General features: G+C 59.5%; 54 protein-coding genes and 2 pseudogenes (2 of these 56 cut by a window edge). 29 read left to right on the forward strand and 27 right to left on the reverse strand.

The window, feature by feature from the left end; all coding sequences use genetic code 11:
* On the forward strand, window positions 1–179 hold the 3' end of the coding sequence (gene modC / locus AC1RT6_RS09075) for a molybdenum ABC transporter ATP-binding protein (protein WP_079445414.1). The gene continues 487 nt to the left of window position 1, outside the view; the window shows 179 of its 666 coding nt (coding positions 488–666); its start codon lies beyond the left edge, outside the window; its stop codon occupies window positions 177–179.
* 75 nt (window positions 180–254) lie between these two features.
* Here the strand turns inward: modC and AC1RT6_RS09080 are convergent, their stop codons facing one another.
* Entirely contained in the window at window positions 255–2,048 is a 1,794-nt protein-coding gene (locus AC1RT6_RS09080; RefSeq protein WP_493029459.1) for a potassium/proton antiporter, read from the reverse strand.
* A 312-nt stretch (window positions 2,049–2,360) separates the two neighbouring features.
* Here AC1RT6_RS09080 and map point away from each other — a divergent pair, with 312 nt between their 5' ends.
* Window positions 2,361–3,185, forward strand: coding sequence for a type I methionyl aminopeptidase (map, locus tag AC1RT6_RS09085; RefSeq protein WP_079445412.1), 825 nt, complete (start codon window positions 2,361–2,363; stop codon window positions 3,183–3,185).
* A 287-nt stretch (window positions 3,186–3,472) separates the two neighbouring features.
* Window positions 3,473–4,183 (forward strand): RadC family protein, encoded by a 711-nt coding sequence (radC, locus tag AC1RT6_RS09090; protein WP_079445411.1) that lies wholly within the window; start codon window positions 3,473–3,475, stop codon window positions 4,181–4,183.
* Window positions 4,184–4,320: 137 nt separating this feature from the next.
* Here radC and AC1RT6_RS09095 read toward each other — a convergent pair.
* Window positions 4,321–4,641 (reverse strand): annotated as a pseudogene (locus AC1RT6_RS09095) (transposase); the annotation flags it as partial.
* Window positions 4,642–4,768: 127 nt separating this feature from the next.
* Here AC1RT6_RS09095 and AC1RT6_RS09100 point away from each other — a divergent pair.
* A complete protein-coding gene (locus tag AC1RT6_RS09100; protein ID WP_079445410.1) occupies window positions 4,769–5,032 on the forward strand; it encodes a hypothetical protein in 264 nt (87 codons plus the stop codon).
* Window positions 5,033–5,076: 44 nt separating this feature from the next.
* Here the strand turns inward: AC1RT6_RS09100 and AC1RT6_RS09105 are convergent, their stop codons facing one another.
* The 7 genes from AC1RT6_RS09105 to AC1RT6_RS09135 form a co-directional block, all read right to left on the reverse strand.
* Complete coding sequence (locus AC1RT6_RS09105; RefSeq protein WP_472791184.1) at window positions 5,077–7,101, reverse strand: hypothetical protein; 2,025 nt, start codon at window positions 7,099–7,101, stop codon at window positions 5,077–5,079.
* The gene (locus tag AC1RT6_RS09110; protein ID WP_472791183.1) at window positions 7,085–7,489 is read right to left on the reverse strand and encodes a hypothetical protein; all 405 of its coding nucleotides are present in this window, start codon (window positions 7,487–7,489) and stop codon (window positions 7,085–7,087) included. Before AC1RT6_RS09110 ends, AC1RT6_RS09105 begins: the two co-directional genes overlap by 17 nt.
* Window positions 7,486–9,990, reverse strand: a complete 2,505-nt coding sequence (locus AC1RT6_RS09115) for a hypothetical protein (protein WP_493029460.1) — start codon at window positions 9,988–9,990, stop codon at window positions 7,486–7,488. Before AC1RT6_RS09115 ends, AC1RT6_RS09110 begins: the two co-directional genes overlap by 4 nt.
* Window positions 9,879–11,492, reverse strand: coding sequence for a hypothetical protein (locus tag AC1RT6_RS09120; RefSeq protein ID WP_472791180.1), 1,614 nt, complete (start codon window positions 11,490–11,492; stop codon window positions 9,879–9,881). Before AC1RT6_RS09120 ends, AC1RT6_RS09115 begins: the two co-directional genes overlap by 112 nt.
* A gap of 246 nt (window positions 11,493–11,738) precedes the next feature.
* A complete protein-coding gene (locus AC1RT6_RS09125; RefSeq protein WP_493029461.1) occupies window positions 11,739–13,046 on the reverse strand; it encodes a type II toxin-antitoxin system HipA family toxin in 1,308 nt (435 codons plus the stop codon).
* Complete coding sequence (locus AC1RT6_RS09130) at window positions 13,046–13,297, reverse strand: helix-turn-helix domain-containing protein (protein WP_079445391.1); 252 nt, start codon at window positions 13,295–13,297, stop codon at window positions 13,046–13,048. The genes AC1RT6_RS09125 and AC1RT6_RS09130 overlap by 1 nt, the downstream gene beginning before the upstream one ends.
* Before the next feature lie 248 nt (window positions 13,298–13,545).
* Complete coding sequence (locus tag AC1RT6_RS09135; RefSeq protein ID WP_079445390.1) at window positions 13,546–13,893, reverse strand: hypothetical protein; 348 nt, start codon at window positions 13,891–13,893, stop codon at window positions 13,546–13,548.
* A 172-nt stretch (window positions 13,894–14,065) separates the two neighbouring features.
* Between AC1RT6_RS09135 and AC1RT6_RS09140 the strand changes: the two genes are divergently transcribed.
* The 3 genes and pseudogenes from AC1RT6_RS09140 to AC1RT6_RS09150 form a co-directional block, all read left to right on the forward strand.
* The gene (locus tag AC1RT6_RS09140) at window positions 14,066–14,329 is read left to right on the forward strand and encodes a helix-turn-helix transcriptional regulator (RefSeq protein ID WP_079445389.1); all 264 of its coding nucleotides are present in this window, start codon (window positions 14,066–14,068) and stop codon (window positions 14,327–14,329) included.
* 191 nt (window positions 14,330–14,520) lie between these two features.
* Window positions 14,521–14,763, forward strand: a complete 243-nt coding sequence (locus AC1RT6_RS09145) for a helix-turn-helix domain-containing protein (RefSeq protein ID WP_079445408.1) — start codon at window positions 14,521–14,523, stop codon at window positions 14,761–14,763.
* A 270-nt stretch (window positions 14,764–15,033) separates the two neighbouring features.
* Window positions 15,034–15,198: pseudogene (locus tag AC1RT6_RS09150) on the forward strand (JAB domain-containing protein); the annotation flags it as partial.
* Window positions 15,199–15,278: 80 nt separating this feature from the next.
* On the opposite strand, the gene AC1RT6_RS09155 reads toward AC1RT6_RS09150, so the two are convergent.
* The 4 genes from AC1RT6_RS09155 to AC1RT6_RS09170 are packed head-to-tail and all read right to left on the reverse strand — an operon-like array spanning window position 15,279 to window position 18,711.
* Window positions 15,279–16,022, reverse strand: a complete 744-nt coding sequence (locus AC1RT6_RS09155) for an AprI/Inh family metalloprotease inhibitor (RefSeq protein WP_079445387.1) — start codon at window positions 16,020–16,022, stop codon at window positions 15,279–15,281.
* Window positions 16,022–16,858, reverse strand: coding sequence for an ABC transporter permease (locus AC1RT6_RS09160; protein ID WP_079445386.1), 837 nt, complete (start codon window positions 16,856–16,858; stop codon window positions 16,022–16,024). Before AC1RT6_RS09160 ends, AC1RT6_RS09155 begins: the two co-directional genes overlap by 1 nt.
* Window positions 16,855–17,661, reverse strand: a complete 807-nt coding sequence (locus AC1RT6_RS09165) for an ABC transporter ATP-binding protein (protein ID WP_079445385.1) — start codon at window positions 17,659–17,661, stop codon at window positions 16,855–16,857. Before AC1RT6_RS09165 ends, AC1RT6_RS09160 begins: the two co-directional genes overlap by 4 nt.
* Before the next feature lie 12 nt (window positions 17,662–17,673).
* Window positions 17,674–18,711: an ABC transporter substrate-binding protein gene (locus AC1RT6_RS09170; protein ID WP_079445384.1), complete on the reverse strand. Its 1,038-nt coding sequence runs from the start codon at window positions 18,709–18,711 to the stop codon at window positions 17,674–17,676.
* A 231-nt stretch (window positions 18,712–18,942) separates the two neighbouring features.
* Between AC1RT6_RS09170 and AC1RT6_RS09175 the strand changes: the two genes are divergently transcribed.
* Window positions 18,943–19,761, forward strand: coding sequence for a creatininase family protein (locus tag AC1RT6_RS09175; protein WP_079445383.1), 819 nt, complete (start codon window positions 18,943–18,945; stop codon window positions 19,759–19,761).
* Between the two features lie 339 nt (window positions 19,762–20,100).
* Entirely contained in the window at window positions 20,101–22,098 is a 1,998-nt protein-coding gene (locus AC1RT6_RS09180; protein ID WP_079445382.1) for a carbohydrate porin, read from the forward strand.
* Window positions 22,099–22,134: 36 nt separating this feature from the next.
* On the opposite strand, the gene AC1RT6_RS09185 is transcribed toward AC1RT6_RS09180, so the two are convergent.
* From AC1RT6_RS09185 to AC1RT6_RS09200, 4 genes are all read right to left on the reverse strand, one after another.
* The gene (locus AC1RT6_RS09185; protein ID WP_079445381.1) at window positions 22,135–23,385 is read right to left on the reverse strand and encodes an MFS transporter; all 1,251 of its coding nucleotides are present in this window, start codon (window positions 23,383–23,385) and stop codon (window positions 22,135–22,137) included.
* Between the two features lie 90 nt (window positions 23,386–23,475).
* Window positions 23,476–23,985 carry a PRC-barrel domain-containing protein gene (locus AC1RT6_RS09190; RefSeq protein ID WP_079445380.1) on the reverse strand — a complete coding sequence of 170 codons (510 nt, stop codon included), beginning with the start codon at window positions 23,983–23,985 and terminating at the stop codon, window positions 23,476–23,478.
* Window positions 23,986–24,048: 63 nt separating this feature from the next.
* Complete coding sequence (locus AC1RT6_RS09195) at window positions 24,049–26,253, reverse strand: amylo-alpha-1,6-glucosidase (protein ID WP_079445407.1); 2,205 nt, start codon at window positions 26,251–26,253, stop codon at window positions 24,049–24,051.
* A gap of 71 nt (window positions 26,254–26,324) precedes the next feature.
* A complete protein-coding gene (locus tag AC1RT6_RS09200; protein ID WP_472791177.1) occupies window positions 26,325–28,088 on the reverse strand; it encodes an ABC transporter ATP-binding protein in 1,764 nt (587 codons plus the stop codon).
* 291 nt (window positions 28,089–28,379) lie between these two features.
* Between AC1RT6_RS09200 and AC1RT6_RS09205 the strand changes: the two genes are divergently transcribed.
* Window positions 28,380–29,447 (forward strand): glycosyltransferase family 4 protein, encoded by a 1,068-nt coding sequence (locus tag AC1RT6_RS09205; protein ID WP_079445378.1) that lies wholly within the window; start codon window positions 28,380–28,382, stop codon window positions 29,445–29,447.
* A gap of 63 nt (window positions 29,448–29,510) precedes the next feature.
* Here AC1RT6_RS09205 and AC1RT6_RS09210 read toward each other — a convergent pair whose 3' ends face one another.
* The 4 genes from AC1RT6_RS09210 to acnA all read right to left on the reverse strand — a co-directional run bounded on the left by AC1RT6_RS09210 (window position 29,511) and on the right by acnA (window position 34,952).
* Window positions 29,511–30,203, reverse strand: a complete 693-nt coding sequence (locus AC1RT6_RS09210) for a hypothetical protein (RefSeq protein WP_244553377.1) — start codon at window positions 30,201–30,203, stop codon at window positions 29,511–29,513.
* Between the two features lie 200 nt (window positions 30,204–30,403).
* On the reverse strand, window positions 30,404–30,775 hold the full coding sequence (locus AC1RT6_RS09215) for a DUF2794 domain-containing protein (RefSeq protein ID WP_079445377.1): 372 nt from the start codon (window positions 30,773–30,775) through the stop codon (window positions 30,404–30,406).
* Window positions 30,776–31,186: 411 nt separating this feature from the next.
* A complete protein-coding gene (locus AC1RT6_RS09220) occupies window positions 31,187–31,942 on the reverse strand; it encodes a DUF1223 domain-containing protein (protein WP_079445405.1) in 756 nt (251 codons plus the stop codon).
* Between the two features lie 292 nt (window positions 31,943–32,234).
* The gene (gene acnA / locus AC1RT6_RS09225; RefSeq protein ID WP_079445375.1) at window positions 32,235–34,952 is read right to left on the reverse strand and encodes an aconitate hydratase AcnA; all 2,718 of its coding nucleotides are present in this window, start codon (window positions 34,950–34,952) and stop codon (window positions 32,235–32,237) included.
* A gap of 225 nt (window positions 34,953–35,177) precedes the next feature.
* Between acnA and ccmA the strand changes: the two genes are divergently transcribed.
* From ccmA to AC1RT6_RS09255, 6 genes are all read left to right on the forward strand, one after another.
* Entirely contained in the window at window positions 35,178–35,780 is a 603-nt protein-coding gene (gene ccmA / locus AC1RT6_RS09230) for a heme ABC exporter ATP-binding protein CcmA (protein WP_079445374.1), read from the forward strand.
* Window positions 35,777–36,445 (forward strand): heme exporter protein CcmB, encoded by a 669-nt coding sequence (gene ccmB / locus AC1RT6_RS09235; RefSeq protein ID WP_079445373.1) that lies wholly within the window; start codon window positions 35,777–35,779, stop codon window positions 36,443–36,445. The genes ccmA and ccmB overlap by 4 nt, the downstream gene beginning before the upstream one ends.
* A gap of 94 nt (window positions 36,446–36,539) precedes the next feature.
* Window positions 36,540–37,271, forward strand: coding sequence for a heme ABC transporter permease (locus AC1RT6_RS09240; protein ID WP_079445372.1), 732 nt, complete (start codon window positions 36,540–36,542; stop codon window positions 37,269–37,271).
* A 5-nt stretch (window positions 37,272–37,276) separates the two neighbouring features.
* On the forward strand, window positions 37,277–37,456 hold the full coding sequence (gene ccmD / locus AC1RT6_RS09245; RefSeq protein WP_079445404.1) for a heme exporter protein CcmD: 180 nt from the start codon (window positions 37,277–37,279) through the stop codon (window positions 37,454–37,456).
* Complete coding sequence (locus tag AC1RT6_RS09250) at window positions 37,453–38,046, forward strand: DsbE family thiol:disulfide interchange protein (protein ID WP_079445371.1); 594 nt, start codon at window positions 37,453–37,455, stop codon at window positions 38,044–38,046. Before ccmD ends, AC1RT6_RS09250 begins: the two co-directional genes overlap by 4 nt.
* Window positions 38,047–38,184: 138 nt before the next feature.
* The gene (locus tag AC1RT6_RS09255; RefSeq protein ID WP_079445370.1) at window positions 38,185–38,547 is read left to right on the forward strand and encodes a ComEA family DNA-binding protein; all 363 of its coding nucleotides are present in this window, start codon (window positions 38,185–38,187) and stop codon (window positions 38,545–38,547) included.
* 52 nt (window positions 38,548–38,599) lie between these two features.
* Here the strand turns inward: AC1RT6_RS09255 and AC1RT6_RS09260 are convergent, their stop codons facing one another.
* Together AC1RT6_RS09260 and ftsY are read right to left on the reverse strand one after the other, a co-directional pair.
* Entirely contained in the window at window positions 38,600–39,202 is a 603-nt protein-coding gene (locus AC1RT6_RS09260; RefSeq protein WP_079445369.1) for a septation protein A, read from the reverse strand.
* A gap of 91 nt (window positions 39,203–39,293) precedes the next feature.
* Window positions 39,294–40,241 (reverse strand): signal recognition particle-docking protein FtsY, encoded by a 948-nt coding sequence (gene ftsY, locus AC1RT6_RS09265; RefSeq protein ID WP_472791174.1) that lies wholly within the window; start codon window positions 40,239–40,241, stop codon window positions 39,294–39,296.
* A gap of 112 nt (window positions 40,242–40,353) precedes the next feature.
* Between ftsY and AC1RT6_RS09270 the strand changes: the two genes are divergently transcribed.
* The 4 genes from AC1RT6_RS09270 to AC1RT6_RS09285 all read left to right on the forward strand — a co-directional run bounded on the left by AC1RT6_RS09270 (window position 40,354) and on the right by AC1RT6_RS09285 (window position 44,010).
* Entirely contained in the window at window positions 40,354–41,214 is an 861-nt protein-coding gene (locus AC1RT6_RS09270; RefSeq protein ID WP_079445367.1) for an RluA family pseudouridine synthase, read from the forward strand.
* A gap of 345 nt (window positions 41,215–41,559) precedes the next feature.
* Window positions 41,560–42,996, forward strand: coding sequence for a DEAD/DEAH box helicase (locus tag AC1RT6_RS09275; protein WP_079445366.1), 1,437 nt, complete (start codon window positions 41,560–41,562; stop codon window positions 42,994–42,996).
* A 265-nt stretch (window positions 42,997–43,261) separates the two neighbouring features.
* Window positions 43,262–43,543 carry a translation initiation factor IF-1 gene (infA, locus tag AC1RT6_RS09280; RefSeq protein ID WP_011313644.1) on the forward strand — a complete coding sequence of 94 codons (282 nt, stop codon included), beginning with the start codon at window positions 43,262–43,264 and terminating at the stop codon, window positions 43,541–43,543.
* Between the two features lie 254 nt (window positions 43,544–43,797).
* Window positions 43,798–44,010 (forward strand): cold-shock protein, encoded by a 213-nt coding sequence (locus AC1RT6_RS09285; RefSeq protein WP_002714433.1) that lies wholly within the window; start codon window positions 43,798–43,800, stop codon window positions 44,008–44,010.
* A 109-nt stretch (window positions 44,011–44,119) separates the two neighbouring features.
* Here AC1RT6_RS09285 and AC1RT6_RS09290 read toward each other — a convergent pair whose 3' ends face one another.
* The 3 genes from AC1RT6_RS09290 to AC1RT6_RS09300 form a co-directional block, all read right to left on the reverse strand.
* Window positions 44,120–44,668, reverse strand: coding sequence for a TadE family protein (locus AC1RT6_RS09290; RefSeq protein ID WP_420799256.1), 549 nt, complete (start codon window positions 44,666–44,668; stop codon window positions 44,120–44,122).
* 216 nt (window positions 44,669–44,884) lie between these two features.
* The gene (locus AC1RT6_RS09295; protein WP_079445364.1) at window positions 44,885–45,451 is read right to left on the reverse strand and encodes a TadE/TadG family type IV pilus assembly protein; all 567 of its coding nucleotides are present in this window, start codon (window positions 45,449–45,451) and stop codon (window positions 44,885–44,887) included.
* 180 nt (window positions 45,452–45,631) lie between these two features.
* A complete protein-coding gene (locus AC1RT6_RS09300) occupies window positions 45,632–46,123 on the reverse strand; it encodes a pilus assembly protein N-terminal domain-containing protein (RefSeq protein WP_079445363.1) in 492 nt (163 codons plus the stop codon).
* Window positions 46,124–46,505: 382 nt separating this feature from the next.
* Between AC1RT6_RS09300 and AC1RT6_RS09305 the strand changes: the two genes are divergently transcribed.
* The 9 genes from AC1RT6_RS09305 to AC1RT6_RS09345 all read left to right on the forward strand — a co-directional run bounded on the left by AC1RT6_RS09305 (window position 46,506) and on the right by AC1RT6_RS09345 (window position 55,424).
* Window positions 46,506–46,676, forward strand: a complete 171-nt coding sequence (locus AC1RT6_RS09305; RefSeq protein WP_079445362.1) for a Flp family type IVb pilin — start codon at window positions 46,506–46,508, stop codon at window positions 46,674–46,676.
* A 318-nt stretch (window positions 46,677–46,994) separates the two neighbouring features.
* Window positions 46,995–47,519, forward strand: coding sequence for an A24 family peptidase (locus AC1RT6_RS09310; protein ID WP_079445361.1), 525 nt, complete (start codon window positions 46,995–46,997; stop codon window positions 47,517–47,519).
* A gap of 126 nt (window positions 47,520–47,645) precedes the next feature.
* Window positions 47,646–48,428: a Flp pilus assembly protein CpaB gene (gene cpaB / locus AC1RT6_RS09315; protein ID WP_079445360.1), complete on the forward strand. Its 783-nt coding sequence runs from the start codon at window positions 47,646–47,648 to the stop codon at window positions 48,426–48,428.
* Window positions 48,429–48,442: 14 nt separating this feature from the next.
* Window positions 48,443–49,942: a type II and III secretion system protein family protein gene (locus AC1RT6_RS09320; protein WP_173815874.1), complete on the forward strand. Its 1,500-nt coding sequence runs from the start codon at window positions 48,443–48,445 to the stop codon at window positions 49,940–49,942.
* 20 nt (window positions 49,943–49,962) lie between these two features.
* The gene (locus AC1RT6_RS09325; RefSeq protein ID WP_079445358.1) at window positions 49,963–50,700 is read left to right on the forward strand and encodes a CpaD family pilus assembly protein; all 738 of its coding nucleotides are present in this window, start codon (window positions 49,963–49,965) and stop codon (window positions 50,698–50,700) included.
* Window positions 50,697–51,962: a CpaE/TadZ family protein gene (locus tag AC1RT6_RS09330; protein ID WP_079445357.1), complete on the forward strand. Its 1,266-nt coding sequence runs from the start codon at window positions 50,697–50,699 to the stop codon at window positions 51,960–51,962. The genes AC1RT6_RS09325 and AC1RT6_RS09330 overlap by 4 nt, the downstream gene beginning before the upstream one ends.
* 81 nt (window positions 51,963–52,043) lie before the next feature.
* Window positions 52,044–53,450: a TadA family conjugal transfer-associated ATPase gene (locus AC1RT6_RS09335; RefSeq protein WP_374708850.1), complete on the forward strand. Its 1,407-nt coding sequence runs from the start codon at window positions 52,044–52,046 to the stop codon at window positions 53,448–53,450.
* 12 nt (window positions 53,451–53,462) lie between these two features.
* Window positions 53,463–54,437, forward strand: coding sequence for a type II secretion system F family protein (locus tag AC1RT6_RS09340; RefSeq protein ID WP_079445356.1), 975 nt, complete (start codon window positions 53,463–53,465; stop codon window positions 54,435–54,437).
* Between the two features lie 9 nt (window positions 54,438–54,446).
* Window positions 54,447–55,424 (forward strand): type II secretion system F family protein, encoded by a 978-nt coding sequence (locus AC1RT6_RS09345; RefSeq protein ID WP_079445355.1) that lies wholly within the window; start codon window positions 54,447–54,449, stop codon window positions 55,422–55,424.
* 19 nt (window positions 55,425–55,443) lie between these two features.
* On the opposite strand, the gene AC1RT6_RS09350 is transcribed toward AC1RT6_RS09345, so the two are convergent.
* Window positions 55,444–56,225: the 3' portion of a tetratricopeptide repeat protein gene (locus AC1RT6_RS09350; protein WP_079445354.1), read on the reverse strand. It continues 67 nt past the right edge of the window; the window shows 782 of its 849 coding nt (coding positions 68–849); its start codon lies off the right edge, out of view; the stop codon is at window positions 55,444–55,446.

The raw sequence follows: 56,225 nt of genomic DNA on the forward strand, positions 1-56,225 counted from the left end.
ATGAGGATCGCAAGGCGGAGATCCTGCCCTACCTGATCCGGCTGCGCGACGAAACCGGCGTGCCGATGGTCTACGTCACCCACGATCCGGATGAATTGCGCCAGCTCGCTTCGCAAGTCGTGATTCTGAAGCGCGGACGCGTCGCCGCCTTCGGCGGCCCCGAGGTCCTGCCCGCCTAGCGCGTATTCCGCAAAATTGCGGTACCGGTTCTGCGATGTGAATGCACGCTAGTTATTGATTGAGAGCATTTTCGGTCAAGTCCCTGCAACCGACGACCAGGCCTTTGCCGCCTTCTGCCTGAACGCGCCCATTCTGGTCAGCGGCGGCAGCTTCTCCTCGTCTTCGGGTAAACGAAGTCCGACTGCGTTGACGCGGCCTTCGCTGATATTGCGTGCGACGAGAACGATGGTGTCAAGCGGCAGGACCGCACCTTCTTTCGGTGCGTGGTCGAGATGAACATCGAAGTAATCCGCCAGCGTTAACTGCCCGGCGGTCGGATCGACGGAAATGCCATAGATCTGCGCGATATCGCCAAGGGTGATTTCGCCCGAGACCAGGAAATCGCCAAGCAGATGCGGGTCTGGTGACGCCATCGGCTGCATGTCCACAAAAAAGCGGTCGAGTGCCTCGGCCTTTTCCGGCGGCGCCAGCAGATAGAGGTAGTCTCCCGCTGTGATCGGATCGGCCTCGGCGGGTGTTAGAATTTTTTCATTGCGGATCACGAGCGTCGGCTTCGACCATGACGGAATCAGCCCGCGCCGAAGGAACAGGCTCATTGGTCGCACTGCATAGCCGACCAACTGCTGTTCGAGCTGTCCTGGCAAATCAAGTTCGACCCGACGTGGCCCGCGGTCGGCACGCGGCAGCGCCACATGCAGCAGCCGGGCAGCCGGAGCAAGCGTCCAGCCCTGCAGCAAAAGCGAGATAATCACCACGACGAATGCGACATCGAAGTACAGATACGCCTTCGACAGCCCGACCAGCATCGGAATCGAGGCAAGAAAGATTGCGACCGCGCCCCGCAGCCCGGTCCAGGCGATGAACAGCTTTTCCCGCCAATTGAAAGGAAATGGGGCGAGGCAGAGGAACACCGCGAGCGGCCGCGCCACCAGCATCAGCACGAGCGCGACCACCACCGCCGGCACGACGCTGTCCAGCAAGCGGTACGGCGAGACCAGCAAGCCGAGCAGCACGAACATCACGATCTGCGCCAGCCAGGTCGCGGCGTCGAGGAACGTCACCACGGAGTTATGGGCGCGGGTCGGACGGTTGCCGATGATAATTCCCGCGAGATAAACCGCGAGAAACCCGGACGCATGGGATATCTGCGCCACTCCGAAGATCACGAGCGCTGCGGTCGTGACGAACGGCGCATGCAGCTCCTGTGGAAGCGCCACCCGGTTAAGCGCCACCACCACGAGCCGCCCACCGATCACACCGACAATGCCGCCAAGCATGGACTCCCGGAGGAACTCAAGCACCACATGCCAGATCGAGCTGTCGCCGACCGAGATCAGCTCGACCAACATCAACGTAAGAAACACCGCGAAGGGATCGTTGGTGCCAGACTCCGCCTCCAGCGTCGCACCGACGCGCGGACGCAGCCGTAGCCCTTGCGCGTGGACCAGCAAAAATACCGCGGCCGCGTCAGTGGAGGCGACGACCGCGCCGATCAGCAGCGCCTCGGTCCAGTTGAGATCGAGCGCATATTTGGCGACTGGCGCCGTGACCAGCGCGGTCAACAGCACGCCGAGAGTAGCGAGCACCATCGAGGGCGCCAGGACCGTGCGGATGCTCTGGAACCGCGTCTTCAGACCGCCGTCGAACAGAATCAGCGCCAGTGCGGCCGACCCGACAAGGTAGGTGTTTTGGACATCGCTGAACGTCAGGCCCCCAGGCCCGGAATCACCTGCCAACATGCCGATGAACAGAAAGACGAGCAGCAAGGGGGCGCCAAACCGCAACGCCAACAGGCTCGACAGAATTCCGGCCATGACCAGAATCGCGCCGAGCAGGATGGCCAGACTGACCGAATCCAGAGATGCCATCAGACGTCCGCAGCGGTAAACACTAGCATTTTCATCCTTATCGCCGCCGCCGCGGCGCGCCAATCGATTTCTGCCGATCGGCGTCGTTTGTGCTTAAGCGCGCGCAATGCGCCAGCACCGCATGATCGAGCTGATCTGCTCGGTTTCGGTCACCGAACCCTGACGGCGTCACCACGACCGGCCAAGAGCCCGGCCGCGGCGAACCGAAGTGAACCCCTAATAGCGCCGCATTAGAGGCTTCAGCTTGCGCTGGCAGCGCCATCCATTAGATTAGGAGGCAACAACTCCTTTCATCCGGACTCAGATCACCTGATGAGCTACGTCGAAGCCTCCGAAACCCCCCTGCGAAAGACCGGACAGATTAAACTGCACGGCCCGAGCGGATTCGCCGGGATGCGCAAGGCCGGTGCTCTGACGGCACGCTGTCTCGACGAACTCGCCGATCTCGTGAAGCCTGGCATCCCCACCTCGCAGATTGACGATTTTGTCCGTGAATTCGCCTTCAGCCACGGCGCCTACCCGGCAACGCTGATGTATCGCGGCTATCGCTACTCGACTTGCACGTCGGTCAATCACGTGGTCTGTCACGGGATGCCCGGCGATCGCATCCTGAGAGAGGGCGATATCGTCAACGTGGACGTAACTTTTATCGTTGATAGCTGGTACGGCGATTCCAGTCGCATGTACTCGGTTGGTCCGATTGCACGCAAGGCCGAACGGCTGATCGAGATAACCTATGAAGCGATGATGCGTGGCATCGCGGCGGTCAAGCCCGGCGCGACGACCGGCGACATCGGTCACGCCATCCAGAGCTTCGTCGAACCCCAAGGCATGAGCGTTGTCCGCGATTTCTGCGGCCACGGACTCGGCCGCATATTCCACGACGAACCGAACATCATCCATGTCGGCCGGCCCGGCGAGGGCGTACGGCTCAGGCCCGGAATGTTCTTTACCATCGAGCCGATGATTAACCTGGGCAAACCGCACGTGAAAATCCTGTCGGACGGCTGGACCGCCGTAACCCGCGATCGCTCGCTGTCGGCGCAGTTCGAGCATTCGGTCGGCGTGACCCAGACAGGAGTTGAGATCTTCACGCTGTCGCCAGGTAAACTCGACAAGCCGGCCTGCGGGGGCTGAACCTCGGGTCCGGAATCAGATCGCGTTGGATCGCGCACGCTTTCGCAGCTCGCATTCCCGAATTGGGGTTGCAAATACCGCGAGCCACGGCAAGGTTGCGGAAACCCGTGGAGTGAATTTGACATTCGCGCCCCCTGGCGGCGTACCCCGAACGCGAATGTCGCATTCAAAACTTCACTAGCAACTTATATTGCTAGTGGTCCTTCGATTCTAACATTCGCAAGAAGGCTCGCTGAAACAGGACACGAATGTTAGAATCGGACCACTAGGACTGGTTCGCTCCATCCATGCCCGCAAACGCCGACAACCCCGCAGGATTTGCCGAAGCGCCGCACTATCACGGCCATCGCGAACGATTGCGCGAGCGCTTCCGCGACGCCGGGCCGGACGCGCTCAGCGATTACGAACTGCTCGAAATGGTGCTGTTTCGCGCGTTGCCCCGCCGCGACGTCAAACCACTGGCCAAGTCCCTGATTGGCAGATTCGGATCGTTCGCCGAGGTGGTTCATGCGCCCGACGCCCGGCTTCGTGAGATCAGCGGTCTTGGTGAGTCGGCGATCATCGAGCTCAAGCTGATCGCGGCAACTGCCAGCCGTGTGGCCAAAGGACAGCTGAAGCAGCGGACAGTGCTGTCGTCGTGGGCCGCGGTGATCGACTATTGCCGAACGTCGATGGCATTCGCCGACAAGGAACAATTCCGCATCCTGTTCCTCGACAAGCGCAACCAGCTTATCGCAGACGAGTTGCAACAGGTCGGCACCGTCGATCATACTCCGGTTTATCCTCGCGAAGTCGTCAAGCGTGCGCTCGAGCTATCCGCAACCTCGATCATCATGGTCCACAACCATCCATCAGGCGATCCGACACCGTCCCGTGCCGACATCCTGATGACGCAGAACATCATCGAGATCGCCAAGCCGCTCGGCATCTCCGTGCACGATCACATTATCGTCGGCAAGAACGGCCATGCTAGCCTGAAGGGGCTGCGGCTGATCTAACGCGATTAGGACACACCACTTGTGGGATGAAGTAAAGCCGGTTCAGAACACGGGAGAGTTCTAGCGTAGAAAAGCGTGCACATAGGCGGGGTGGCTTTGCGCCTCCGATTGTCAGATTACAGTTGCGCTGTCTGTAGGGCGCAGACTGTGGTGCTATCGATGCTGTAGTGCCTGCTGTCCGCCATGATCTCGGCAAGCGTTACTGCCACGGTTTCCTAGACCCCGGCTTCACTCCATCGCCGGAACCGGCGGTAGATGGTGTTCCAACTGCCGAATTTTGGCGAAACGTCTCGCCATGGCACTCCGCATCGAAGCCGCCAGAGGATGCTGTTGATGATTGAGCAGTTCTGTTCTGGCGGTCTGCCGCGACCGCGGTTCTCAGGCTCGATCGGCAATAAGTCCTTCAGAACGCGCCATTCCGCTTCGGTGAGATCACCCCGGCTCCAGCCTGCCTCCAAAAAGCAGCCTTGAATCAATCTCTCCTAACGGCGTCAACCGCGTTCTGAGTCGATGTCGCTTATTCTGCCAAAACAGCCCGGTTAATCGAATGCTGAATGAAAATGAGGGCACCGTGAAAGCAGCTTTTTGGCGCTTTGCGCACAGCCATTATCAGACGAAAAACCACTGCTTCTGGCCGAAGTACCCTTATTCGCGTGGTTCACCTTCTTCGCGCTGGTCTATGGCAGTGCCATGCTTGCCAGGTGGTTGCCGACCATGATTAAGACCGTGCTGGGCGTGATGCTCGTCGTCGGCCCATTAGCTCTTGCACTGCTGCGCAGACACATTCGCATCGAGGCCGCGAAAGGGCCTGACGCCCTCTATCGCAAACGCATCGCGGCTAATCGGTAACAACAAAGCGCGCGCCATATTGGCGAACTATTTGTCCACGCCGCCTAGTAAGTCGTGTTTGAGGATTTCTTCGCGTACCAGAAACGAATCTCATCCCCAGCCGGTCTGGTTCCTACATATACGGCTTTCACACCTGAACTGTCGCCGAAGCGACGGTCTTTGTACTTGCTCAACGTAACGTGGAACACGAGCTGACGATCGATTAGAGGTAATGCCCGGTCCAGCCAGTCTTGCGACGCCCATAAAATCTCACCATTTTCGTTTCGATGACTGCCCCGGTTGTCGTCCGGGTCAGGCATCCATTCCCCCCACACCTGACTCCGCATAGCCAGTTCGTTGTGAGAGGTTTTCCACTCCCGAAAATCCTTGTCCGGTATGAGCCCAAATGCCTTGAGAAGTTTGACGCCAAGACGTGGTCGCGACGCCACGCCGTCAGTCGCGATTTTCTCGCGTGAATCTACCCCAATGCTGTAATTTTCCAAAACCCACACAAATGGCTCAAAGGGCGATGCCTGTCTGTATGGGTCGTCAAAGCCGTCATGAAGAAACAGCGGTAGCCAGAGATCGTGGTCCGCTCTTCTAACGAATTTCTGGCAAAGTCCCACGATCCCACGGGGTTTTCCTAACGCCGTTTCAATACGAACATAAACTCCGTCCGGGGACTTCCACCGTCCATAAATCGGCAACATCGCGGATTCCGCAATATTCAAAATTCCTAAGCTCTCGAAAATCGCTGGAGTCAGAATTAGTGATTCGACATTCTTGACTCGTGGTCCCAACAGACTCTTCCCGCAAACCTCAGGCTCTTGATCTTTGTGATCGCTGAGCCAAGAACCATCTTTAAACGTAACGTCATAGTCGTTGAGCCACAGCTCAAAGGGCGACGCAGGATCTTCATCATAGCTTTGACGCGCCACCGGATGCGATTGCCGCAACGTAGTTGCTGCGCTTAGCAATGCGTGCTTTTGAACATGCTCACGATAATATTCGTATCTGTCAGTTCGTTCTTTTCGATAACGATCATGCCCAGGAAATGCATCCATATTTGTAGCGCTCGGCCAGATCCGCTGAATTTCATGAGCGATAGCATCGACGCATTGACCGTCTGAAATGTGAAATACTCTCGCAAGATGCGAAATCTCTGACTTGTTGAATTCATAATCGAAACTGAAACCAGATTTGGCAGGAACGTGCTTCGGCCAAGAGCCTTTAACAACTGCGATTCCCTTTGGATCGACTTCAACTTCTTGCGCTAAATTTGCGATTTCGGCTGCCTCGCAGCCAATATTTCGCAAGCATCGCAGGATGTGTCGCTTATTAAGGATGTGAACGTCATTTCGCGCAGCCAGCTGGAAAAGTCGGGGTTTCAACGGGGCCAGCTTTGCCCCGTGAATCAATGCGGCACGGGCCAGCCCCATCAGAAGCCATTGCTGTGAATTCTGAAATGAGAGGTTATAGCTTTCTGTTTTGAGTGCCGGCACCTCTCTGCGATCGAACTGCGCGAGAAGTGCATTCAAATCGTCGATTAAACCCAATGAAACAAAGAGCGGCAATGCGCGCGCAATGCTCCACTTTATGTAAGCATCGTCATCCCCTAAAAGGTGCCAGATTATTCCGACGAGAAGCTCTCGCTCATCTGAAATTTTGAAATCGGGCTTGTACGCACCTTCTCCAATCTGATCGGCCAAGCCTGCGGCCGGCCCAGACAGAAAGTTTTCGAGGGCATCGCGCGAAGCGCTATGCGACGTTTGGTGAGACAGTACCGTGGCAAGCTGCAACCACTGCTCACCATTCAATTCCACTCGTTCAGTCGAAATTGTATCTAGGACGTGGTTCAAGACGAAGCTTTCGTCACCACAAAGATCGCTGAGTTGCTTTATCTCGCGGCTCACACTGCCGTAAGAAATGCTGAAGAGTTCAGATCCTTTCGATTTGAATAAGTGTGAAACAACGTTTTTTTTCTCTGCCGCAATATGTGCTGATGAACCAGACCATTCCGAAACACAATCTTGAATGTGATCGATAGCTTGGTCGAACGAGACGTTATTGGCCTCAGCCAAAGCAAGCAAGTGATCGAGCCGTTTCGCGTAGGGGCAAGCCCGCACGAATTGTAGAGAAGAAGTCCCGTCTCACATAAAATGGAAGTGACTTAACGGCATCTATTTCGTTGAGCGCCTCGTCAATGGACGCCGCTGATCCTGGGTCACACTTAGAGACCAGAGCTTTGACAAAAGCGTCTGGGTCTTGTTCTTTTTTCTTGCTTTCAATGCTCGCAGGCGAACTCGGTCCTGATGACGAGCGCGAATTATACTCGTGCCTTTTCCGTTCTGCCTCCTCAAGTAATTGCTTTGCCGTGCTGACATCGCCGTCGCCCACGACGGCTGGATTTTTTTCGGCAACATTCAATATGCCTTGCCAGACAGAGGACCAGCCGCCATCCGAGTGCTCGGCAATCAATTTTCCAAATACAGCCTCGAATATTGTCCTTTTCTCACCGACGTTGCGCGCTTGTGGAAGAATCGATAATAGTCCGTCACCAACGCTCCACTCGTGCCAGCATGGTCTTTGCAAATGCCCAACAGCACCGCAGCGCGTAACGGCGAAAGATGCTTCTCGGCAGAAAGATATGAAGCGAGCTGAGGCAGTCCGAGAGAATAGCTCGCAACGTCTTCGTCATTCCACCGTATAAGCTTGGTTGCGGCTGTCGTTCCTACGGATTTAGCGCAAGCTATGCCGAAAAGATTCCAGCCAAACTTATGTGAATCATGAGCAAAAATAGTCTGGCATAGGTTCATCAGCCTATGCCCCAACTCGGGCCGGATGCACCCGCCAGGTTGGCCCGCTGCGTAATGCAGTATCGCGTAAATCAAGTCGTAATCGCCGCTGCCGAGCTTATCCAGTTCCGCCAATCCGTTGCGATAATATAGGCGCGCTTCGGGAACGCTCATTTCCAGCAATGCTTCGGCCAAAGAAGCGTAATCGTCGCCACGCTGATCGGTCTGATCGTCTTTGCGAATCTCATCGACCATCGATTGCGCAAACGCACCGGCGCGAGAGTGAAGATGACCTTTTGCTGCTAGCAACGAGAGCACATACGCTTTCTCGCTCAGCAAAAAACGTGGCCGAGAGATCACATCAATAACCGCGACCGCATCGCTGTCTGAAATAGCCGGTGCGTGTTGAAGAAGCAGTCTTGCAAATCCAAGCCCCACGGTCTTGGCAAGCATCTTTTCAGGCTCTTCGAACCCGCGCGTCACCGTCTTTGATACAAAGGAGGCCCAATTACCGAGAAACGCGCTCACGCCCTTATCAGCGACGCGAGCACACATGCTGGCCTGAATTGGCTCAATAATTTTCAGAACCGTCTCGATCCCGACGGCAATTTCCTTACATTCACGGCTATCAAAGCGGCCTTCAGGTTTCGTCCCGCTTTTTGCCTTTTTTTGGCCTTTACGGCGGACAGCGGGTAAAGCGGCCAGAAATGACTTAACCTCCTCCCGCTTTTTGAGAGCCCGCGCAGCAGCCGTGATCTTCACCCCTTGCGGAAGCAAATCATGAATTGCAACAGCGCGTTTTTTTGACCAAGCCGCTACGCATGTTTGAAGAAATGGAATCCACGCTCTCGATGGACCGTAACGTTCCCCGTAATCGTAAGCTGTGGGCCTGACTTGAGCGTCAGCATCCAGCAGCTTTTTCGCGGAGCTAGGGCCATCGTGTACGAGCGCCGCAAAAGCCGCTGAGACAAAGTCGCGGCCCGCATCATCACTCAAAGTAACGAGTTTTTCCGCCTTAAGTTTTGCTTCGGCGACTGAACGTGCCAGCAGTTTCCTTTCTTTTGAGGTCAGCGCTGTCTTGCTGCTCAAAAGCGTCGCTTTGAGCACGAAAGATTTACTCTTCGAGCTGGCCGCAAATGCTGCAAGCTCGGACAAGACGCTCAATCCCGTTGCGCACTCATATTGCCGGGCAAGTTTGACCGCTTGCCGCGCGACCGGAATTGCTAATCCCCGGCCCCATTGATGCAGATTTCCATCAACAGGTTTAAAATCTTTCTGAACGATCTTCAGAAATAGAATGGAAGCAAAGTCGTCGTGGGCTGGACCGGTCCTCTCGTGAGGAAGTTCGAGCTCATCTCTCTCTTTGCGCGCGTTCCAGTTTATCCAGTCGATCGCACGGCCACAGTGAATTTCAGCCTCTTCCATCTCATTCGAGAAAGCATGGGCGATTGTTAGCCGTGCATCACGAGCGCCGCGCCACCCGGATCGGTCGCTGAATAAGCGTCGATAGGCGTCCCGATCGCCCAGAGTCGCTGCCAATGCGGGCGACTTGCGTATGAACTCATCGCCACGACTGTTTGCCGCGACCACTTGAGCCAAACGCATGGTGATGCCGAGCGCATGGTCGAGATCGCCGTCTTTAACCGCCAATTTAAACGCGGCATTGAGTCGTGCTAGTGTCAAACGCCGCCGTCCGAAGTCCGACTGAATTAAAGTCGGAAACCGTGTCGAATCCGCCAAAGCATAAGCCCGAGCACCGTCCTTGATTGCTACCAAGAACCCAGGCAGAGCCTCCGCTGCATATTGCGACGATACCTGTGCGTCATGGAGACGCTGCGCTATGGCTTGTTGAGAAGCCGTGTCGTTAGAATACGTATCACGGACATAAGTTTCTGTTGGTTCGTCGCGGAAAATCGCGCCGTGCGTGGGAACGATCTCGAGCATCGGAGCCAGATCAGAAGCCGCGCTCATCACTTGCGATATCGACCACCCTAAGGCGGTTGCCAGTTCGTCCAAAGGCATGGGCGGCGGCAATAAAGAAATAGCGGAGAAAAACTCCCGAACATCCGAATCTAGCCACCCAGCGATTCGAAGATCGGAGAAGATCTTGTTGCACTTCTCCGAGATGAGTTGATCAACGGTGATTCGGTTTTGTCTGGATTTCCCGCTACGTTCGTAGCCCAAGTATCAACCAAATAAGCCAACACCCGCGCGTTGCCGCTAGATCGTGAAAACGCGGTCGCAAATTCAGCGCTCGTGATATTTTCGCGGCGGGAAGCCAGATATAATTCTGCTTCTTTCTGCGTAAACGGACGAAGCGGAAACGGTACAACTGTTGATCGATCGACAACGCGAGCCATTCGATGTGTGCGGGCCGTCAGAACAAGCTTTACTCCCTCGACGCTGTTTTCGCTGAGTGACGCCAGAAGAAGCCTTGGAAATGAATCGTCCTTACGGTCGTCAGCTTCGATTTGCGCATTGTCTGCCGCATCGATGATTATCATTACGCCCTTTCGCTTCGATTGGACTTTCAGCGTCTCAACGGCCTGAGTAAGGCGGCGGCGTAGTGCATTTATCAACGCAACGGATTCTGCGTCGCCAGGAAGCAACGGGTCGCACAGCCCTCTTGAAGCCAACTCATTGGCGATCTGTACGTATCCTACTCGCGGCAGATGCCGCTCTTGGTCCTGCGATCGATAAGCACCTCCGCCGAAGCAATCGAATACAATGACCTCGTACGCTTCAGATTGCGCGGCAGCGAGGCTGCCAATAAAGACTGTTTTACCAACACCGCCGTCGGCATGAATGAAGACTGGTTCGCTTGTCGTTGCGATCAAATGGCTCGCATCGTTCAATTGTTCGCGTGGGACAATGTCGCCCACATCAATGAAGCGAGTATCTGCCGGAAACAGATCTTCCTCTTCACAGCTCAAGGCGACGAGCACGTCTTCTCGTTTGATGAGGTTGTTGTTCTTGTTCTTCAGACCGGCCTTTTCGCGAACAACTTCGACCAGCTCAAAGAGTCGAGACTTGCTGCGCAGCTCATTTCCGGCTGACCAATCAGCCATGGCGCGTCTCAAGTTACTATTTAAAACTGGAAGCGTTTCCTCGGATGCGTGAAATTCGCAGCGGCTGAATAGCCGTTGTGCATCTACATTCTTCTTTGTGCAGAGGCCTTTCAGATAGTCATGTTGAGTTAGGGCTTCGCCTCCGGCAGGCGCTATACCCGATTTCAGGCCGCTAATCGCTGTCCATAGATCCGGCGAGAACTCCGCATTAGTGACAAACGCAAAGGTCAGTTTCTTGTCGATATCAGCCGACGGTATTGTCTTTTCATAGCCAACAATTGTGTCGGCAAACTTTTCGATTGTCTTACGAAGATACGACGCTGTCACTGCACCGGCTATTGTTCTGTATTTAAATTGCGCCGTCTGAACAGCTTCCGACGTGGCAAAGTTGTCGCCATCTCCGTAATAGAGAACGAGATCGGCCACGTCTTCGGCTTCCGCGCCGGGATCGGCTGTTTCGGTGTTCGAAAGTCCTTCAATGGCGATCGCTTTCAAGCGATCACTGGGGAAGACCAATTGCATCGCTCGCCGCGCTGCCCAGCGCTCATGGAACGTGTGTCCCGCGCGGGAGGCGCTCACGATACTTACGGTTGGACTTTTCGGAGCCTTTTTTGCCATGGTGAGAGCATAAAGAGTTTTGGAACGATCCCGAGCGCAAGTCCGGGGCCTTGCCCATCATCGTTCGCCCGAGCGCAATAAGCTGTTACACCATTATCCGACCGTAGGAGAATACGTGTCTACTCCTGCTTACCTCACCGTTGCTGAAGTCGTCGAACGCTACCGCGGCAAATAACCCCACTAGCACACTGCAACCAAGACGGCGATGCTGACTCCGACGGAGCTGGAGCACATTGATCTTTGGCATCACGCGTCCTCCAACCTGCGGAGACGAGCCTTGACCCCATTGCTGATGTTATCGGTGACTTCAGCGGGAAATGCTTTCGGGAGCGACGCGATGACCTGTTCGACTGCTGCTGACGCCTGTGTGCGCAGGTCACCGAAAATCGCGGTCACGAGTCCCGCGCCAATCCCTGCCTTGGCTGCGGTCTGGATAAAATGGCGGGGCATAACGCTGTCCACGACATAGTGGCGGCTTTCACCGACCGCCATGGCCAACTTCATCTTGTTACGCTTGATCTGGCCCGCGTCGAGACTGGGCTGCGCCGAGATCACATCGTAGAGCGGAGTCATGCGGAAGCGGCCGCCGGGAGAGAGAAAAACGCTGAAATTCTTGGCATGACCATCTGTGGCACCGAGCAGCCAGAAGGCCATCACGGCCTTCAGAAACGTCGCTTGATCCGCCTGCGGTTGATCGCTCCCCTTCAGCAGATTGAGGATAGCCGGAATGCCGGGGCCGCCATCGGATTCGTATTTCAAGGATGGCGGCACGGACAAGGCCTGGCAGCAATCCTCTTGCGGCAAACGCAGGAGACGGTTGTCGCTGGTCCAACGGCGATCGAACCGCTCGACCACGAGCACGCGGTTACCCTCAAACTCCTCAATCGCGACGGCGGCGCTCGGAAGTCCAAGAGCAGCCGCCAGCTTAAGGCAGAAGAACTCGTTTTCAACGCTGTAGGATAGATCGATGCCATTCGGCAGTCGGCCAATCTGCGGTTTGAGGATGTGCGTCGTGGCCGTAGTCGCCAGCGGCTTGTACCAACGCCCGTTCCAGAACAGCAGTGCGGTCTTTTCCTGGGCGCCGGCGATCGATATCCGAAAGTCCTCATCCTCGCCAAGTCCAAGGGGAGCGGATGCAAGGTCACCGAGAAGCCGGGCGATTCCCTTGTCGTCGATAGGTTTGCCGCCGACAGCGCCGGCGACGCCGGGTTCGATGCCGTCCGGCAGGAATTGCAATGCGCCGACGCAGTCCCGTCCGACAGCAGCGAGTAGGTCGTAAGCGTCTATGCCCTGAGCGTGAACTCGCTCCGCCATGCGGCGGCGGATGGGCATGCTATCCGGCAGGAGATTGTCGAAGACGGCGATGACAGGCGCACCGATATAGCGGTCCTCACGCAGAGGCAGAGATAGCGACACGGGCAGCGCATGCTCCCACGCAAGCCAGGACAGATCGTACTGAAAGTCGATTGCACCGCTGGATTGCCTGTTCAGCCGCCCGACGAGGCGGCCATTCAGGAAGACATTAAGCGGGATGTGCCGACGCGGGCGGGCCATCAGAAGATGTCCTCGATCTCGGCCGGCTTTGCCTTCGTCCTGGGACGGATAACAAACTCGAGGTCAAGCGCCGCGAGAATGTCGCAAAGCGTCCCGAGCTGGGTCCCGAGGGCGCCACTCTCGACGGCTGAGATGGTTGCCTGCCGTAGCTTTGTCTTGTCCCCGACGCCAGTCTGGTTCAGGCCGAGCTTGCGGCGCTGCCGGCGGATGGCATCTCCGATTTGCTTAGGCGTTCGGGCGATCTGGTCCACGGCGCACCTCTCTGAGCACGCTGTATACGCTCTAGAGGATAAATGTCAATATACGCTTCAGAGAATAAATACCTATATACGTCATAACGTATAACGCAGATAAATACCTCTTAGCGTATAATTCAGCACGCTCGCACTGGTCCGCGGGTTCTCAATTGAATATTCAGCGCGGCTTAATCACCTCTACCTGCCCCGGACCGGAGCACGGTATCGCGCGGGAGAATGATCCTCGCCAGCGAAGAGCGCGATCAGTCGGAAGCGGTCCAACTCCAGCCTTTAACGGCCATTGCTTCACCGATCCATGGCGCCACCACGCCCGGAGGTCCACTGCAATACCACAAGATGTAGTCACCCTCTTCACGTACCCAGGCGACAAGTGTGGCCGCTTCTCGAAAAGAGTAGGAAACAACGGCCCCATTCGATGCATGCCATCGAACGTTGGCCAACGCCGACCAGAGATCGACGCCACATGCACCATCGGCTCTCACCAGCTCTCCAATCGCGCGATCAATGGCGGCTTCAAATTCCTTGATCGGTCGCTTGGAGCGCTGGCTTGGAACGCCTGCAAAATCGCTTTTATCGAAGAACGGGAACATCCGCCTCCATGGTTCTCGTCTCTTTAGCTCCGCTGAAGAGGGGATGAAACAATTAAATTGAAGCGTGAGCAGCTGCACTCGACACTTCGCCAGCGGACAGTTCTTTCCAGTGAAATCGTAAAACCACCTGGTCGCAGGCCGTTCCGGCCCACGAAACAAAGGAGTTATCGATATGCAGCCACCCGTCATTCCGCCGCGTTATCTTCGTACCCGCGAGGCCGCAATGTTCCTCGGACTGTCGCCGCGAACACTAGAGAAGCATCGGACCTATGGAACAGGCCCGATCTACCGCAAGCTCGGCGGTCGGGTAGTGTATGCGCTCGCCGACCTGCAACAATGGGCGGATTCGGGGACAGTGAGTTCAACGTCCGATCCGAATAGCAAAACGGTCCGACCGGCTGCGCCACAGCATCAGGCAGCTCGCCGAAAGGCCTAAGCTCCGATCGGGCTCGCGGTCACTCCGTCGAGAAGCAGCCGCGAGCCTCGAGTCCGATGTCGGACTCCCCGATAACCGGCGTGATCACGGAATTGTCCAGCGCCAAGCGCAGCGAGGTCAATCCTGCTCATCCGCCTCATACACATTTGTGCAGCAGGCCGTTGCACAACTACTGGAGCTATGGAGAAATTGTGTCTGTTCCTGCCTATTTGACCCTAGAAGAGGTCGTCGAGCGTTATCGCAACCAGGTTAGCGAGGGTACGCTACGCAACTGGCGATCGAAGAGAATCGGTCCGTCATTCGTCAAAATTGGCAAAGCGATCCTATACCCGATCGAGGAGTTGGAGCGATGGGATCGTTCAAACCTGATTTCCTGTAAGCGCATATCAACTGCGTCCTTAGGCGCCAACGACACCGAGGGAGCGGTGGACTGAATGGACAGGGCTGGCCTTCGATTGACGATGGATGCGGTTTGCCATCGTCAATCAAGGTCAGCTCCTGTTCTGATCCGTGCTCGCCTAAAATGGGATAGACCGATGTGGAGTTCGTGCAGCAGCATGCGAATGCGGGCACTTGAGGGGTTGTCCGGGTTACACCGGGATTGTCCCGAATTGGCGCGAGTTACAGACACCAGATACCGGCACCACCTCATTTGCGCCGTTATATATCCTATTGAAATATAACAATTTTCTAAATTTCACAGGTTGGTCCATAACCATCCCTCCGGGGATCCGACGCCATCGCAAGCCGACATCCAAATGACCAAATCGATTATCGACATTTCGTCACCGCTCGGGATCTCCGTGCATGACCACATCATTGTCGGCAAGAACGGCCACGCCAGTCTGAAAGGGTTGCGGCTGATCTAGCGAAGAACGCCAAGCCGTGCGTGCACCGTGGGGTGCATCACAGCGACCGGACGGACCACCCATCCGAACGGTAGCCAGGGCTACTGCCGCATGAGAATCAGCGGATCGGTGCTATCGGGAACCAGCCGCCACTGTGCGTTGTCGTCGGCCTGGAAGTGCCAGGTCTCGCCGCTCGCCGACATCAGAAGGATTTCACCGCGCTCGAGACGCCAGACCTCTGGCTTGAGGTTCGCGATCGCCTCATCGCATTTGGGTTTAAGGAATGCCTGGAAATTATCCGGTGGGACTTCGGTGTTCGTCAGCGTGATGCCGCAGATCGGCTTACCGTTGCCGCGGACGAACGTCCAGTCGCCAATCATCTGGTCCATCGATCTGGCGAGCGAACGGGCCTCGGCGAGATTTTGCAGGATGTAAATGCCTTCATTCTCCCGCCGGCCTTCGAGAATTCCGCTCTCGACTTCGGTGAAATCGACCACCGGCTCTCCGGTCGCGGTCTGCAAGCGCACGATATCGAGGCCCGCGACAGTCCAGGCCGCAATGTCCTTCGTAAACGGTAGCGACGCCGCACAGCCCGGCTCAAGATCGACCTTGAAACCCTGCGGCGACGTCTCGCCCCTGAGCGTCACCACGCAGGTTTTGCTGCGTTCGGTCGTGGACAACTCCCACTGCCCGATCATGTTTTTTTTCAAGGCGGATGCATCCTGCGCCGATGCGGCCGGTCCGTAGGCCATCAACATCGCCACAACGACAAGAACAGGTCTCCGCTTCCGCCACATTGGCGTGCTGCCGCCATCGATCTTGTCCAGGGAGACAGGCGCGGCCATCAGTTTTCCCTCCCGAGCGCGCTTTCGTGCCAGCGCCGCAACATCAGATGCGACACTGTCGCAAGGAACATATAAATGACAATGCCAGCCACAGAGAGCAACAATAACGCCGCGAACATGCGCGGAATGTTGAGCCGGTAGCCGGACTCCGCAATTCTGTAGGCCAGACCCGACCCGGCGCCGGCCGAACCCGCCGCGATTTCCGCAACCACCGCGCCGATCAACGACAAGCCGCCGGCAATACGTAAACCGCCGAGAATGTACGGCAGAGCCGCCGGCAGTTTGAGATAACGCAGCGTCTGCAGCCGCGATGCCCCGTAGAGTTGAAACAGGCCGACGAGACTGCGGTCGACCGAGTTCAGGCCGAGCGTGGTGTTTGACAGCACCGGAAAGAACGCGACGATCCAGGCACAAACGACGACCGCGGTCTGCTGCGGCAGGTAGATCAAAAGGAGCGGCGCAATCGCGATCACCGGCGTGACCTGCAGGACGATCGCATAGGGCAGGAAGGCCTGTTCCAGCCATTTCGATTGGTTGAACAGCAGCGCCAGCACGATCCCGCCTGCGGCGGCGGCGGCAAAGCCCTCCACCGTGGTCAGTAAGGTTGTCAGCAGCGAGTGCCACAGGACCGGCCAGTCTTCCACCAGCGTCGCCGCCACCAGCACTGGGCCAGGCAGCACATAGGGCGGAATCTCATAGGTATCCACGATCCAATGCCATACCAGGACGCCAGCCCCCAACACGATCACCGGCAACAGCACGCGTGCCACCGGCGTCCCCCGAGCGCTCTGTGATGGCTCATTGTCGGCCGGCGCCGATGGGTTGGATGCCGTCATCGGCGACGCGCTCCCTTGCCCATGGCCAGTGACAACGCAGCCGACACCTCACGGCAATACGCTCCGTATTCCGCCGAAGTTCTGAAGTTCTCGTCCCTCGGCTCGGGCGTGTCGATGCAGTACTCGGCGCTGATGCGGCCGGGACGCGGCGTCATCACCACGACGCGGCGCGCGAGATAGACCGACTCAAACACCGAATGCGTGACGAAGATGACGGTCTTGCGCAAATCGCGCCACAGCGCGAGCAGATCGTTGTTGAGGCGGAAGCGGGTGATCTCGTCGAGCGCCGCGAAAGGTTCGTCCATCAACAGAACGTCCGGGTCAGTGACGAGGGCGCGGGCGAGTGATGCCCGCATCCTCATGCCGCCGGACAGTTCGCGCGGATAGGCGGCGGCGAACTCTGCAAGGCCCACCCGCGCCAGAGCAGCCTCGACGCAGCCGCCGATGTCGGCACGCGGACGGTGCGTCAGTTTCAGCGGCAGCGCCACGTTGTCGCGAACGCTGGCCCATGGCATGAGCGTCGGCTCCTGAAATACGAAGCCGATGGAGCGCCTGCCGCCGGCAACGCAAACCGTGCCGGAGGTTGGATCGCTCAATCCGGCGATGATCCGCAGCGCGGTCGATTTCCCACAGCCGGACGGCCCGAGCAGCGATACGAAATCGCCGCTGCGCACATTGAAATCGACAGGCCCCAGCGCCGCGACGCCGCGGTCATAGCGTTTCGTGACGCCCTTCAGGCTCACCGCGTCTCCCGCGCGCGGGCCTGTGCCGGCTGCGGACAACGCTGTTGCGTGCTCGATCATCGGCGACGGGTGCTATTTCTCGGGCTGCAAGTTTTTAGGCCGCAGATCGAGGCCGACGCCTTTGTTGACGAACTGCAGCGTGTAGGCCTTGCGGAAATCGATGTCCCGGCGTACCACGCCGGCCCGCACCATCATGTCGAAGAAGCTCGCATAGCGCGCGTCGTTCATGGCGCCGATGCCATCGCGCCGGGAGTCGCCCGAATCGACGATTCCATACTCCTTCATTCTCGCCACGGAATACGCCAAGAGGTCGTCGGTCATTTCTGGATTGAGCTTCTTGATCGTGGCATTGCCTGCGGCGTTGTCGCCGTAGAGGTAGGTATACCAGCCGACGATCGAGGCGTCGACGAAGCGCTGCACCAGATCCTGTTTGTTCTCCACCAGATCGCGGCGGGTTTCGATCAACGTCGAATATGGGTTGAATCCGGCGTCGGCGAGCAGAATCACGGTCGGCTTGAAGCCAGCCCGCTTCTCCACCGCATATGGCTCTGAGGTGACGTAGCCCTGCATCGCGCTTCGTTTATCGGCGAGAAAGGGCTGAGCGTTGAAGGTATAAGGTTTGACCTTCTCCGCACTGAATCCATGTTCTGATTTGAGCCACTGAAAATAGCTGGCGATGCCTTCCTTTGACACAAACAAGGTGAGTGGCTTCAGATCGTCGATTTTTGTCACCTTCGATTCCGGGTGCGCGAGAAAGACCTGCGGATCTTTCTGGAACATCGCAGCGACCGCCACGACGGGCACGTTATTGGCAACCGCATCGAACGACTGCATGGTGTTCGCGGTCATGAAGAAGTCGAGCTTGCCGGCAATCAGGAGAACCCGGTTGTTCACATTAGGGCCACCCGGAACGATGGTCACGTCCAGACCGAATTTTTTGTAGGTGCCATCGGCCAGGGCTTGAAAGAAACCGCCGTGCTCGCCCTCGGCGACCCAGTTCGTGCCAAAGGAAACTTTGTCCAGCGCCGGTTCAGCCTTGGCCGATGGCATGATGCCAAGCGCAAGCACGATTGCGGCGGTTAGCGTTCGCAGCGAAACGGCAAGGCTCATCCTTCGGCTCCTCGATCTTTATGGCCCATGACAGGAATCGACCGGCACCGGCGCGCCCGCTGGTCGGCCCACGGTCTTGATCGGACACATCAACTTAGAGCCTTTCGGTTTCTGAAGAAACAGAAGCAGGCTTTATGGTTTGGATTTGAACGCGTGTTTTCACGCGAAACGGTGTCCACGTTGCTCGAAACGCTATAATCTGCGTTCCCGTTCAATGAAACGCTGCGCGAGATGATCCGGACGCCCCCCTTCGACTGGTTGACCATCCATTGGCCCGGCGTTGCACCCGAGAACGCCGCAAACTGGATCGCGGTGCTGCCCCTGGCCGCAACCGAGCAGCACGGGCCACATCTGCCGCTTACGACCGACGTGCTGATCGCAGACGCCTATATTGCAAAGGTCCGCGAATTGCTGCCACAGGATACACCCGCGACCTTTCTGCCAGTGCAGCCCGTCGGCATTTCTACTGAGCACATGGATTTTCCGGGCACCCAGACGCTGACCGGCGAGGCAGCGCTCAGGGCCTGGACCACGCTCGGCGAGGAGGCGGCGCGGCGCGGAATCAGAAAGATCGTGATGGTGTCCAGTCATGGCGGCAACAGCGCCGCGATGACGATGGTGGCGCAGGACTTGCGCGCGCGACATCGTATGCTCGCGGTCACCACCGCATGGTCACGCTTCGGCGTACCGGATGGCCTGTTTGATGCGGAGGAGTTGCGCCACGGCATTCACGGCGGCGCGGTCGAAACCTCGATCATGCTGGCGCGCTATCCCGCCGAGGTCCGTCGCGACAGCATCGCCGACTTCCGCCCCGCGAGCATCGCGATTGAGAAGACCTATCGCTGGCTCGGCACGCAGCGGCCCGCGCCGTTTGCCTGGCAGACGCAGGACCTTCACCCGAGTGGCGCGGTGGGTGATGCGACGCAGGCCTCCGCGAAGAAAGGCGAGCGGCTGCTCGAACATGGCGCACGCGCTTTCTGCGAATTGCTGGCCGACATGGCGAGGTTCGATCCGGCACAGCTCAAAGCTGGCCCGCGCGATCCGACGTGACTTGCTCACGCCTATAATAACCTCGGCCTGGCCTTCACGTCATCGCAGTGCCTCCTAGAGGGCTGGGTCGCACCGGTGTCATCAGGAGATGGGATGTATCGTCATGCTTTGTTGCATATTTGCTATTGCAAATTAGTTGCAATAATAACCGGGAATAATTTTAACTGGACCTGGTCCGCAGACGGATCGAAGGCAGAATGGCGGTATCAAATTGGTCGCGGATCGGCCATCGCCTTGCCACCCGAGGAGACCTGTGGCGCATTACGGTCGAAATGGGGCGCGGTCGAATGGGGCGACAATGACCACCACGGTGCCTTACCGGTCTGAGCAAACGGTCCAATGAATGCAGTCCGGCCGGTCCTGCTACGGCTTATGCTGGCCGGCGTGGTGCTGGGCACGCTGATCGGCACGGCCGGTGCCGCCGATGTCGGTGTATCCCGCCAACCGGCCAAAGCCATGGCCCAGCCGCTTGTCGACTGGACCGGTCTCTATTTTGGCGCCCATGCTGGATTCGGCGGCGGCCGATCGGCCGCCGCAATCTCGGACCCCGCACGGGTCACTGGCCGCAACGATTTCGGCGGGCTGATCGGCGGCGTTCAGGGCGGCTACAACCTCTGGCTCCCCTCGGGACTACTGCTCGGCACCGAAGCCGACATCTCATTTCCGAGCTACATCGAATCAAATTCGATTGTCTCAAAGCTCGCGACAGCGCGCTCCGACGTCACGCACCAGTGGGACTTCATCGGATCGGCACGCGGCCGGATCGGCTACGCCACGGGTCCGTGGCTTGCCTATACCACCGGCGGCTTTGCCTTTGCCGGTGAGCGTTATCTGAACGATCTGCCGTCGGGCGATCGGGAGAAAACACTGGGCGCCCGTTATGGCTGGACCGCTGGCGCGGGGCTTGAATACGCTTTCGCGCCGCACTGGAGCGCAAGGCTTGAATATCTTTACTACCGATTCGACGGAACAAGCGTTCAGTTTCCGTCGGCTGCGCAATACACCGCGACCATGGATTTTCAGTCGGTCCGCGTCGGCCTAAACCGCAAGCTCGATCTAAACCCGGCCAGCGCCAACCTTTCGGCGGCCTCACTCACCGATCCCGAATCGGATCGCTGGGAAATTCACGGCCAGACCACTTACCTCGGCCAAGGTTATCCATCTTTCGCCGCGCCCTACAGCGGCAGCAACAGCCTGACGCCTGCCTCCCAATATAAGGCGACCTGGAGCAACAGCCTGTTTCTGAACGCGCGGCTATGGGACGGCGGCGAAGTCTATTATAACCCCGAGCTGCTTCAGGGTTTTGGCTTCAACGACACTGTTGGCATAGCGGGTTTTACAAACGGCGAGGCGCAAAGGTCCAACTTTCCTTATCCGCACTACAACACCACTCGGCTGTTCGCACGCCAGACCTTCGGCCTCGGTGGCGAGCAGGAAGAGCTGGACAACGGACCAACCCAATTGTCGGACAAGGCCGATATCTCGCGGCTGACGCTGCAAGCCGGCAAGTTCGCTGTTCTCGACGTGTTCGACGGCAACGACTTCGCCAAGGACACCCGCAAGGACTTCATGAACTGGGCGCTGTGGGCGCCGGGCGCCTTCGACTACTCCGCAGACAAGGTTGGCCTGAGCTACGGCGCCACCGCCGAACTCAATCAGAAACAATGGGCGCTCCGCGGCGGCTATTTTCTGATGGTTTCTGAATCGAACTCCAACAGCTTCGATTCAAACCTGTTTCAGCGCGGCGAGTATCTGCTGGAACTGGAGACGCGCTATTCGCTGCTGGGCCAGCCGGGCAAGCTCCGCGCCATCGGCTGGCTCAACAGCGCCTATATGGGCAGCTATCGTGACACGCTGAACAACCCCGCGTTCAATCTCAATATCGCGCTGACTCGTACCGGGCGTATCAAGTACGGGTACGTCTTCAGCGTCGAGCAGGTCGTCACTGACGACGTCGGGCTATTCGGACGCTGGAGCTGGAATGACGGCAAGACCGAGATCATGGCGTTCACCGACATCGACGCCAGCCTCTCGCTGGGAACCTCGATCAAGGGCACACGATGGGGCCGGCCGGACGACGTGATCGGCATCGGCGGCGCGATCAACGGTCTGTCACGGGATCATCGCGACTTCCTCGCAGCCGGCGGCCTTGGCATTCTCATCGGCGACGGCCAGCTCAATTACAGCCGCGAGCGCATATTGGAAACGTACTATGCCTATGCGCTGAACAAATGGTTCACGCTGACCGCCGACTATCAGCTTGTTACGAACCCCGCCTACAACGCCGACCGCGGCCCCGTGCATGTATTCTCCGGGCGGCTGCACGGCGAGTTTTGAAAATAGTTTCTTTCGGGAGCTATCGGGTTTTTCACCTTACGACCCTTGCTTCGCTCCCTCCGCGAGGCGGGTTTCCGGCATGAGGGCCCAGACCACAAGCAAGCCCAATGACGCGACAGCGGCCAATTGCAGAAACGCGATGCCATGTCCGAAATGATCGCTCACGTAGCCGCCAACCATGTTGCTGAGCGACGCGCCTATTCCGGTGGCCGTGCCGATGATGCCCTGCGCAAGGTTGAAGTGACCTGAACCGAAGGCAACATCGGCGACAATGAGGGGAATCATGACGCCGAAAACCGCAGCCGTGATGCCATCCAGCACCTGCACAGCGACCAGCAGCGACGGATCGTGGATCGTCGCAAACAACGTTCCGCGAGCGGCCAGCGCGGCGAAGGCAATCATGAGTAGCGGGCGGCGTCCCCATACCTGCGCCTTGCGGCCGACGGAAGGTGATATCAGAGCGACGATCGCTTGCGGAACGATGATGCAGAGCGCAATCAGCATCGGCGCACCCTGACTCGAGCGTGCGGTCACGATACCCGCCGTCAGGGGCAGCATGGCCGCATTGGCAAACTGAAGCAGGAAAACCACGCAGGCAAAAACGACCAGCGGCCGCTGATGCAGAAGATGCACGATGCTGGTCGCATCGGGATCCGGCTTCGCGCGCGCAATGGCACCATGGGCCTGTTCCGGATCGATCTCCCGATCGCGGATTCGCGCCAGCGAAAGCAGCGTCGCGATCACAAACACGAAACTCACCACGAACACGGCGCGGCTCGATAGCAGGTATCCGACGACACCCATCACCCCCGCAGCCACGCCATTGCCAAGCGATGCGTAGCGCGCGTTGCGTCCGAGTCTCTCGCCGATCGCTTCCGGTCCCACAAGTCCGAGGCTGATGGCGGCTATCGCAGGCCCAAGCACGCAACTCGCCGCGGCATGCAGGATCGCCGCTAGCGCGATTACCGGAAAGATCGGCCACGCCGCGTAGGCGAGCGCGCTGAGACCGATCGTGGCGACAGCAAGCCCTGCGACCAGACGCTCCGAGCGGGCCGCATCGATGACGGCACCACCCGGCATCTGACCGATCAGCCCGATGATCCCGCCGATCGACAGGATCAGTCCGATCTCGGATTGCGTCCACTTCTGCGTGGTGAGATAGACCGCGACGAAGGGACCGAATCCGGTCTGCACGTCTGCAAGGAAGAAGATGAACCAGTCGAGGCCGCGCTGGCTTTGCGCCGAGGGATGATGGCCCCGCGCGCTTGCCACCGGCGACGGACTCACGTCCTCTGCGCCCGCCCGCCGCGGGCGCGCACTATCCGGATCGGCCGATCGACGGGCCCCTCGCGCAAAACAGATCGGATATCCTCCTGATCAAGGACCGATATTGAGGGGCTGCAGCGTTCCCGACGCGCCCAGCACCACAACCGACGCGCCTTCCTTGTATTCCGGCGCCGCCCTCACCTGGTCCTGCGTCAGTTCGAGGCTAATGCTGTCGCTCTTGCCCTTAACCCCGCCAAAGTGGAGCGCGTTCCAGTCGACCACGATCTTCCGGCTGCCGACCCCGAGGAAGCCGCCAAAATCAATTACGGCGGCGCGAACCACGCCTGCCCGATCCACGATCACCTCGACGATCCGCCCCATGTTCTGACCGCCCGTGCTCCGCACGTCGCGTCCCAGCACGCCATGGGCATCGGCGGGACTGATCACGGTGATCGATGGCGGCGCTGTTGTCTCGCCCGAGGGTTTTGCAGCGGCCGGCGGGTTGGCGGGGGCGGGATTCGCCGGCGGCGAACCGGTGTCGTCGGCCATCGCATTTGGGACAGCGCAGATCAGGGCGGCAGCCATCAAAACAACGACGCTCGTCGGGACATTTCGAGACATGAATCCTCGCTGTCAAAACCCGCGATGCCTACGTACGCGGTCAATTCCTTGCGACCGTCCGTCCTAGCGCGTCATCACGATCGACACCTGAATGTGGCCTCGCGTCCGCAATACTTCGAGCGACACGTCCTCATCATGACGGCGCAGACGCAGATCAACACTGGATTCGCCGAGATGCAGCCCACGCAGGATCACCTCGTTTAGGAATGCGGGAAGCCGCGGGTTGCGCAGCCTTATCTCGTTCCTTGCAGCATCGAACTCCAGACCCAGCGCGGCTTCCAGCAGCGTGAAAGGCGTGGCGCTCGCCCACGCCTGCGGCAAACAGGCGACGGGATAGAGCGTAGGCCCACGCCGCGGCTCACGCCGGAAGCCGCAGAACAGTTCCGGCAGCCGCCGCAAATCCATATAGGAAGCCGCATCAAACAGGCCCTTGAAAACGTGCTCAACCGAGTGCTTGAGACCATATCGCGCGAGCCCGAGCGCTATCAGCGCGTTGTCGTGCGGCCAGATCGAGCCATTGTGATAGGACATCGGATTGTAACGCGCTTCCCCGATAGAAACGGTACGAATTCCCCATCCGGTGAAAAACGCCGGCCGCATCAGATCGGCGGCGACCATCCGCGCCCGGTCTTCCTGGACGATACCGGTGAACAGCAATTGTCCGGCGTTCGACGTCCGCACTTTGCAGGGGCGTTTCTTCCCATCGAGCGCCAGCGCGTAGGTGCGCAAATCCGGCAACCAGAATGCCTCCTCGAACCGGGCCGCCAAACGATCGGCCGCGCGCTCCAGTTCACGGGCGCGGTCGGTGAGACCGAGAGCACGCGCGCATCGCGCCGCCGATCGCTTGGCGGCGAAGACATAACCCTGCACCTCCGCCAGTGCGATATTGCCCTCAGCAAGCGTGCCGTCGGCATGAAAGATCGCGTCGAATGAATCCTTCCAGCCCTGATTGGCGAGCCCCTGTTCGGACGCGCACCGGTACTCAACGAATCCGTCGCCATCCGGATCGCCGGGGCCGTCAATCCAGCCCAGCGCAGCCTCGATCGCCGGCCACAACTCATCCAGGATGGATTCGTCGCCCGTGCGTTCGACGTAAAGCCCCGCTAACAGCACGAACAGCGGCGTCGAATCGACACTGCCGTAGTATCGCTCGAACGGTACCTCACGCAACGCGGCCATTTCTCCGCCGCGCATTTCGTGAAGAATCTTTCCCGGCTCCGCGTCCGCGAGGGGATCGACGGCCTGTGCCTGAAACGCCGCGAGCCTTCTGAGAACGCCGCGTGCGATGCCGGGGTCAATCCACAACATCTGCAACGCCGTTATCAGTCCGTCCCGCCCAAACGTCGTCGAGTACCAGGGGATCCCGGCATAGGGATAGCGGCCGTGCGGCGTCTGCGTCATCAGGATATTCAGATCGGCCATCGACTGGCACAGCACCTCGTTGAAGATGTTGTTCGAGGTTTCGATATTTGTCGCACCCGACCATGCGCGTCGCATTTCACGGCGATGCGCCAGCAATCCCCGAAAGAACGGACCGGGCACCTCCGTTGCCGGCGTGTTGCAGGACACGGTAAGGAATATGGCGGTGGACTGCTGCGGCGGCAGATCGAGGTGATAGATCGCACTATTGACGGCAAGGCGCGTCGGCCGCGGATCGAAATGCAGGCGCGAGGTCCGAACGATATCATCGAGACCGACGTAGGACAGAACGACGGTGGCGGGACCGGACAGTTCGCCGCTGCCGACGCCGCGGCGCGCACGTCGTTCGCCGCGCACCTCGAACAGATCAGCGAAATCGTTGTCGAACAGCAGGGAGAGATCGAAGCTCGCGGTCTGCTCGCCATGGTTCTGAATGCCGATCCTCTGATACGCGATCCCGCGCCAGAGAAAGATCGTGCGCACGATATGTATCGTATCCTTGCGGAATACGAGCCGGTCGCCGTCGTAGATATCCGGATTGGTCAGATCGACCGTCAGGCCGGAATTATCGTTGCGCAGATTGGAGCCAAGCAGCAGCGGCTGCATGTCGTTGAGAACCAACTCCAGCCGGGCAAGATAGCGCGTGTCGGTATTGAAAAGCCCGTCGGGTCCCCCCGCGGAAGCTCCGATATCGCCGTGGCTATCCAGCACAACGAACGTATCATCGTGCTTCAACGTGCGGCGCGGACGGGCGGAGGGCCCGGTCATCGGAATATAGAACGGCGATTCCACCGCTAGAATATCGGACAACGGCGTGATCGTGATCTGAGCCGCGCGTTTTGTTGCCATCACCTGCCCCTTGCCGAATTCCTGATCGTGCGGCGCCGGCCAGCGCCCGGCGCTTGACAACGATCAGGACTTTAAGCCGCGTGAACAGAGAGGCGGCTCATCTCCTTGGCGACGAGATTCCGATAGTGTCCGTCTTTGCGCATCAGACAAGCAGGTTGGCCGTCTTCGATGATCTTGCCGTTCTTGAGCACGACCACGCGATCGAAATTGCGCAAGGTCGAAAGCCGGTGCGCGATCGCGATCACTGTGCGGCCTCGCATCAAATGGACGAGCGCCTCGCGGATCGCCTCTTCGGATTCACTGTCCAACGCCGAGGTCGCCTCGTCAAGCAGCAAGATCGGCGCATCCTTGAGGAACGCGCGCGCGATGGCGATGCGCTGACGCTGGCCGCCAGACAGTTTTACGCCGCGATCGCCGACCATAGTCGCCAGCCCTTCGGGTAGGGTTTCGACGAAATCGCAACGCGCCGCGATGGCCGCGCGCAGCACCTCGTCGTCGGTTGCGGTCGGACGGCCGTAGCGGATGTTCTCCAGAATGGATCTGTGAAACAGTGAAATATCCTGCGGCACCACAGATATGGCTGCGCGCAGGCTCTGCTGCGTAACTCGCGAGATATCCTGATCGTCGATCGTTACGCTTCCGCGCTCAGGATCGTAGAACCGCTGCAACAGGACGAACAGCGTCGACTTGCCGCCGCCGGATTCTCCAACCAATCCGACGCGTTGCCCCGGCTGAATCCTAAGGTTGAACCGCCTGAAAACGGATGGACTACCGGGGTAACGAAACGAAACGTTGTTGAACCCGATAGCCGCACCGCTTTTCTGCAACGGCTCCGCTTCCGGGTGATCGGTCAATTCGTGCGGGATCAGCAGCGTCGCGACCGCTTCAGACAGGCGCGCGATATGCTGGGTGATATCCACGAGGGCGACCGCCAAATCGCGGGTCGCATGCAGAATCGACAGGCCGAGCGTGCAGACAAGAACGACATCGCCGGTGGTGGCACCGCCGCGCTGCCACAGCGTGATGGCCCAGGCCAGCAGCGAAATGGTCAGCACGACGGTGATGGCGGCGTGGGTGACCCTGAGTTTCTCGAGATAGCGAAGACTTCGTCCGCGCGCGCTCAGCTCGCGGCCGACGGTCGCATCGAAACGATCATGCTCGTGATCAATCCCGCAAAAAGCCCTGACCAGCGGCATGTTGTTGACGACATCGACCATCTCGCCATCAACCGCCGCGGCCTTGTTGGCGAAATCGTCATGCAAGGGTTTGCCCGCCGCCGCCATTTTGAACATCGCGACGACCATGATGCCCGCCATGATCATCAGCCCGCCCGCCATCGGCAGACTGACGGTTCCAATCAGCGCAATCGCGGCGATGGTCGCGATGCAGGGCGGCAACACATTCCAGGCGAGCATATTTTCGACGGTAAACACGGCGTTCGAGGTCGCTGTGATCCGGCTTGTTAGCATCCCCGGCATCCGATTGGCGAAGTAACTCGGCGCATGACCCGTCAGGTGCTTGAAGATATCGCGGCGCAAGTCGCCGGTGACGCCAACAAAAGTGAAACTCGCGACCCAACTCGCCACGCGCCAGAGAAAATTGTCGGCGGCGATCAGCGACACAAGAAAGATAAACGCCAGCCATACCGCCCCGCTATGCGCTGGCCCGTGCGCCAGCGCATCGACCAGCGATTTGACGCCGTATTGCGTCCCCACTGAACACACCACCGCAGCCACGACGCACAAAAGGATCCCAATGTGCGACGCTGACCGCCGGCGGCAATAACCCATCACGAATGCAAAGGGCCGACTGGCGTATCCCGAGAAATCGTCCATGCATTCCTACCGAGCTGCGTTGAAAGTTCACCAGAGGTCGTCTGCTCGGGATCCTGTTCGACAATGCCGCACAAGACCCTCAGAAAAGCCGTCAATGCGCAGAAACTTCGTTGCAAAGCCTGCATAGGCTGTTTGCAAGGCAGTGATGGCATCACCAAGACGACAATGTGGAAGAAGTTGCGCAGAAGATAGGAACCTCTCAAATCCGAGAACGTTCCTGAATCCCGATAAACCCCGATGCCTCCACCCGCTGACCGGAAGTGACATGAACAAATCACAGGAGACTGCTAGATGCGCATCGCGCAGGTTGCCCCGCTAACGGAAGCCGTTCCCCCGAAATTATATGGCGGCACCGAACGTGTGGTGCACTGGTTGACGGAGGAACTTGTCGCGTTGGGCCACGACGTAACTCTTTTCGCCAGCGGCGATTCTCTCACCTCGGCTCGTCTGGATGCGACCTGGCCGAGAGCCTTGCGGCTGGATGGTGCCGTGCGCGATCCGAACGCCCTGCATATGGTGATGCTAGAACGGGTCCGCCGGAAATGCGACGATGGAGAGTTCGACTTTCTCCACTTTCACCTCGACTACTATCCCTTCTCCCTGTTTTCGAGGCAACCGACGCCCTTTCTCACGACGCTGCATGGCCGCCTCGATCTTCCAGAGCTCCAGCCTGTATTCAACGAGTTTTCATCAATTCCCTTGATTTCAATCTCCAACGCACAACGCCGCCCGGCGCCCCAGGCCCGCTGGCTCCGTACTGTTTACCACGGTCTTCCGGAGAAACTGCTGACACCCCGCCCCGGCCAACCGAGCTATCTTGCCGTGCTCGGCCGCATCGCTCCGGAGAAAGGCGTAGACCGTGCAATCAGGATCGCGATTCGATGCGGCATCCCGCTCAAGATCGCCGCAAAGGTCGATCGCGCGGACCAGGATTATTACGATGAATGCATCCGACCGATGATGGATCATCCGCTGGTGGAATTTATTGGCGAGATCAGCGACCATGAAAAGCCGGACTTCCTCAGCGGCGCCATCGGGCTGCTGGTGCCGATTGCCTGGCCTGAACCTTTCGGTCTGGTTATGATCGAGGCGATGGCGTGCGGTACGCCCGTTATTGCCTACAATCGCGGCTCCGTCGCCGAAATCATTTCGGACGGGCGAACGGGCTTTATTGTCGAGGACGAGATCAGCGCGGTTGCCGCCGTCCACGGCCTGGCAACGCTCGATCGCGCGGCCATCCGGGCGGAGTTCGAGGCACGCTTTACGGCGCGGCGTATGGCGCTGGATTATCTGGACGCCTATCGCAGCCTGATCGAGGCTACGACGCCGAGGATCAAGCTGGTTAGCAACGCCAACTAAGACCCTTGCGACGTGACTGATGGCATGGCGGTACACAGCGATCACCGCGCCATCGCCCAGGATTCATTTGGCGGTCTGAACCGGCGGTTTAGCAGGCAGATGAGCACGAACGGCCTGAGCATCGTTCGTGCTCGTCTTCGCGAGAGAACCGAAGAGAGCGTTTTTGAGGTCCTGCACGCCGGTTGAAATTCTCGACCAGTTGCAGGCTGACAAAATATCGTCCCCACAATGAGGAGCCGCCTTCGGGCGCGGGCGCGGAAGCACGGCGAGGCGCTTTACAGGCGTTTTCGGCGCCGGCGCCAGCCTGATATTGACCGGGTCTGCTTTGTCGCTAGCCACGGGCGTGGCATTGGCCTGCTCGGCCTGTTGCCGCTTCTGGAAAAACGCCGCCGCGATGATGCTGCGCCGCTGATCCTTGAGAAAAGCAGCATATTGCTCATCGATGTGCCTTTGCTCTTCCGTCGTCGGGTTCGGCCCCGCAATGTCGAAATGCCGGTTCTGCATGAAGTCGTAATAAGTGTAGCCTCCGCCGGGCTTCCGCCGGCCGGCGAATCGGGCCTCGCATGCCGTGAGCCGTCTGCCCTTTTCCTCGGACGAGGTCGCATTCTTTTCGGCGCCCGCCGCGCAATCCTCGAAGTCAACCGGCGCGCGCGACCACCACCCCGCATGGGCATCGACGGAGACCAGCGCCATGGCGGAGACAATTGCAAAACCGGCCAGAAGTCTTCTCGCGCCAGCCACCGCCAACAACCTCATCCATCGCTTTCCCGATCGAACGATTCTCGGGAAAAATCGCTGTCTTGTCAGCCCGGATTGAGGTTTATCCCGCTTTTGATTTTCGGTGGCCGTGGGAAAGCGACAGTTCCAAGGGTCGACGGCTTTCCGCTTCTAGGCTAAAGGAGGCTCCCTCATGCCGCAAAATACACGCAGGCGAGTGTCCGACCGACGCCGCCGAATCAGACCAGCGCCAGTTTGCGGTCGATGACAAGCAGAACCCGGTCAAGTTCGTGACCGCGCCGCAGAACAAGACCACTTGCTGAGATCACGCTATAGGCGCCTTGTTTGCGCGCCAGCCGCGGATCTTTCTCGATACGATAAATCGGAACCTCAGAGGCACGGCGGAAGACCGAGAACACTGCGCGGTCCTTGAAGAAGTCAATGGCATAATCGCACCAATCGCCGTCGGCGACCATCCGTCCATATAGATTGAGGATTCGATTGAGTTCGAGACGGTTGAACGTCACTCTGATTGGAACGGGAACAACGGCGGGGGCGCGTTCCGTCGGGCGGCTTTCCCCTGGATCGAAATCGTCCGGCAGCGAACTCATCGGCACCTCCTGTCAAGGTTGATGACATCCTCGTCCCGGATGCGACTTGCCGCAAGAGGTCTCACCTCTTGTCTCGCAAGTGGCGCAGGATAGCTGGTTCCTGACGCAAGCGAATCAGAACACCCGCTATGACGGCCGCTAAACAAGAACGTTAGCCAAAATCATAATACAGCCCAAATTCCGTCAAGCAACCGCCCCGCTGAGCTGCGAAAAAACATGCTCTGCGATGGCCCGATTCTTTTGGGACCGGATCCTCAGCCCCCAGCCCCCCGGGATCATCAGGATCGGGCCTAATCGCAGAACTTGAGTTCCGACAATTGCGGACTGGCCAAAGCCGGTCCTTTTTCTTTTCAGAGCATCCCCGACTAGGAGGCGTGACGCGTTTATCACGCGGAGCCGGGACTCGGAAAATCAATGCAGCAAGGTGTAAGCCGCACCTAGCATCGCACCAGGCTTTTCGCGATTGCCGTCCTGAACATAGACGACCGCGGCATCGACGCCATTATAAGCGATATTCTCCATCGGCACCGCCCAGGTACCGGCCTCGCCCGTCCAGTCACCGACCTTGAGCCAGCTCCGAACGACGTTGTGGTAGATCACTTCGCGGCCGCTATTTTCTCCGCGCCCGATCGCAATCGGAACCGCCTTCGAAATCGCGCATATCCAGATTTCGCCGTGATCGGAGGGATGGTTGCCGTTGGCGGATGCGACCGACACATTGAGCTGACTACCCGACACCGACATTGAAACCGGCACCGACATTACATCCTGGTTTTTCCGCGTATCGCGGACCGACCTTTCGATGGCTTCGCGATCGCTGCCGATCACATGGGCCGATCCATTGACAATCACCTGCGGCGTGTAGACATCGCGGTCGCCGCGCATCTGCGAATAGGCTTTCTGGCGCGCCGTGAAGCGATTGTCTGCCAGCGTATCCTTCCAGCCGAGATAATCCCAGTAATCGATCGGCATACTCAGTGCTACGATCGAAGGATCCTTGGAAAGATCGCCAAGAATCTCGTCGGCGGCCGGGCATGAGGAGCAGCCCTGCGACGTGAACAGTTCGACCACGGCGCGCGGCTCCGCCAAAGCGGGACGACTGATCGCGACAAGCGCACAAACGCCGAGCGCTCCGGACAGTCGCGACAAAACACCACGAGACATCATCAACCACCAAGACAGCGGCACGAAATGTGCCGGCGGCATGAAGGAAAAGCACGCCTCCACATGCGAGAAGCCGGCATTTTGATAGGCTGCCCCTGGCTTGCCCGCCACTCAATTCGCGGTGAAGGCATCATGCATGAGTGCACCGATTTGACATCGTCGCCCCGGCGATCACGATTTCCGGATGCGAAGGTCAAATGTAAATTGTTTCCATTCCAGTTCACATCGCTGCAGATCCTCTTGATTCCAACGCATCGCTTGAACGCGATGCAAATGTCGGAATAGGATCGGCAGGTCAAGCTGCGAGTTTGCGCAACACATAGTGCAGGATACCCCCGTTGCGGTAGTAGTCGAGCTCGTCGAGCGTATCGATGCGGCAGAGCAGCAAGACACGGCGAAGCGAACCATCGCGAGAAACGATGTCCGCCGTAAGCTTCTGGCGCGGTTTCAGATTGCCCTGCAAGCCGCGAATCGTCACCGTCTCGTCGCCCTTGAGCCCGAGGGATTGCCAGGACGCGCCATCCTCGAAAGTCAGCGGCAGGACGCCCATGCCGACGAGGTTGGAGCGGTGAATGCGCTCGAAGCTCTCGCAGATCACCGCACGCACGCCGAGCAGCAGCGTTCCCTTGGCTGCCCAGTCGCGCGACGAGCCGTTGCCGTATTCGGCTCCGGCGAACACGACAAGCGGGACATTCTCCTGCTGGTACTTCATCGCGGCGTCGTAAATCGACATCTGCTCGCCGTCCGGCCAGTGCCTGGTCAACCCGCCCTCCGGGACGGTGCCATCAGCGCCCCTGAGCATGAAGTTCTTGATGCGGATATTGGCGAAGGTGCCCCGCATCATCACCTCATGATTGCCGCGCCGCGTGCCGTACTGATTGAAATCAGCCGGACGCACCTGATGTTCGCTGAGATATTTTCCGGCCGGCGACGTCAGCTTGATCGCGCCCGCTGGTGAGATGTGATCGGTGGTGATCTTGTCACCGAGCATCGCCAGAATGTGCGCATCGACAATATCCGCAATCGGCTCCGGCTCCTTTTTCATCCCTTCGAAGTAAGGCGGGTTCTGCACATAGGTCGAATTCATGTTCCAGCGATAGGTCTCGCTCGCAACCGTCTGGATCTTGCGCCAGTTATCGTCGCCCTTGAACACGTCGGCGTACTTCTTCTTGAAGATTTTTGAGGTCACGTACTTCTTGATGAAGGCGTTGATCTCCTTCGAAGTCGGCCAGATCTCCTTCAAGTACACCGGCTTGCCATCCTTGTCCGTCCCCAGCGGCTCGCGGCTTAAATCTTTGGTCACCGACCCCGCCAGCGCATAGGCGACGACCAGCGGTGGCGAGGCGAGATAATTCGCCTGCACGTCCGGCGACACGCGGCCCTCGAAGTTGCGGTTACCCGACAGCACGGCGGCGGCGACAATGCCGTTGTCGTTGATCGACTTCGATATCTCTTCCGGCAGCGGCCCGGAGTTGCCGATGCAGGTTGTGCAGCCGAATCCGATCAGATTAAAACCAACCTTGTCGAGGTCGAGTTGAAGTCCTGACGCCGCGAGATATTCGGCAACCACCTGGCTGCCCGGAGCCAGCGACGTTTTCACCCAGGGCTTCGCGGTCAGTCCCCTCGCCACTGCCTTGCGCGCCAGCAGCCCGGCAGCCATCAGCACGCTCGGATTGGATGTGTTGGTGCATGAGGTGATCGCAGCGATCACCACGTCGCCATGTCCGAGATCAAAGTTGCGGCCTTCAACCGGGAAACGCGCCGTGGCGTCGGTCTTCCTGTATTCGTCTGCGAGCGCACTGGCGAAGCCGTCCGCGACTGCCGATAGCGGCTGGCGGCCCTCCGGCCGCTTCGGTCCCGCGAGTGATGGCACCACAGTTCCGAGATCGAGCGTCAGCTTTTCGGTGAATACCGGATCAGTCGAAGCGACGCTGCGAAACAAACCTTGCGCCTTGGCGTATTTCGTCACCAGTGCAACACGGGCCGCCGTGCGGCCGGAAGTCTTGAGGTAATCGATGGTCGCCGCATCGATCGGAAAGAAGCCACAGGTCGCGCCGTATTCCGGCGCCATGTTGGCGATGGTCGCCTTGTCCGCGACCGACAGATGATCGAGGCCAGGTCCGTAGAACTCGACGAACTTGCCGACGACGCCCTGCTTGCGCAGCATCTGGGTGACGGTGAGTACGAGATCGGTGGCGGTGACGCCTTCCTTGAGCACGCCCTTGAGCTTGAAGCCGACCACGTCGGGCAGCAGCATCGATAGCGGCTGGCCGAGCATGGCGGCTTCCGCCTCGATGCCGCCGACGCCCCAGCCCAGCACGGCAAGACCGTTGACCATGGTGGTGTGGGAATCGGTGCCGAGCAGCGTATCCGGATAGGCAACCTCGGTGCTGGCGGTCTTTCGGCCGATCGTCAGCTTTTCCTTCCTCGTCCACACCGTCTGCGCCAGATATTCCAGATTGACCTGATGGCAGATGCCGGTGCCGGGCGGAACCACGGAGAAATTTGAGAATGCCTTCTGGCCCCATTTCAGGAACTCGTAGCGCTCCTGGTTCTGCCTGTATTCCTCCACCACGTTCTTGGCGAACGCCTTGTTGTCACCGAAGAAGTTCACGATCACGCTATGGTCGATGACGAGATCAACCGGCACCAACGGATTGATCTTCTCGGGCTTGCCGCCAAGACTTTGCATCGCATTGCGCATCGCCGCGAGATCGACCACCGCGGGCACACCGGTAAAATCCTGCATCAACACGCGAGCAGGGCGGAATGCAATTTCGTGATCGAGCCTACGCTTCTTCAGCCATTTGGCGAATGCGGTAATGTTCTCCTTCGTCACCGAGCGGCCATCCTCGTTGCGCAGCAGATTTTCCAGAAGAACCTTCATGGAATAGGGCAGCCGAGAGATGCCCTTGAGACCGTTTTTTTCCGCAGCCGGCAGACTGTAGTAAGCATAGGTCTTGCCACCGACCTTGAGGGTTTTCAGACATTTGAAGCTATCGAGCGAAGCCATGTGAAATCCCGATCCAAAAAGTCTGGGGCGCCGGTCCGGCAAACTTTTAAGGTATTAAAACACCGCTGATACGCCGAGTCCCCGGGGTTTCGTTGCGGCGCGTTTTGTGCTGCATCAAGTTCCAGTTTTATAGAGTCTTTCCAGACCATCCGCCACGTCCACAATGCCTGTGCCCCCGCCTTTCAGCTCTCCACGGAAACAATCAGTTCCGCGAACAGGACCATCATGAGACTTTCAGGCAGCGGCTTGCGGTGCGTAAGGGGAGGGCGGGAGGTTTTTGTCGGCCTTGATGTGATGGCGGAGTCGGGCCGTGCGGTGGCGATCACCGGCCCCAACGGCGCGGGGAAAACGTCCCTGCTACGGCTGCTGGCCGGGCTGTTGGCCATGGCGGGTGGATCGATCGGCCTTGAGGGTGGCGATCCGGAGCTGACGCTGCCCGAACAGGCGCACTACCTCGGCCATCGCGATGCTTTGAAACCTGCGCTCACGGTCAACGAAAACCTGTCATTCTGGCGGGACTTCCTCGGCGGCGGAAAATCTGGCGAATCGGATGCGCTCGCGGCGGTCGGGCTCGATCATGTCGCGCATCTGCCGGCGGCCTATCTCTCGGCGGGACAGCGGCGACGGCTCTCGATCGCCCGGCTGCTGGCGGTCAAGCGCCCGGTCTGGCTGCTGGACGAGCCCACCTCGGCCCTCGACGTCACCGGCCAAGCCGCTTTCGCCGCCATCATGACCGGCCATCTCGCGGGCGGCGGCATCGTTCTGGCCGCAACCCATACGCCGCTCGGCATTGCCGTGCAGGAACTGCGGATCGGGAGGACAGCATGACCGCCCTCTCCGCCCTGGTCCGCCGGGATATCCGCGTCGCGTTGCGCGTCGGCGGCGGCGCGCTGATCGGCGTGCTGTTTTTTCTTATCGTCGTGGTGCTGATGCCGTTCGCGGTCGGCCCCGATCTCGCGCTCCTGAAAAAGCTCGGCCCCGCGATTCTCTGGCTCGGCGCACTGCTCGCAAGCCTGCTGACGCTCGATCGCCTGTTCACCGCCGATCACGACGATGGTTCGCTCGACCTGATCGTCATGAGCCGCACGCCGCTAGAGCTGGCTTGCGCCGCGAAGGCGTTGGCGCATTGGCTGGCGGTAGGGTTGCCGCTGGTCGCCGCAACGCCGATCCTGGGACTCCTGCTCAACCTCGACGCCGTCGCGACCGGCGCCGTGGCGCTGACGCTCCTTGCAGGAACGCCCGCGCTCACTTTCACCGGAATGATCGGCGCCGCCCTCGCCGTCGTCCTGCGTCGCGGCGGGCTGCTGCTCTCGGTGCTGGTCCTTCCGTTGTCGATCCCGGTACTGATCTTCGGCGTCGCCGCTTCTAACGCTGCGGTGTCCGGACCATCGCCGTTCGGCACGCCGTTCTCGATTCTGTGCGCGCTGTCGCTGGCGAGCCTTGTGATCGGCCCTTTTGCCGCCGCCGCCAGCCTGCGGCACGGGCTGGATTGAGGCGCAGCATGCGGCTAATCAATTTTTGCTCAGGAAAGAAACCGGACGCAAATCCGCATTGCCTGACGTAGCTACGGCGACTATCAGTGGTGCCATGACCCTGATTGATCTCGCCAACCCCTCCCGGTTTCTCACGCTTGCCGGCCGGATTCTGCCGTGGCTCGTGGCCGTTACCGCGCTGGTGCTCGCGATCGGCCTGTACCAGTCCGCCATCGCGCCCGACGACTACCAGCAGGGCGCGACCGTGAAAATCATGTTCATCCACGTTCCGAATGCGTGGCTGTCGATGTTCGTGTGGGGCGTGATGAGCATTGCCGCGCTGGGCACGCTGGTGTGGCGGCATCCGCTTGCGGACGTCGCTGCCAAGACCGCCGCTCCGATCGGCGCAGCCTTCACATTCCTTGCCCTTTTGACTGGATCACTGTGGGGCCGGCCGATGTGGGGCACCTATTGGGAATGGGATGCGCGGCTGACCTCGGTGCTGATCCTGTTCCTGATGTATCTCGGCCTGATGGCGCTGTGGCGCGCGGTTGAGGATCCCTCGCGCGCCGCGCGCGCCGCCGCGGTGCTGACGCTGGTTGGCTCGGTCAACATCCCTATCATCAAGTTCTCGGTCGACTGGTGGAATACGCTGCATCAGCCGGCCTCGGTTATCCGCATGGGTGGCTCGACACTCGACCGCTCGTTTCTGATCCCCCTGCTGGTGATGGCGATTGGATTCACGCTGCTGTTCCTGACGCTGCATATCGCGGCGATGCGGAACGAGATCCTGCGCCGACGCGTGCGCACCTTGCAGATGCTGCAAGCCAGCAAGTCGGCGGCGTGACGGCCATGACGCTCGGTCCTTATGCCTCTTTCATCGTGACCTCCTATGTATCGGTCGCAACCGTGGTTGTGGCGCTCATTGTCTGGGTGATCGTGGACTACCGCCGTCAGAAGGCGCGCCTGCGCGGCCTTGAAGCCGCGGGCGCCATCAGGCGATCGGGGCGCAGCGCTGCGGAGGTTCAATGACCGACCCCGCAATTCCGTCGGCCACCCCCAAACGACGTTGGTTGATGGCGCTGCCGCTCGTCGTCTTTGCCGCACTGGCACTCTTGTTCTGGTTCCGACTCGGCGACAGCGACATTTCGCGAATCCCCTCCGCGCTGATCGGCCGTGCCGCGCCTACAACCACGCTACCGCCACTGTCCGACCTCATGGCGGATGGCAAGCCGGTGCCGGGGATCGACCCCGCAACCTTCGTGGGCAAGGTCAGCATTGTGAATGTCTGGGCTTCCTGGTGCGTCCCCTGCCATAGCGAGGCGCCGCTGCTGACCGAGTTCGCCAAGGATCAGCGCGTGCAATTCGTCGGCATTAACTATAAGGACGCCCCCGACAACGCCCGCCGCTTCCTCGGCCGCTACGGCAACCCGTTCGACGTCGTCGGCGTCGACAGCCATGGCAGGGCCTCCATCGAATGGGGCGTCTACGGCGTGCCCGAGACCTTCGTGGTCGCGCGCGACGGCACGATCGCCTACAAGCTGGTCGGGGAGATCACGTCCCAAAATATCGAAGCGGTGCTGAAGCCGGAAATCGAAAAGGCCCTGAAGGCGGGCTCGTAACATCGCTTTGTCGTCGCGACGAAGACTCCGCGAGAATATTCAGGGCATTTATCCGCCGTTCATTTGACGGCCATGCCGCCGCCGCAAATTCCCAGCTAACTTGGCGTCGCCAGCAAACACCCGCTCAGGGAGGTTTTCATGCGCCGTTACACGCTCGCCTCGATCACCACCGCCGTTCTTGCGCTCGGCCTGCTTGTTTCCTCACCATCGATGGCCCAGTCGTTTCAACCCGCTCCCCACTCCGACAGGATGGCGCCGGCGGGGAAAATGGCGCCTGCCAGCAAGACGGCGCCCGCGAAATCCGACGCGGAAAAGCTCGACATCAACACCGCGACCAAGGAAGAATTGATGGCCTTCAAGGGCATCGGCGACAAGTATTCCGACAAGATCATCGCCGGCCGTCCCTACGCCAAGAAGGACCAACTCGTCTCCAAGAAGATTCTTCCTGAAGCGACCTACAAGAAGATCTCCGGCCAGATCATCGCCTCGCAACCAAAGTAAATCACGCCTTCGTTGCACATTGCTCTCGCAAGCCGCGAAAGGATGGAAGCGATTAGCCTTTCCCGATATCGCCTTCCCTCGCGTCGCTGGCCTCGAGCGTGGCGGGCTCCAGCTGATAGCGTTTAGTCAACGGCATCTGCATCATCGCGAAGATCATGGTGAGCGGGACCGCGCCGAAAACCTTGAAGTTGACCCAGACATCCGTGCTTTGGGTACGCCAGATGAATTCGTTGAGGATTGCCATCGCGAAAAAGAACAGCGCCCAGCGCAGCGTTAACAGCCGCCAACCGCGCGGCGTCAGATTGAACACCTGATCGAACATGATCGCGATGAAGGAGCGGCCGAACAGCAACCCGCCGCCGAGCACGCTTGCGAACAGCCCGTATATGATGGTCGGCTTCACCTTGATGAAGGTTTCGTCGTGCAGCACCAGCGTCAGCGTACCGAACACGATGACGATACCCCCCGTAACCAGGGCCATCAACGGAATATGTCGGGTCACCGCATAGGAGGCGATCATCGCCACTGTGATCGCCACCATGAACGCAGCCGTTGCGACGAACAGGTTAAACTTCGCATTGGCGGCGAAGAACACCAGCAGCGGCCCGAGTTCGGTCGCAAGCTTGAACAGCGGGTGCGGTTGCTTCTTGTCCATCCATCCTGCCTGTTGTGACCGTCCGCGAAAGCGGATGATCCGATATTCCGAACGGTTTCGATATCCCGTCGACGCGGGCATGACAAAAAAACTAGGTCTCGATCCCCGCGACCGCCCGTGCGAAATCGCGCGCGGTGAACGGCGCGAGATCGTCGATGCTCTCGCCGACGCCGATGAAATGTACCGGCAGTTTATGCTTCTCCGCCAGCGCCACCAGAATACCGCCGCGGGCGGTGCCATCCAGCTTGGTCATCACGAGACCGGTGACCCCGGCAGTGCGATGAAATGCCTCGACTTGCGACAGCGCGTTCTGTCCGACAGTGGCATCGAGCACGAGCAGCACCGCATGCGGGGCCAATGCATCGACCCTCCGGATGACGCGAACCATTTTTTCAAGTTCGTTCATCAGTTCCGCCTTGTTCTGCAGGCGACCCGCCGTATCGATCAGCAGCACATCGCGTTTCTCGTTCCGCGCCTCCGTCAGCGCGTTGAATGCCAGACTGGCCGAATCCGACCCCTGCGCGCCTGCGATGACCGGCGACCCGGTTCGCTCGCCCCATACCTTCAATTGCTCGATCGCCGCAGCGCGGAACGTGTCGCCGGCCGCCATCATCACCTTGCGGCCCTCGGCGGACAATTTCGCCGCCAGCTTGCCGATGGTCGTGGTCTTGCCGGAGCCGTTGACGCCGACCACCAGGATGACGAAGGGCTTTAACGTGTCGTCGATGACCAGCGGCCGTGCCACCGGAGCAAGAACTTTTTCCACTTCGGTCGCGACAACCGCCTTCACCTCATCGGCGGAAATCGCCTTGTCGTAGCGTCCCTCGCCCACCGCCTCCGCGATGCGTTCCGCGACCGCGGTTCCAAGATCGGCGCGCAACAGCACGTCCTCGATGTCGTCGAGCATCGCGCGGTCGAGCTTGCGCTTGGTGACAAGATCAGCCACTGCGGTCCCAAGCGAAGTCGAAGTCCGCTTGAGGCCGCCGGACAGCCTACGCCACCAGCTTTGTTTCGGTTTGTCCTCGATGCTGTCGCTCATTATGGAGGTGTGTTAGCCGTTTCGACCTGCGAGCGAAAGGGTTGAGCGGCCCGATGCCAAAAAGCTGCAATTTTCGGATGAGGCTATGCCGACATCGGAATTAATGTGAGCCATGGATACAGCACAGCCGACGCCGGAGGAAATCCAGGCCCGCGTGCTCCACCGCGACGGGTTGATGCTGGTGATCGACAAGCCGGCCGGCATCCCCGTGCATCGCGGCCCCAAGGGCGGCGCCAATCTCGAAGCGTCGTTCGATGCGCTGCGGTTCGGCCTGCCGCGACCGCCGGTGCTTGCCCATCGGCTTGACCGCGACACATCGGGCTGTCTGGTGCTCGGACGCCATCGCAAGGCGACGGCTTCGCTCGGCTTGCTATTCAAGCACGGCAAGATCTCAAAAACCTACTGGGCCGTGGTCGAGGGCGGCCCTGCCGAGAACGAGGGCACCGTCGACATTCCGCTCGGGCGGCTGAACGAAGAACGCGGCTGGTGGCAGAAGCCAGATCCGAACGGGTTGCCGTCGGTCACGAAATGGAAAGTGCTGGGGCGATCTCCTCTTAATATCTCCCCTTCTGAGGGAGGGGTCGAACCCGAAGCGTGCAGGAGCGAAGTAAACTCAAGCGGCTGTGAGGCTGCAGTTCACCCCTTTCCCGAATCCTCCCCCACAAAGGGAAATGGAGTTCAGTTCACCTGGCTGTCGCTGGAGCCGGTTACCGGCCGCACCCATCAACTGCGCGTCCATTGTGCGGCGATGGACTGGCCGATCGTCGGCGACACCATTTACGGAACCGAGGCCAGTTTACGCCGCCTGCGAAACGAACAATACATCCCGCGTTTCGGCGAGCCTAGCCTTCACCTGCATGCGCGCGAGATCGCGATTCCCCTTTCGAAGAACAAGCCGCCTGTGGTGGTCACCGCGCCGGTGCCGGCGCATTTGCACGCGTTGCTCAAGGTCTGCGGTTGGAGCGGACAGTAAAAGTAAAGGCCGACTGGCAGTGGGCTGCCGGTCAACGGCCAAGTTCTGTACATTCCTGGCCGGGTGGGACCTCCAGCGTCGATGACGGCAGGCTGGCTATAGCTCCACGGGAACTCGTCGCGGGGCGAAACCACGACAATTCACCTTGAATCCGTCGCGTTCCTGCTTCATATGATAGCACGACCTTGAAAGATATCAGGTCACTGCGAGCCGCGTGTTCTGAGCCCGTCCGACGGTTTCTGGCTTGCCCTTTCTCTAGCTAACCTCATCGACGCCCCAAACACGCGGGTGTCACAGACGCCCTGGTACGCTCCGGCCGATGTGGCCCGGGCGCCTGGTCGCATAATGGAAAGAAACAGCCTTTTGTCTACCTTTCAGGATTTCGGCCTTGCCGATCCGATTTTGCGTGCGCTCGCGGAAGAAAACTATCTGACGCCCACGCCCATCCAAGCTCAAACCATTCCTCTTGCCCTTACGGGACGCGACATTGTCGGGATTGCCCAGACTGGCACCGGCAAGACGGCGGCCTTCGCGCTGCCGATCTTGCATCGGCTGCTGCAGAATCGCATCAAGCCGCAATCCAAGAACTGCCGGGTTCTGGTGCTCAGCCCAACGCGCGAGCTTTCGGGCCAGATCCTCGAAAACTTCAACGCCTACGGCCGTCACATGCGCCTGACTTCAGCTCTCGCGATCGGCGGCGTCCCGATGGGACGGCAGGTCCGCTCTGTTATGCACGGCGTCGACGTCATGGTCGCTACGCCAGGACGCTTGCTCGATCTCGTTCAAAGCAACGGCCTGAAGCTCGGCCAAGTCGAATTTCTCGTGCTGGACGAAGCCGACCGTATGCTCGACATGGGCTTCATCCATGACATTCGCAAAGTCATCGCCAAGCTGCCGGTGAAGCGGCAAACGCTGCTTTTCTCGGCCACCATGCCAAAGGACATCGCAGAACTCGCCAACCAGATGTTACGTGATCCGGCTCGCGTCGCGGTAACACCGGTCGCCTCGACCGTGGACCGCATCGCCCAACGCATCATCCAGGTCGATCATGCCAACAAGTCCGCGTTCCTGGCCCAGCTTCTGAAGCAGGAGCCGGTCAACCGGGCGTTGATCTTCACGCGGACCAAGCATGGCGCCGACAAGGTCGTGAAGAGCCTTGCCAAGTCCGGCATCAGGTCGGATGCGATCCACGGCAACAAATCGCAAAACCACCGCGAGCGCGTGCTGGCGGCGTTCCGAACCGGCGAGATCCGGACGCTGGTTGCGACCGACATCGCGGCGCGGGGCATCGACGTTGACGGGATCAGCCACGTCGTCAATTTCGACCTCCCGAATGTCCCGGAAACTTACGTCCATCGCATTGGCCGCACCGCGCGCGCAGGCACCGAAGGCGCGGCGATCTCCCTGGTCGCCGGAGCGGAAGAAATGGCCTATCTCCGCGATATCGAGAAACTGATCCGCGTGGTGCTGCCAAGAGAAGACCGCCGGACACCGGGGCAGCGCGAGACCGCGCCGGCTCAGCAACAGCCTCGCAGCGGACGCCCCGCACCCCACGGTCATGCGACCAGAGCGGACGCCGCCGCTCCCGGCGCAAAAAGCCCGCGCCGTCGCCGCCGTAATGGCAAGGGGACGCCGCAAACGAACCGCCGATCGGAAACCGCCCGGCAAGAGCCCTCCCGTTCATCACAGGGGAGCAAGGCCGACGGGATGCAGGGGGTTGCGTTCCTGCATCGCAAAAGTCGGCCTGCGCGCCTTAAATCCAACCAGCCGCCTCAGCGCTAGCGGGTGAATGTGACGTTTGCTATCCACTCGCGGCAAGTCGATAAGAGAATGCCGATCCAGAGATCATTTGCAGGACTCCTGTGCAGGACTCCTGCCCGACGGATGCAAATGCTAGAATCGCAAGACCAGAGCGGGCGAGCAAGTAGCGGTTTTCCGACCCTTCCCGCTTATCAGAATATCGGAATCGATCACGGTCATGGTTTTGGATCGCTTCGATCCACTATCATCGTGATCTAGTGAACCGCCACTCGATCCGGAGAAACTCATGGCGAAAGAAGAACTGATCCAGTTCGAAGGACTGGTTACCGAAATTCTGCCCGACGCCCGCTATCGGGTGCAGCTCGATGCCGGACACGAAATCGTTGCCTATACCGCCGGCAAGATGAAAAAAAACCGGATCAAGACGCTGGCCGGCGACCGCGTCACCATCGAGATGTCCCCCTACGATCTGGAGAAGGGACGTCTGATCTTCCGGCACAAGGACGAGCGTCCCGGTGGCCCGCCGCGCAGCGGACCACCGCGCGGTGGCCAGTTTCGCCGCAGATAACCTTCTCGGCGTGGGAGAAGACCGCTCGCCGATAGAGGGCCAAAGGCCCGGCGACGCATCTTTTAAAAAATCCTGCACGTCAGGATTGTTTCGGAGCTTACCTTCGAATAATATAGGGTTAGCGATTTTCGGCCGGACGACATTAGCTACCACCGGTATAGCCGGTTTAGACGCTGACGACCCTTCCAAAAATCCAATCTCACCAGCCCGCCAAAAGCGGGCTTCGACATACGTACTTGATAAAGGGACTACCCGTGAGCATGGGAACCGTGAAGTGGTTTAACGCAACCAAGGGCTACGGCTTCATTCAACCTGACGATGGCGGCAACGACGTGTTCGTTCACATCAGCGCAGTTGAGCGTGCCGGACTCGGAACGCTGCGTGAAGGACAGAAGATCAGCTACGAAATCGTCGCTGATCGCCGTTCTGGAAAGTCTTCAGCCGACAATCTCCGCGCGGCTGGTTAGGCAGCGACCTGCTCCTGTTGATAACCAAAAGATCACATCAGAAGAAAGGCCGCGCCCTCAGCGCGGCCTTTTTTGGTTTGTGACGATACCTTGGAGTTTTCGCGTAACTTCAACTGGTCGGGCAAGGAGGATAAATGCCAGAGGCCGGCGTGGGATAGGTGACGCAGCTGAACTTACGCGGGCGGGTATAAGTGGTGTCGCTTAGCCTGATGCCCGCCTTCGAGATCACGTAGCCGAGGACCGGCTCATAAAGATAGCTGACCTCGCTGAAGATCAGGTACTGATTGGGGAGCACGTTGCCAGACGAATCCCGCCCGATGAGCCCGGGGGGTATGCCGACTGTCGACCCTGTGCCTCGCGGCGCTTGACCTTGGCTCCATTGCACCCGCGCCACCGAGGTCGCAGGATCGATATACAACTCCGAAATCGTGGCCTGAACAGGTGCCGAGTTATAGGGCCACATGATGCCATAGCTGGCAGCCAAAAAATTCGTCACATCGGCATCGTTAACCCCCCGGGACTGCGAGGTGAGATCGGACAGAGTCCGCGCGACCAGCGTGACTTTGCGATTGACAGCCACGCCTGATGACACCTCGATGGTCCCGAACAGCATCACCAGCATCATCGGCACGATCATCGCAAACTCGGTCGCTGCCAAGCCGCGCGAATCCCGCCACAGCGCTGCGGCCGTACGTCTGAGGCAAGACCGGATGCTCGAGCCATTTCCGTTCCGATCAAATCGGAACGAGGCCCCAGATTCTTGTTTTGACGCGTTGTCTTCACGCGAACCGGTATCCACTTCGCTCGAAAACACTCTTAACATCGGTTTCACATTCTCAATTCGCATACACTGCCGTTTCCAGCACACCGATCATCAGGATGATGGTGTCGGGGCCGGATAGGGCTCGTTCTTGAAGGCGGCCGTCGCCGACAGCAGCCGCTTGCTGCCGCTGAGGTTTGCAAGATTGTAACCCAGTCCGGTGACATACAGCGGCCACTGATAGAACAGCCTTACAACGACGATATCGCCCGGGCCACCGGGATTGTATTGGGTGTTATCGACGAAGTTTCCTCCCGAGATCGGATCGGAGATCGTCACGCTCCCGAATCCGGACGGGTAGCTCTGGACATCGACAAAGATGCCGTTCTCACAGTCGAACAGAACACTGGCGTACTTGCAGACGATGTTGGCCTTGAAGCTCTGTTTTGTGAGATTGCTGATCTGTGCCTGACCGGTCATGATCGCGCGCGCGGAGTCCTGCAAGGCGGTCTCAAGGCTCTGGCTCGCAAAAAACACCAATCCTGTCTCGATGATCGCGAACAGGAGCGCGAAGAACAGCGGTGCGACGAGAGCAAATTCCACCGCCGCGGACCCGCGCTGGTTGCCGCGAAAACGAGCCGCGCTTGCGATTGTGGACCTGAGGCGGAGAAACGGCGACATCGTGAAATCCTTGCACACGGCGGGATTTATCTACCGTCAAGGACTAGCCGAAACTGATTGTTGAAGTGTTTCGTCAGATAGGAGCAGAATGCCCCTCGCCGTATACCAGATATTAACCGATTCAGAATTCGTGAAGGAATGCTGCCAGCAGAGCTGGAAGCCAGTCATCAATCGGCGCTCTTATTTTGTGGAGGTACCGCCGGCCTGCGAACTCAGATTGCTGGCCTGGTCCATTGTTGCCTTGAAGTAAGCGGTGCTGTCCCCGAGGGTGACCCGCTTCTGGCAAATCGGCATGCAGCTATATGATTCACGCTCCAGGCCCCGATAGACCGTCACCACCTGATCGCTCGGCCCTTCGACCTGAATGATGCGATCGACGAGAATGCTTCCAGCGCGGTCCATCGCAATCACGTTGGTTGCGCCATAACCCTTACCGGTCACGACAACGAGGCCGCCAGGCTGCAGGGTAACGTCGGCAATTAGCGGGTTACCGACCACAATCGTTGCGATATGCCCGGGCAGCCTGACCAGCTTCGCCTGGTCGACATTGACGGAAATCGGCTCACTGGTCACTTCGGCGGGAGCCGCCACCGGACCAAGCAAAATTGCCGCTGCGAGCGACATGCCGATGACCGAAGCAGGCGAAGGGCTGCGCAGGGACTTAAACCACATACTCTACTCCGGAACGCACAGGGACCGAAAAGGACAATGCCAACACTGCCGGCCACGACGTGAAATTTGCCGTTAATTGATGAATGAACTGCAAACGCGTACCAGGGAAACGTGCCGGCGCCTCGCTTTCGGACGGAGGGCGATCTGCAGAAGCCGCCGCCGCGAACATACTCCAGCGCAGTTTCATGTCGAACGCATTTTTATAAATCTCCCTTAAATATAAATTCACTCTGAGACACACATAGCCCCTTATGGCCGTGTTTCTTCAATCGAATTAACTGCGCTGCAATTCTCCCCGCTTACGGTGACGACATGGTCACGGTGCTGAGAACGCCGTTAGGACCAGGTAGTTCGACAGCCACGTGAACACATGGAGCCAGTTATGAAGACCCTTTTTTCGCGTTTTCTGAAGGATGAGTCCGGCGCGACCGCCATCGAATATGGACTGATCGCCGCCGGCATTGCCGTCGCGATCATCACGATGGTCCAGACGGTCGGAACTTCGCTGAACACCGTGTTCACAAACGTGAACACCGAATTGAACAAAAAGTAAGCGAAAGCTTTCCGCTTTTGCGATCGAAAAGGTCCCGGCATGCCGGGACCTTTTCTGTTCCTACTTCCCTTCTTTTTTTCGTGCAGCGATCATGTCGAGACATTCCGTGCCCAAGACGCATTCTTCGCCCTATGATGAGCCAACGAAACGGGCGATCCAAACCATTTGCATGGCACTCACCATCGCCGTCATTGCCATCGCAGCCAGAATTATCGCTGTATGGCCATGACCTTTCTCGTTTCCAGAATGTTCACATCGGACGACTACGATCGGACTCCATAACGGATCCGCCGTAGAGGAAATCGGGACGGGTATTCCATGGCACTCGATGTCGCACGATTGCTGTTATTCCCCGCCTTGATGGCGTTCGCGGCCGCGAGCGATCTGCTGACCATGACGATCTCGAATCGAGTCTCGCTGCTTTTGGTAGCCGGCTTTCTCGTGATGGCCCTCCTGAGCGGCATGGGACTTCACGAGATGCTATCCCATGCGGGAGCGGGGCTGGCGGTTCTCGTTGTAGCCTTCTCCTGTTTTGCGATGGGTTGGATCGGCGGCGGCGACGCCAAGGTGGCCGCCGCGGCCGCCCTCTGGTTCGGCTTCGGGCATACGCTGGAATATCTCGTCTATGCTTCCCTGCTCGGCGGAGTTCTGACGCTATTGCTGCTCCAGTTCCGGCAATGGCCATTGCCGGCATCGCTTTACAGTCAAGACTGGCTACTGCGACTGCATGGCAAGAATACAGGAATTCCGTATGGCATCGCGCTCGCCTTTGCCGCTCTGCTGATTTATCCGGAAACCGACTGGATACGTGCAGTCGATCTGACGCGCTTCGGTTTCCAGTGATCGCGCACAAGCAACATCTCATTAACGCGATTTAGATACGCCTCATTAACCATGCTTTGACGAATAAATGTTCAACTCCCGTGACGGCGACGCAAGCGCCGCGCCGTAACGTGGAAAATCAAGCGCATGAATACCGCCCGCATTGTCGTTCTGACCATCGCAGTCGGCGCTGGCGGCCTCGCCGCCTACCTCGCGAGCGGATCCGACAAGAAACCCGAACCCGCTCAGACGGTACAGCTGCCGACCGTCGACGTCCTGGTTGCGAAGTCGGATATCCCGCTCGGCCAAGCGGTCACCGCAAGCGACGTGGCATGGCAGACCTGGCCAGCGGATAGCGCCAGCAGCAGCTTCATTCGCCGCGACCGACGTCCGGACGCCACCACGCAACTCGAGGGGTCGATCGCCCGCTCGCCCTTCATCGCCGGAGAGCCCATTCGCGAACCCAAGCTCGTCAGCGCAAAGGGATCCGGGTTTATGGCGGCGATCCTGCCAACGGGGATGCGCGCGATTTCGACCGAAATTTCGCCGGAGACAGGCGCTGGCGGCTTCATTCTTCCCAATGACCGCGTCGACGTGATCCTCTCGAGGCGGGAGAAAGACGCCGATCATCCGAGCGGGGATTCCGTCAACTCGGAGACTATTCTCGGCAACGTACGCGTTCTCGCGGTCGATCAGACCATCGAGGAGAAGAACGGACAAAAGGTCGTGGTCGGCAGGACCGCGACGCTCGAATTGAAACCGGAGCAGGCGGAGACGCTGGCGCGGTCGCGCCAGATGGGAACGCTGTCGCTCGCGCTGCGCAGCCTCGCCGACGCCAATGCCCCGGAAAGCGACACCGATGATCGGAGGCGCGACAGCATCAATGTCGTCCGTTACGGCGTTCCGTCTCAAACCACCGTGCAGAGGTAATGAGGACGCCCGTCATGGAATGGACGACAAAACCCACATCAGTACGGGCCTTTGTGTCACGGTCATTCGCCTTCGCGGCAATTGGCGCTTTCACGCTGAACCCGGCGTTGACGCCAGTGTTCGCGAGCGATTACCGCGTGTCCGCCGCAACGGCCGGCGCAAAGATGTCCGCGCAATCTCTCTCGCTCGGTATCGGTAAGTCGGTGGTCGTGGATTTGCCCCGCGACGTGAAGGACGTTCTGGTCGCCGACCCGAAGATCGCAAATGCCGTGGTGAGGTCAGCGCAACGCGCCTACATCATCGGCGCGGCAGTCGGTCAAACCAACATCATATTCTTTGACAGCAGCGGCCAGCAGATTTCGGCTTACGATATCGCGGTCACGCGCGACCTAAACGGCTTGCGCGCCGCGCTCAAGCAGCTTTTGCCGAATGCCGCTATCAAGGTCGATGGCTTGGGTGACGGAGTCATGCTCTCAGGATGGGTGTCGAGCCCGATCGAGGCGCAACAGGCTGGCGATCTCGCCGCACGCCTCGCCGACGGCGCACAAAAAGTCGTCAATAATATCGCCGTACGGGGTCGCGACCAGGTCATGCTCAAGGTCACGGTCGCCGAAGTCGCTCGCACCATCATCAAGCAGATGGGCATCGACCTCACCGCCAACATGAACTACGGCACCGCGGTCGTGAACTTCAGCAATTCGAATCCGTTCACCGCTCTCGGTAGGCCGCTTGTAACTGGAAATGCTCTTAGCGGATCCTCCGGCCTGACAAATCTCCTGCCTGGGCAGGCCGGCTATCCTGGGGTGGTCCCGAGCGTACAGGCTACGCTTCGGGCGATGGAAAGCGCAGGTGTGATCCGGACGCTCGCCGAGCCGAACCTCACCGCGATATCCGGTGAGTCGGCAACGTTCGTCTCGGGAGGCGAGTTTCCCATTCCAGCGGGCTATTCATGCGATCCCGCAACCCGGGTCTGCCTGACGCAGATCAGATTCAAGAAGTTCGGCATCTCGCTGAATTTCACGCCGGTGGTACTGACCGAAGGCCGGATCAGCCTGCGGGTGATGACCGAGGTTTCGGAACTGTCGAGCGAGAACTCGATGACGATAACCCAGACGATCGGCAACTCGCTCACCGTCCCCTCGATAAGAACCCGGCGCGCGGAAACGACACTGGAGATTCCGTCCGGCGGCTCGATGGCCATGGCCGGCCTGATCCAGCAACAGACCAAGCAGGCCATCAACGGCTTGCCCGGTCTCACCCAGCTGCCGGTCCTCGGATCGCTGTTCCGCAGCCGCGACTATGTCAACGGACAGACCGAACTGGTGGTCCTCGTAACTCCCTATGTGGTGCGCGCCGTCGCACAAAAGGATCTGTCGCGGCCCGATGACGGTTTCGCCGACGCATCTGACCCGCAGTCCGACCTCCTGGGAAGCATCAACCGCATCTACGGCGCTCCGGGTCGTGCCGAACCCGCGCGTCCCTATCGCGGCACCTACGGCTTCATCACCGACTGAGGCGGGCAAGGAACGAAACGATGACATCCGCAGATTCCGCCGAACGCCGCAACCTTCGCATGGCCGTCCTCGTCGCCGGCCTCACCGCCGCGCTGGGCGCCTGCACTCATACGGGTCGGGTGGACACCACCGCGAGCATTCCGGACGATTATCGCTTGCGGCATCCTATCGCGATCCAGGAAACCGACCAAACCGTCAATATCTTCGTCGGCAACACACGAGGCGGCCTGACGGCTCCGCAGCGCGCAGATGTCATCGGGCTTGCGAGCGTCTGGCTCCGCGAGGGAACCGGCGCCATTATCGCTGAGGTACCCACGGGCACCAGCAATGCCCGGGCGGCGGCAGATTCATTCAAGGAGGTGCGTTCGCTATTGAACGCAGCCGGGGTGCCGCCGCGCGGAATCATCGTCCGGCAATACCACCCCGCCGATCCGCGCCTGTTCGCAACCATTCGCCTGACCTATCCGCGAATCGGCGCCGTGGCAGGCCCGTGCGGTGTCTGGCCTGACGATCTCGGCCCTTCGATCAAGAACAGGGGCTATCTCGACAACAAGCCTTACTGGAATTTGGGGTGCGCCACTCAGCGCAACCTTGCATCGATGATCGACAATCCATCGGACCTCGTCCAGCCGCGGCCCGAAACCCCGCCCTACACGGCTCGCCGCACCGAAGGTTTCGAAAAGTATCGCAAGGGCATGACCACCGCGACGGACTATCCCGAAGCCGAAAAAGCCAAACTCAGCGACACAGGCAAATGATCAGTTACGCTCGCCAGGACGCAGACTCGACCGCATCCCCTTCGCCGGGCGCGGAGGATCATATTGCACCGGCGCCGCGTGTATCGGTGCAGGTCTTTTGCGAGACGATGGAAACAGCGACGGCCGTTCAAGCCGCCGGCGAGGATCGCCGGCTGGCCAAGGCTCACCTCAAGATCCAGATGGGCGGCATGGCCGCTGCGGTGGAAGCCTATCGGTCGGCGCCGACACCGAACGTCATCATTCTCGAGACCGAAGAGCGCGGCGACATTCTGGCAGCACTCGACCACCTTGCGACCGTGTGCGACGCAGGCACGCGCGTTATCGTGATCGGCCGCGTCAACGACGTGACGCTGTATCGCGAGTTGGTCAAGCGCGGCGTCAGCGATTATGTCATCGCGCCCACCGCTCCCATCGACATCGTACGCTCCGTTTGCGGCTTGTTTTCAGCCCCGGAAGCGAAGGCGGTCGGCCGGGTCATCGCAATTGCCGGTGCCAAAGGCGGCGTCGGCGCCTCGGCGATCGCCCATAATGTCGCCTGGGCTATTGCACGCGATCTGGCGCTCGATTCCGTTGTTGCCGACCTCGACCTCGCTTTCGGTACCGCTGGGCTGGACTTTAATCAGGATCCATCTCAAGGAATCGCCGATGCCGTCTTTTCGCCGGACCGTATCGACACCGCTTTCGTCGATCGCCTGTTGTCGAAATGCACCGATCATCTGAGTCTGCTCGCCGCGCCGGCGACGCTGGACCGCGTCTATGACTTCGGGACGGAAGCATTCGATTCGACCCTTGATACGCTGCGGGCGACGATGCCCTGCATCGTGCTCGATATTCCACATCAATGGTCGGGCTGGACCAGGCGAGCCCTGATCGGAGCAGACGATATCCTCATCGTCGCGACACCTGATCTCGCCAGCCTTCGCAACACAAAAAACCTGTTCGACCTGCTCAAGGCCGCGCGGCCGAACGATCGACCTCCGCTGTATTGCCTCAACCAGGTCGGGGTTCCAAAGCGGCCGGAAATCAACGCCAGTGAATTCGCCAAGGCCATTGAAAGCCAGCCGATCGTCAGCATTCCGTTCGACCCACAGATGTTCGGGTCGGCCGCGAACAACGGCCAGATGATCGCGGAAATCGCGCCGAGCCATCGCACTACCGAAATGTTCCTGCAGATCGCCCAACGCCTCACCGGCCGCGGCGAAGCGAAAAAGCCGAGAAAATCGTTCCTGCCGCCATTCATCGAGAAGTTGCGGGCAAAATAAGTCATTGCGTGGAGTACCGTCGTGTTTGGCAAGCGTAGCGGACCAGAGGATAACGCCCGGAAGCTGGCGGGCCTGACGGAGATCACACCGCCCGCCCCGCTTGCGCAAACGTCCACGGAAATCGCTCCGCCCAAAGTCTCCTCACCGCAGCTCGCGCCAACACGCCCGGCGACCCAAACGCCGACCATCGATACCCGCCGGTCAGACACCTATTACCAGGTCAAGGCCACCATTTTCGGCGCGCTGATCGAGGCCATCGATCTCGCTCAGCTCGCCAAGCTCGACGGCGAATCCGCGCGCGAGGAAATTCGCGACATCGTCAACGAGATCATCGCGATCAAGAATATCGTGATGTCTATTGCCGAGCAGGAAGAACTGCTTGACGACATCTGCAACGACGTTCTCGGTTATGGCCCGCTCGAGCCGCTCCTGTCCCGCGACGATATCGCAGACATCATGGTCAATGGCGCCGGCACGGTCTTCATCGAAGTCGCAGGAAAAATCCAGCGAACCGGAATCCGGTTTCGCGACAACCAGCAACTATTGAACATCTGTCAGCGCATCGTCAGCCAGGTTGGCCGGCGGGTCGACGAATCCTCGCCGATATGCGATGCGCGTCTTGCCGACGGATCCCGCGTCAACGCCATCGTCCCGCCACTCGCGATTGACGGACCCGCGCTGACGATCCGCAAGTTCAAGAAGGACAAGCTGACCCTCGACCATTTGGTGAAGTTCGGCGCCATCACCCAGGAAGGCAGCACGATCCTTCAAATCATCGGTCGGTGCCGTGCCAATGTGCTGATCTCGGGTGGCACCGGCTCCGGCAAGACCACGCTGCTAAACTGCCTCACCAACTATATCGACCACGACGAACGCATCATCACCTGCGAGGACGCGGCCGAGCTTCAGTTGCAGCAACCGCACGTCGTTCGGCTCGAAACCCGCCCGCCGAACATCGAGGGCGAGGGTCAGGTCATGATGCGCGACCTGGTCCGCAACTGCCTGCGCATGCGCCCCGAACGCATCATCGTCGGCGAGGTTCGCGGACCGGAAGCGTTTGACCTGCTACAGGCAATGAACACAGGCCATGACGGCTCGATGGGCACGCTGCACGCGAACAATCCGCGCGAAGCGCTATCTCGCTGCGAGTCGATGATCACAATGGGCGGCTTTGCGCTGCCTTCGCGTACAATCCGCGAGATGATCTGCGCCTCGATCGATATCATCATCCAGGCCGCACGGCTGCGCGACGGCTCGCGACGCATCACTCACATTACCGAGTTGATGGGGATGGAGGGCGAAACCATCATCACCCAGGATATCTTCGTTTACGACCTGCTTGGCGAGGATGCCAACGGCAACGTGATCGGCCGGCACCGTTCGACGGGAATCGGCCGGCCGCGATTTTGGGAACGCGCGCGGTACTATAACGAGGAGAAGCGGCTCGCAGCCGCGCTCGATGCGTCGGAAGTCAAGGTCGAGATCTGAGGACGCGCGCTCATGAACTTGCAAATACTGGCCTTGGCATTCATGGCTGCAACCGCAGTGGGCGGCGTCGCATGGGTTTTCCTGTATCCGACGTTGTCGGGCGAGGTGAAGGCGGAAAAGCGCCGGGCCGCGTTCGCGCGAACCAGTCCGGATATCCGACAAGTCGATAGAACCCAGCGCTCGCGCCGCGAGCAGATCGAGGGATCGCTACGGGAAATCGAGCAACGCCAGAAACGCGACAGAAAAGTCACCCTCAACCATCGCATCACACAGGCGGGCCTGTCATGGTCGAAGGAGAAGTTTCTGATCGCTTCCGGCATTTTCGCCCTGATCTGTTTCGCCGTTCCAATGATTTGGGGAGCCGGACCGATCGCGGCGGTCGGTCTGGCATTCGCGGCAGGCTTTGGTGTGCCGCGCTGGCTCCTCGGATTTCTCAAGAAACGTCGGGAGACTGCGTTTCTGCGGGCTCTTCCCGATGCGGTGGACGTGATCGTCCGCGGCATCAAGGCCGGCTTGCCGCTGTTTGAATCGCTCAAGGTCGTCGCCGCCGACTCGCCGGAGCCGTTAAAAAGCGAATTCCGGGCCATCATCGAAACACAGGCGATCGGCATGCCACTCGGCGAGGCCTGTTCGCGATTGTTCGAACGCATGCCGGTGCCGGAAGCGAACTTTTTCGGGATCGTGATCTCGATCCAGCAGAAATCCGGCGGCAATCTGTCGGAAGCACTCGGCAACCTGTCCAAGGTGCTGCGCGACCGCAAGAAGATGGCCGAGAAAATCCAGGCCATGTCGATGGAGGCCAAGGCGTCCGCCGCGATCATCGGCTCGCTGCCTCCGATCGTCATGCTGCTGGTCTATCTATCCACGCCTGACTACATCGCGATGCTGTGGACCCATCCCACCGGGCGGCTGATGCTGGCCGGCTCCGTGCTGTGGATGTCGGCCGGCATCTACGTGATGAAGAAAATGATCAATTTCGATTTCTGACGGTGCAACATGCTCGAGTTCCTGATCGAGAAATTCCACGACCCGCGGTTCATGACGATGGTCCTCGCCGCCATCGCCGCCAGCGCGACCGTCTATACGCTGGTCACGCCTTTTCTTGCGACGGATGGCTTTACCAAGCGGATGAAGGCCGTCGCCAGCGAGCGCGAGCGCATTCGGCAGCGGGAGCGCGAGCGGCTCGCGAAATCCGAAAAGGTCTCTCTTCGTCAAGCACCGAAGCAGTTCGTTTCGAAGATCGTGGACGATCTCAATCTTGGGAAGTGGGTGGCTCAGGAGGCCGCACGCGAAAAACTCGTCATGGCGGGATATCGCGGTCAGGCTCCTTACGTCACCTTTCTATTCTTCCGCATGGTCACCCCGATCGTGATGCTGATCGGAGCGATCACCTACGTTTTTCTGATATCGCACACGCAGCAATCCACCCCTATCAAGATCGGCATCTGCATCGGCGCCGCGTTTTTGGGCTTGCAGGCGCCAATGTTGTTTCTGAAAAACGCCATTACCAAGCGTCAGCTCTCGATCAAGCGAGCCTTCCCGGACTCGCTCGATCTGCTGCTGATCTGCATTGAATCCGGCATGTCCATCGAAGTCGCGTTCCGCAAGGTCAGCACGGAGATCGGCAACCAGTCGGTCGCGCTGGCGGAAGAATTTACTCTGACCACAGCAGAACTGTCGTACCTTCAGGATCGCAAGATCGCCTACGAAAATCTGGCGAACCGCACCGGTGTCGAAGGAGTTAAATCGGTGTGTCTCGCGCTCCAGCAGTCAGAACGATACGGCACCCCGCTCGCGCAAAGCCTTCGCGTAATGGCGCAGGAAAATCGTGATATGCGCATGACCGAGGCCGAGAAGAAGGCCGCCGCTCTGCCGCCCAAGCTGACGGTCCCGATGATCGTGTTCTTCCTGCCCGTTCTGTTCGTGGTCATTCTCGGACCGAGCGGCATCAAGATCGCAGCGCAAATGCACTGAGGCTTTGCAAAACGGCGGTTTAAGAGACCGGCCCGTCCGACCGCGGATAACTTTCCGCCCGTGATCTGCGGGAGTCTTGCCTGACCGCATCAGCCGCACCGACCCGCGCGTTGGCGCCGCGCCCGAGCATCTGCTTCAGATAGGCCACGTTCGCCGCTGCTTCATCGACGGGCAGATCGGCCTTCACGATACCCTCGGCTTCGTCGAACCGGCCCTGCAATCCGACGACCAGCGCCAGGTTCTGCCGGATCCGGCCATCGACCGGAGCGCCGGCGTAAGCACGACGCAAGGTCTCCTCTGCTTTTGGCAACTCCTTGGTCAGGACATACGACATTCCGAGATTGGACAGCACCGAGGGCTCGTCGGGCACGATTCTGAGCGCGCTCGCGTAATAGCGGCGCGCATCCTCGTGACGACCGAGCTTGTCGAGCGTCGTCCCCTGGACGGAAAGAATCCGCCAGTCCGGATTCGCCGGCGTGTGCGCCCGGCCGAGAACATCGAAGGCTTGCTGCGACTGCCCGTTGTCCGCCAATGCCCGGCCCCAGCTGGCAAGCACCAACTTGTTTCCAGGATTGAGGATCGCGGCGCGTTCCAACACCGCGGCCGCCTGAGCGCGCTGCCCGATGGCGCGCAATGCCGCTCCATATTTCAAGGCCGCGTCGACATCCTTGGGGTTGGCACGAAACTTCTCGCCATAAAGTTCGGCCGCTTGATGAGGATCGGTTTCGGAATTTGTCGCGGATTTCGTGCCTAGCGAGCCGGTGACATCACGCATGCCCGCAGTCTGACAGCCGGCAAGAC

Source organism: Nitrobacter sp. MLSD-S21 (genome assembly GCF_058809865.1).

What these genes read in the sequence shown, in the direction of transcription:
- AC1RT6_RS09080 (WP_493029459.1), bottom strand. Translation starts at nt 2,048, where the DNA reads ATGGCATCTCTGGATTCGGTCAGTCTGGCCATCCTGCTCGGCGCGATT.
- map (WP_079445412.1), top strand. Translation starts at nt 2,361, where the DNA reads ATGAGCTACGTCGAAGCCTCCGAAACCCCCCTGCGAAAGACCGGACAG.
- radC (WP_079445411.1), top strand. Translation starts at nt 3,473, where the DNA reads ATGCCCGCAAACGCCGACAACCCCGCAGGATTTGCCGAAGCGCCGCAC.
- AC1RT6_RS09120 (WP_472791180.1), bottom strand. Translation starts at nt 11,492, where the DNA reads ATGGCAAAAAAGGCTCCGAAAAGTCCAACCGTAAGTATCGTGAGCGCC.
- AC1RT6_RS09125 (WP_493029461.1), bottom strand. Translation starts at nt 13,046, where the DNA reads ATGGCCCGCCCGCGTCGGCACATCCCGCTTAATGTCTTCCTGAATGGC.
- AC1RT6_RS09135 (WP_079445390.1), bottom strand. Translation starts at nt 13,893, where the DNA reads ATGTTCCCGTTCTTCGATAAAAGCGATTTTGCAGGCGTTCCAAGCCAG.
- AC1RT6_RS09140 (WP_079445389.1), top strand. Translation starts at nt 14,066, where the DNA reads ATGCAGCCACCCGTCATTCCGCCGCGTTATCTTCGTACCCGCGAGGCC.
- AC1RT6_RS09155 (WP_079445387.1), bottom strand. Translation starts at nt 16,022, where the DNA reads ATGGCCGCGCCTGTCTCCCTGGACAAGATCGATGGCGGCAGCACGCCA.
- AC1RT6_RS09160 (WP_079445386.1), bottom strand. Translation starts at nt 16,858, where the DNA reads ATGACGGCATCCAACCCATCGGCGCCGGCCGACAATGAGCCATCACAG.
- AC1RT6_RS09165 (WP_079445385.1), bottom strand. Translation starts at nt 17,661, where the DNA reads ATGATCGAGCACGCAACAGCGTTGTCCGCAGCCGGCACAGGCCCGCGC.
- AC1RT6_RS09170 (WP_079445384.1), bottom strand. Translation starts at nt 18,711, where the DNA reads ATGAGCCTTGCCGTTTCGCTGCGAACGCTAACCGCCGCAATCGTGCTT.
- AC1RT6_RS09175 (WP_079445383.1), top strand. Translation starts at nt 18,943, where the DNA reads ATGATCCGGACGCCCCCCTTCGACTGGTTGACCATCCATTGGCCCGGC.
- AC1RT6_RS09180 (WP_079445382.1), top strand. Translation starts at nt 20,101, where the DNA reads ATGAATGCAGTCCGGCCGGTCCTGCTACGGCTTATGCTGGCCGGCGTG.
- AC1RT6_RS09190 (WP_079445380.1), bottom strand. Translation starts at nt 23,985, where the DNA reads ATGTCTCGAAATGTCCCGACGAGCGTCGTTGTTTTGATGGCTGCCGCC.
- AC1RT6_RS09195 (WP_079445407.1), bottom strand. Translation starts at nt 26,253, where the DNA reads ATGGCAACAAAACGCGCGGCTCAGATCACGATCACGCCGTTGTCCGAT.
- AC1RT6_RS09200 (WP_472791177.1), bottom strand. Translation starts at nt 28,088, where the DNA reads ATGGACGATTTCTCGGGATACGCCAGTCGGCCCTTTGCATTCGTGATG.
- AC1RT6_RS09205 (WP_079445378.1), top strand. Translation starts at nt 28,380, where the DNA reads ATGCGCATCGCGCAGGTTGCCCCGCTAACGGAAGCCGTTCCCCCGAAA.
- AC1RT6_RS09210 (WP_244553377.1), bottom strand. Translation starts at nt 30,203, where the DNA reads ATGAGGTTGTTGGCGGTGGCTGGCGCGAGAAGACTTCTGGCCGGTTTT.
- AC1RT6_RS09215 (WP_079445377.1), bottom strand. Translation starts at nt 30,775, where the DNA reads ATGAGTTCGCTGCCGGACGATTTCGATCCAGGGGAAAGCCGCCCGACG.
- AC1RT6_RS09220 (WP_079445405.1), bottom strand. Translation starts at nt 31,942, where the DNA reads ATGATGTCTCGTGGTGTTTTGTCGCGACTGTCCGGAGCGCTCGGCGTT.
- acnA (WP_079445375.1), bottom strand. Translation starts at nt 34,952, where the DNA reads ATGGCTTCGCTCGATAGCTTCAAATGTCTGAAAACCCTCAAGGTCGGT.
- ccmA (WP_079445374.1), top strand. Translation starts at nt 35,178, where the DNA reads ATGAGACTTTCAGGCAGCGGCTTGCGGTGCGTAAGGGGAGGGCGGGAG.
- ccmB (WP_079445373.1), top strand. Translation starts at nt 35,777, where the DNA reads ATGACCGCCCTCTCCGCCCTGGTCCGCCGGGATATCCGCGTCGCGTTG.
- AC1RT6_RS09240 (WP_079445372.1), top strand. Translation starts at nt 36,540, where the DNA reads ATGACCCTGATTGATCTCGCCAACCCCTCCCGGTTTCTCACGCTTGCC.
- ccmD (WP_079445404.1), top strand. Translation starts at nt 37,277, where the DNA reads ATGACGCTCGGTCCTTATGCCTCTTTCATCGTGACCTCCTATGTATCG.
- AC1RT6_RS09250 (WP_079445371.1), top strand. Translation starts at nt 37,453, where the DNA reads ATGACCGACCCCGCAATTCCGTCGGCCACCCCCAAACGACGTTGGTTG.
- AC1RT6_RS09255 (WP_079445370.1), top strand. Translation starts at nt 38,185, where the DNA reads ATGCGCCGTTACACGCTCGCCTCGATCACCACCGCCGTTCTTGCGCTC.
- AC1RT6_RS09260 (WP_079445369.1), bottom strand. Translation starts at nt 39,202, where the DNA reads ATGGACAAGAAGCAACCGCACCCGCTGTTCAAGCTTGCGACCGAACTC.
- ftsY (WP_472791174.1), bottom strand. Translation starts at nt 40,241, where the DNA reads ATGAGCGACAGCATCGAGGACAAACCGAAACAAAGCTGGTGGCGTAGG.
- AC1RT6_RS09270 (WP_079445367.1), top strand. Translation starts at nt 40,354, where the DNA reads ATGGATACAGCACAGCCGACGCCGGAGGAAATCCAGGCCCGCGTGCTC.
- AC1RT6_RS09275 (WP_079445366.1), top strand. Translation starts at nt 41,560, where the DNA reads ATGGAAAGAAACAGCCTTTTGTCTACCTTTCAGGATTTCGGCCTTGCC.
- infA (WP_011313644.1), top strand. Translation starts at nt 43,262, where the DNA reads ATGGCGAAAGAAGAACTGATCCAGTTCGAAGGACTGGTTACCGAAATT.
- AC1RT6_RS09295 (WP_079445364.1), bottom strand. Translation starts at nt 45,451, where the DNA reads ATGTCGCCGTTTCTCCGCCTCAGGTCCACAATCGCAAGCGCGGCTCGT.
- AC1RT6_RS09300 (WP_079445363.1), bottom strand. Translation starts at nt 46,123, where the DNA reads ATGTGGTTTAAGTCCCTGCGCAGCCCTTCGCCTGCTTCGGTCATCGGC.
- AC1RT6_RS09305 (WP_079445362.1), top strand. Translation starts at nt 46,506, where the DNA reads ATGAAGACCCTTTTTTCGCGTTTTCTGAAGGATGAGTCCGGCGCGACC.
- AC1RT6_RS09310 (WP_079445361.1), top strand. Translation starts at nt 46,995, where the DNA reads ATGGCACTCGATGTCGCACGATTGCTGTTATTCCCCGCCTTGATGGCG.
- cpaB (WP_079445360.1), top strand. Translation starts at nt 47,646, where the DNA reads ATGAATACCGCCCGCATTGTCGTTCTGACCATCGCAGTCGGCGCTGGC.
- AC1RT6_RS09320 (WP_173815874.1), top strand. Translation starts at nt 48,443, where the DNA reads ATGGAATGGACGACAAAACCCACATCAGTACGGGCCTTTGTGTCACGG.
- AC1RT6_RS09325 (WP_079445358.1), top strand. Translation starts at nt 49,963, where the DNA reads ATGACATCCGCAGATTCCGCCGAACGCCGCAACCTTCGCATGGCCGTC.
- AC1RT6_RS09330 (WP_079445357.1), top strand. Translation starts at nt 50,697, where the DNA reads ATGATCAGTTACGCTCGCCAGGACGCAGACTCGACCGCATCCCCTTCG.
- AC1RT6_RS09340 (WP_079445356.1), top strand. Translation starts at nt 53,463, where the DNA reads ATGAACTTGCAAATACTGGCCTTGGCATTCATGGCTGCAACCGCAGTG.
- AC1RT6_RS09345 (WP_079445355.1), top strand. Translation starts at nt 54,447, where the DNA reads ATGCTCGAGTTCCTGATCGAGAAATTCCACGACCCGCGGTTCATGACG.